This window comes from Pseudoxanthomonas taiwanensis, from assembly GCF_010093135.1.
Taxonomy (GTDB): Bacteria; Pseudomonadota; Gammaproteobacteria; order Xanthomonadales; family Xanthomonadaceae; genus Pseudoxanthomonas; species Pseudoxanthomonas taiwanensis.
On sequence record NZ_PDWK01000021.1, the window covers coordinates 1 to 45206 of the forward strand.

A 45206-nucleotide genomic window follows, 5' to 3' on the forward strand; every position below is an offset into this window, starting at 1 on the left:
TAACAATTCATCGGCAAGTGGTGAAGGCTTTATTCCCGCCCGGCGCGAGCTGCGGCAGTGATCCCGCCGGGCGGGAATAAAGCCTTCACCACTTGCCGATGAATTGTTAACAGCGCCTGTGCCACGGTGGCCCCGACCTTCCACGGGGCCGGACCATGAGCACAGGCAACAAGCCCGACTTCTCCAACGTCCAGGGCGGCGCCAGCAGCACCGAAGCCGCGCGCCCGGATTTCTCCAACGTGCAGGGCGGCGTCCGCTCCACCGGGGAGGTGGCCGGCGAGCAGACCTGGGAAGTGCAGAAGGGCGACAGCCTGTCGAAGATCGCCAAGCGCTTCTACGGCGACGCCAATGCCTGGCCGCGCATCTTCGAGGCCAACCGCGACCAGATCAGCGACCCGGACCGCATCCATCCGGGCCAGGTGCTGCGCATCCCCCCGGCCGGCTGAGGCCGCGTCCGATCTTTCCCCGAATCCACGAGGCCCGCCGATGAACCACCGCACCCTCCTCATGCTCTCCACCGCCCTGGCCGCCGCGGTCACGCTGTCGGCCTGCAAGCGCGACCAGGAGCAGTCCGTCATGTCCCAACCGGACCCGGCGCCCGCACCGATGACCCCGGCCGAACCCGCGCCTGCCGCCGCCACGGCCAGCGTGGCCTCGGTGGACCTGGGCAACGCCGTGGGCACCGACAACCGGGTGACCGCGCCGACCACCACCTTCGCCCCCGGCGACACCATCTACGCCGCGGTCACCACCCGCACCGGCGATCCGAATGCGAGCGTGCCCGCGCGCCTGGCGGCGCGCTGGACCTACCAGGACGGGCAGGTCGTGCACGAGGAGGGCCAGGACCTGACCCTGGCCGGCGACGGTGTCACCACCTTCCAGATCAGCAAGCCCGACGGCTTCCCGGCCGGCCGCTACAGGGTCGAGATCTCCCTCGATGGCGCGGTGGTGGAAACCCGCGAGTTCGAGGTCCGCTGAACGGACTCTCCTGCCCTCTCTCCCAGCAGGGTGAGCACGCTTGGGCGCGGCACCGGCCGCGCCTTCTTTTTTGCGCCAGGGCCTTGATTCGGCGCGCGGCCGGCGCCATGCAGCGACCATGGACACTTCCCCGCACGCCACCCCGGAAGGGGGCGACGGGCGCCGCGACCTGCGCCGGGTCCTGCGCGCCTTCAACCTGAGCCTGGCCTTCGTGCTGGTGCTGCTGGCGGTGTTCTCCGCGCAGCCGGACCTGGACGTGCGCGCGCTTTCGGTCGGCCCGCGCGACCTGCACGGCTGGCTGGGTCTGCTCACCGCCCCGCTGCTGCACGGCTCGGTGCAGCACCTGGCGGCCAACGCCACCGCCATCCTGATCCTGGGCACCCTGGCCGGGGCCGTGTATCCGCGCACCACCCTGGCGGCGCTGCCGCTGCTGTGGCTGGGCTCGGGGCTGGGCGCCTGGCTGCTGGGCGAGCCGGGCAGCCACCACCTCGGCGCCAGCGGCCTGACCCACGGCCTGGGCTTCATGGTGTTCATGCTCGGCGTGCTGCGCCGCGACCGCGCCGCCCTCGCCGCGGGCATGATCGGCTTCCTGTTCTACGGCGGCATGCTGCTGACCGTGCTGCCCCACGAACCCGGCATCTCCTGGCAGTCGCATCTGGGCGGGGCGGTGGGCGGTGCCCTGGCCGCGCTGCTGTTCCGCCGCCTGGATCCGCTGCCGCCGCGCCCGCGCTACAGCTGGGAGGACGAGGAGGAGGACAGAACCGGCGCCGCCCGCACCGTCGGCGAGCGCGACGGCCTGGAGCCGCCCCCGCCGGAACAGGTGCCGGTGCTGTGGCAACGCCCGCCGGAACGGCGCGGCGTGGTGCTGGTGTTCCGTCCGCCGCGCCCGCGCCAGCCGCCGCGGTGAGGCAATGACGCACGGCAGGTCCATCCGCCCGCCTGCCTGCCTATAGTGGCCTGCACATTCCACCCCGAGGCCACCCGCATGACCCGACGCATCCCGCTGCCGCGCACGCTGCTTGCCGTGTGCCTGCTGGGCGCCGCGCTGGCGGCGCCGGCGCGCCAGGCTTCCCCGGACACCGGCTACCTGGCTGCCGAGGCCCTGCCGGACGGGGTGGCCCTGGTGCCACCGCCCCCGGCGCCGGGCAGCGCCGAGGAAGCACGTGACCAGGCCCACATGCAGGCGGCGCTGGCCCTGCGCGACAGGCCGCGTTTCGCCCAGGCGCGCCCCGACGCGGACCTGGATTTCCCGCAGGCGGCCGCCCTGTTCGAATGCGCCCTGGGCGTGCCGGTGGACGCGCAGCGCACCCCCGCCACGCTGCGCCTGCTGCAGCGCAGCCTGGTCGACGCGGCGCGCTCGACCCGCGGCGCCAAGCAGAAATACCAGCGGCCGCGCCCCTTCCTGGCCAACGGCGCGCCGACCTGCACGCCGGAGGAGGAGGCCTCGCTGCGCGACAGCGGCTCCTACCCGTCCGGCCACGCCGCGATCGGCTGGGCCTGGGCCCTGACCCTGGCCGCTGCCGCGCCGGAGCGCGGCGACGCACTGCTGGCGCGCGGGCGCGAGTTCGGCGACAGCCGCGTGGTGTGCAACGTGCACTGGCGCAGCGACGTGGAACAGGGCCAGGCGCTGGGCACGGCCACCTTCCTGCGCCTGCTGGCCGAGCCGGCGTTCCGCGCCGACCTGGAGGCTGCCACCACCGAGCTGGCCGCGCGGCGCCGTAACGCGCGCTAGACTCGCCTTCCTTCCCGCCCGCCATCCGAGGACGCCGCCATGAGCCTGTGGTACCTGCACGATCCGGCCGCCAACCGCCGCCTGGGCCCGATGGAGACCGAGGCCGCGCGCGCCGAGGTGGCGCGCATGCCCGGCCTGCTGGCCTGGCGCGAGGGCATGGCCGACTGGCTGCCGGCACGCAACATCGCCGAGCTGTGCGAAGGCACGCCCGCCGACCCGGCGGCCGGCCCGCCCCCGCTGCCGCGCAACGGCGGCCGCGGCCGCGCCGACGAGATCGAGTTCCGCATCCACGGCCAGGAGATGCAGTTCGTGGAGATCGAACTGGATCCGGGCGAGAGCGCCATCGCCGAGGCCGGCGCGCTGATGTTCAAGGACGCGGCCGTGCAGATGGACACCATCTTCGGCGACGGCTCGCACCGCGGCCAGGGTGGCGGCTTCATGGACAAGCTGCTGGCCGCCGGCAAGCGCGTGATCACCGGCGAGAGCCTGTTCACCACCATGTTCACCCACACCGGCAGCGGCAAGGCGAAGGTGGCCTTCGCCGCGCCCTATCCGGGCACGGTGCTGGCGATGAAGCTGGACGAGCACGGCGGCTGCATCATCTGCCAGAAGGACAGCTTCCTGGCCGGTGCGCGCGGCGTGCGGGTGGGCGTGCACCTCCAGCGCAGGATCCTCACCGGCCTGTTCGGCGGCGAGGGCTTCATCATGCAGAAGCTCGAGGGCGACGGCTGGGTGTTCATCCACGCCGGCGGCTGCGTGGTGGAGCGCGAGCTGGCCGCCGGCGAGCGCATCGACGTGGACACCGGCTGCGTGGTGGGCTACCACCCCAGCGTGAGCATGGACGTGCGCCCGGTGGGCGGCATCAAGAGCATGCTGTTCGGCGGGGAGGGCGTGTTCCTGGCCACCCTCACCGGCCCGGGCAAGGTGTGGCTGCAGTCGCTGCCGTTCTCGCGCCTGGCCGGCCGCATGCTGCAGGCCGCGCCGCAGGCCGGCGGCCAGAATCGCGGCGAAGGCTCGGTGCTGGGCGGCCTGGGCCGCATCCTCGACGGCGACAACCGCTTCTGACACCGCGCGGCGCGGCCGCCCCGCCCGCGCCGGCGTCATTGGCTCCCGTCGTCCTGCCCGCCGGGCGACGGGATCGCGCCACGCGTCTTGCTGCACCTGACCGGGCGAAGCGTCAGGCCGACGCGCGCCGTGCAAAGTCCAGGCGCGCGAGTGCCCAGCACGCCGGCACGGCCACCACCTGGCAGAACAGCCAGCTGCCCATGAGGGTATCCGGCCACGCCGCCGCCGGCCGCATGACGTCGCAGGCGGCAAGCGCCAGCATGACGGCGACAGGCGCCAGCACGATCAGGGCGGCACGCGCCGACCGGCCGAACGGACCGGCCCCGAGGCTGCGCATCAAGGCAAAGACGGCCGGCCAGCCATGCAGCAGCGCCAGCACGAAGCTGGCCGCCAGTGCCCGCGGCGACACCTGTCCCCCGAGGTCCACGGACTTGAGCCACCAGAGCGCCGCGAACAGCGCAAGGGACATCGGGGCAAGAACTGGAGCCTTCGGATCGCACATTGACCAGCCCGGGTTGCCTGGCGCCTGAATCACCACGCCCCATGGAGCAGTGTCGGTTTGAACGAATTGTCAGCCAAGCCCGCCGGACCGGGCCTTTCCCCGGCCGCGCGGGTACGTGTCCCGCCCGACCTCCCCCCCCCGCCGGCAACGGCAACCCCTTGAAGTCCTTGACCGTTCGCAGCACGAAGCTGGAGTTCACGTCGGCCACGCCCGAGGCGTTGAGCAGGCGGTCCAGCAGGAAGCGCGAGAAGTGCTCCAGGTCGCGCACGTACCCGTGCAGCAGGTAGTCCATGTCGCCGGTGAGCGCGTGGCAGGCCACCACCTCGTCCCACTCCTGCACGCCGGCCACGAAGCGTTCGACGCTGGGCGCGCCGTGCTTCTCCAGCTGCACACGCACGAAGGCCTGCAGGCCCAGGCCCAGCGCCTGCGGGTCCAGGCGCGCGGCATAGCCGGCGATCACCCCGGCCGCCTCCAGGCGCTGGATGCGGCGCAGGCAGGCCGAGGGCGAAAGGTTCACCCGCGCCGCCAGCTCGGCGTTGCTGATCCGCCCCTCGCGCTGCAGCAGGGCCAGCAGGCGCAAATCGGTGCGGTCGAGTGCGGCGATGGCGGCCATTTGTTGCCCCGCAACATGTAAAATGTGCAACAAGATTGCGCCCATGGCGGTGATCGGCGCAACTTTCGCAATCCCATTGCACGGCCTTGCCTCTAATCTCCGGTGGCACAGCCATCCGCAGAGGGCAACGCCATGGTCGAGGCCACCATCCCCCGCCGCGTCGAGCACCAGCAGACCGACAAGGGTTGCGTGCCGGTCTACACCACCGCCGTGGTCGAGCAGCCCTGGGACAGCTACAGCGCCGACGACCACCGCACCTGGGGCATCCTCTACACGCGCCAGCGCGGGCTGCTGGCCGGCCGCGCCTGCGAGGAGTTCCTGCGCGCGCAGGACGCCATGGGCATGGGCGCCGACGCGATCCCGAAGTTCAGCGAGCTCAACCGCACCCTGCAGGCGGCCACCGGCTGGACCCTGGTGGGCGTGGAGGGCCTGCTGCCGGAGCTGGACTTCTTCGAGCACCTGGCCCACCGCCGGTTCCCGGTGACCTGGTGGATCCGGCGCCCGGAGCAGATCGACTACATCGCCGAGCCGGACCTGTTCCACGACCTGTTCGGCCACGTGCCGCTGCTGATGGATCCGGTGTTCGCCGACTACATGCAGGCCTACGGCCGCGGCGGCCTGAAGGCGCACGCCATCGGCCCGGAGGCGCTGCAGAACCTGACCCGGCTGTACTGGTACACGGTGGAGTTCGGCCTGGTCCGCCAGGGCGGCGGGCTGCGCATCTACGGCGCCGGCATCGTCTCCTCGGCCGGCGAGTCGCGCTACTGCCTGGAGTCGGACGCGCCCAACCGGATCGGCTTCGACCTGGAGCGGATCATGCGCACCCGCTACCGGATCGACACCTACCAGAAGACCTACTTCGTCATCGACAGCTTCGAGCAGCTGATGACGGCCACCGCCGCGGACTTCACCCCGATCTACGCGCGCCTGGCGGACCAGCCTGCCATCCCCGCCGGCGCGGTGCTGGAGGGCGACACCGTGATCCACCGCGGCAGCGGCGAAGGCTGGACCGACGGCGGCGACGTCTGATCCCGCCGCCGGCCGGCCACCTCCGGCACTGGCAACACGGGCGGCAGTCCGTACACTGCCGGCCATGCGTTCCCCCCGCGCATCCCTGCTGGCCCCCGGCATCTGCGCCGTGCTCCTGGCATGGCCGGCGCGGGCCGCCGAGGTCACGCCGCTGCCGGGCGTGGTGGTGACCGCGCGGGTGGAATCGGTGCCCGCCTTCGAGCTGCCGGCCGCGCTGGACGTGATCGACCTGCGCGAGGACAACCGCGCCCGCGCCGACCTGGCCGAGGCGCTGGGTGGCGTGCCCGGCCTGCTGGCGCGCGAGCGGCAGAACCGCGCCCAGGACACCCAGCTGTCGATCCGCGGCTTCGGCGCGCGCGCCACCTTCGGCGTGCGCGGCGTGCGCCTGTACGCCGACGGCATCCCCGCGACCCTGCCCGACGGCCAGGGCCAGCTGTCGCACTTCGCCCTGGCCGCGGCCGAGCGGGTGGAAGTGATGCGCGGCCCGTTCTCGGCCCTGTACGGCAATTCCTCCGGCGGCGTGGTGCAGGTGTGGAGCGCCGACGGCGGCGGGGAGACGGAGCTGGCCCTGCGCGGCGTGGCCGCGCGCTACGGCCTGCGCAACGCCAGCGCCAGCCTGCGCGGCAGCGCCGCCGGCACCGGCTACCACCTGGCCCTGGCCCGTCTGGACGGCGACGGCTACCGCGCGCATTCGGCCGCGCGCCGCACCTGGGGCAACCTCAAGCTGCATCGCGACCTGCCCGGCGGCGGCCGCCTGGATCTGGTGGCCAACCGCTTCGACGCGCCCGACGCGCAGGACCCGCTGGGGCTGGACGCCGCCCAGCTGCGCGCCAATCCGCGCCAGGCCGCGGCACCCGCCTGGCAGTACGACACCCGCAAGTCGGTGCGCCAGGCCCAGGCCGGCCTGGCCTGGCGGCAGCCGCTGGGCGCGGCCACCACCCCGCGCGCCAGCGTGTACGCCGGGCAGCGCGCGGTGGAGCAGTTCCTGGCCGTGCCGGTGGCGGCGCAGGCCAATCCGCTCAACGGCGGTGGCGTGGTGGACCTGGACGGCGGCCATGGCGGCGGCGACGTGCGCGCCACCTGGCAGGACGGCGAGGGCCGCTTCGAGCTGACTGCGGGGCTGGCCCACGAGCGCCAGCGCCAGCACCGCCGCGGCTTCGAGAACTTCCGCGGCGACGAGCCTGGCGTGCGCGGCGCCCGGCGCCGCGACCAGCACGACACTGTGCGCGCCAGCGACGGGTACCTGCAGGCCTGGTGGAAGTTCGCCCCGGCCTGGGCGCTGCAGCTGGGCGCGCGCCACAGCACGGTGCGTTTCCGCTCGCAGGACCACTACGTCACCGCGGCCAACCCCGACGACAGCGGCCGGGTGGAATACCGGCAGACCACCCCGGTGGCCGGCCTGGTGTTCGCCCCGCACGCGGACCTGCGCCTGTACCTGGCCGCCGGGCGCGGCTTCGAGACCCCGACCCTCAACGAGCTGGCCTACCGCGCCGACGGCGGCGCCGGCCTGGCCCTGGACCTGGCTCCCGCGGTCAGCCGCAACCTGGAGCTGGGCGGCAAGTGGCGCGGCGCCGGCGGGGCGCGGCTGGAGGCGGCGCTGTTCCGCGCCGACACCGACGACGAGCTGGCCGTGGCCGCCAACACCGGCGGGCGCAGCGCCTCCCACAACGTCGGCCGCGCCCGCCGCCAGGGTGCGGAGCTGGCCGCGCAGCTGCCGCTGGCGCCCGGCTGGTCGCTGCAGCTGGCCGCCACCTGGCTGGACGCGCGCTTCCGCGACGGCTTCTGCACCGGTCCCTGCGCGCCGGCCACACGGGTGGCGCCCGGCACCCGCATCCCCGGCGTGCCACGACGCCAGGCCTGGGCACGGCTGCAGTGGCAGGGCCAGCGCTGGGAAGCCGCGGCCGAGGCACAGGGCCTGGGCGAGGTCACGGTGGACGACCGCGGCAGCGCACGGGCGCCGGGCCACGGCCTGCTGCACCTGGAGCTGGCCCGCCGCTGGGAGCTGGGCGGGGACGGCCACCTGCGCGGCTTCGCCCGCCTGGACAACGCGCTGGACCGGGCCCACGTGGGTTCGGTGATCGTCAACGAGGGCAACGGCCGCTACTACGAGCCCGGCCTGGGCCGCAGCCTGCTGCTGGGCCTGGAATGGCGGCACTGAGCCGGCGCGGTCGCCGCTGAAACGGTCGAGACGGCGCGGGCGGCCTGCTACGATGGCGGGGTTTGTGCGCGCCCGCGTGGCGGCGCGGTTTTTCCGGATCCCCCACTACAGCAGAGCCTGGCCGTGTCCTTCTTCTCCGACGTCGAACTGGTCCCCGGCGACCCGATCCTGGGCCTGACCGAGGCGTACAACGCCGATCCCCGCCCCACCAAGGTCAACCTGGGCGTGGGCATCTACTACGACGAGCAGGGCCGCATCCCGCTGCTGAAAGCGGTGCAGCAGGTGGAGCAGGCGCTGGCCGCCAGCGCGCGCCCGCGCGGCTACCTGCCGATCGACGGCCTGCCGGCCTACACCCAGGCCACGCGCGAGCTGCTGTTCGGCAAGGACTCGCCGCTGCTGGCCGCCGGCCGCGTGGCCACCACCCAGACCGTGGGCGGCTCGGGCGCGCTGCGCGTGGGCGCCGAGCTGCTGCGCAAGGTGCTGCCGCACGCCACCGTGGCCCTGAGCAACCCGAGCTGGGAGAACCACCGCGCGGTGTTCACCGCCGCCGGCTTCCAGGTGCTGGACTATGCCTATTTCGACCCGTCCACCCACGGCGTGGACTTCGCCGGCATGCTGGCCGACCTGCGCAAGCTGCAGCCGGGCACCGTGGTGCTGCTGCACGCCTGCTGCCACAACCCCACCGGCGCCGACCTGACCCTGGAGCAGTGGCGGCATGTGGCGCAGCTGCTGAAGGAGCGGCAGCTGTTCCCGTTCATCGACATGGCCTACCAGGGCTTCGACAAGGGCATCGCCGAGGATGCGCAGGCCATCGGCGTGATGGTCGAGGCCGGCATCGACACCTTCGTGGTGGCCAGCTCGTACTCCAAGTCGTTCTCGCTGTACGGCGAACGCGTGGGCGCGCTGAGCGTGGTGGCGGCCACCGCCGACCAGGCCAGGGCGGTGCAGTCGCAGATCAAGCGCATCATCCGCACCATCTACTCCAGCCCGTCCGCGCACGGCGCGGCGCTGGTCTCCGGCGTGCTGACCAGCCCCGAGCTGCGCGCGCTGTGGGAGGACGAGCTGCGGCAGATGCGCGAGCGCATTCACGCCCTGCGCGGCGGCCTGGTGGCCAAGCTGGCCGAGCTGGGCCGGCCGGAGTTCGGCTTCATCTCCAGGCAGGCCGGCATGTTCTCCTACTCCGGCCTGAGCCGGGAGCAGGTGGACCGCCTGCGCGAGGAGTACGGCATCTACGCCGTGGGCACCGGCCGCATCTGCGTGGCCGCGCTGAACCAGGGCAATTTGGAGTACGTGGCCCGCGCCATCGCCGCGGTCAGCGGCTGAGCCCGGACGCCCGGGCAGCCGGACACGAAGGCCCCGCGACGCGGGGCCTTCGCTTTTCCGCGCGGGGACTACTCGGGCACCCTGGCCGGGACGAAGGGCGAGACCGGGTCGGAGGCCGGGAAGGTCTCCTCCAGCGCCTCGTCCTGGTTGAGGTCCTCGTGGTGCTTGCGCCGGCGCTCCTGGCCCGGCGTGGCCGGCGCCTCCCGGGACGTGCCCGGCGGCGGCGGATCCTTGCGGTCGCGTTCGGCCATGTCGCTGACTCCTCTGCCGGTGGGCCTGGCGCCATGCTGGCGCCGGCGGCGGGAAGGCGGCGTGAGAACCGGGTAAGCCGCCGGTGAGGGCCGCTCACGGCCGCCCCACGGCCCCCGTGCCAGGGTGGAGATTCCCCATCCGAGGCCGCGCCCATGCCCCGCCCGATCTGGACCGGCACCCTGTCCTTCGGCCTGCTCAACGTGCCGGTGTCGCTGATGCCCGGCGAGCGGCGCACCGACCTGCACTTCCGCATGCTCGACTCGCGCGACCGCAAGCCGGTGCGCTACGAGCGGGTCAACGCCGAGACCGGCGAGGAAGTGCCGTGGAAGGACGTGGTCAAGGCCTTCGAGTACGACAAGGGCAGCTACGTCGTGCTCGAGGAGGACGACATCAAGGCCGCCGCACCGGAGAGCCACGAGACGGTGGAGGTGGAGACCTTCGTGGACGCGGCGGACATCGACCCGCGCTTCTTCGAGAAGCCCTACGTGCTGGTGCCGGCGAAGAAGGCGGAGAAGGGCTACGTGCTGCTGCGCGAGACCCTGCGCGGCAGCAACCGGGTGGGCATCGCGCGTGTGGTGATCCGCACCCGCGAGTACCTGGCCGCGGTGCTGCCGCACGGCGACGCACTGGTGCTGGAACTGCTGCGCTACCCGCAGGAGCTGGTGGATCCGGCCGAGTACCGCCTGCCGGAGGGCAAGCCAGCGGACTACCGGATCAGCGCCAGGGAACTGCAGATGGCCGAGCAGCTGATCGACTCCATGGCCGGGCGCTGGCAGCCGGACGACTACCGCGACGAGTTCCGCGAGCGCCTGCAGGCCATCATCCGCAAGCGCATCCGCGGCAAGGCCGGCACCACCCGGGTGGAGGAGGAGGACGCGCCGGCCGAGGAGGCCACCAACGTGGTGGACTTCATGGCCCTGCTGCAGCAGAGCCTGGAGGCCAAGAAGCGCACGCCGGCGAAGAAGGCCGCGGCCAAGAAGGCCCCGGCGAAGAAGGCCGCGAAGAAGGCGCCCGCGCGCAAGGCGGCCAGGAAGGCCCCGGCCCGGCGCAAGGCCGGCTGAAGCCCGGCGTGCGGCGGTTCAGCGCTTCACGTCGAAGCGGCCCTCGCCCATCAGCGCCTCGACCTCGGCCTCGGAGGCCAGGCTGAAGTCGCCCGGGATCGCGTGCTTGAGGCAGCCGGCGGCCAGGCCGAAGCGGATGGTGCGCTCCGGCGCCCAGCCGCGGATGAGCCCGTGCAGCACGCCGGCGGCGAAGGCGTCGCCGCCGCCGATGCGGTCCACGATCGGGCCGACCTCCAGCGCCGGGGCCAGCGCGACGGCACCGTCGCGCCCGACCAGCACGCCGGCCAGGGCGTGGTGGTCCACGTTGCGCGGGGTGCGCAGGGTGCAGGCCATCCAGCGCAGGTGCGGGAAGGCGGCGAAGGCATCGGCCGCGGCGGCCCGCACCCGCTCCAGCGCCTCCGCCTGCGGGTACTGCCCGCCCAGCACCACGCCCATGTCGCGGTGGTCGGCGAACAGCACATCGGCCTGGCCCATCAGCCCGCGCAGGATGGTTGGCGCGTCGCCGTTCCAGGCCTGCCACAGGCTCGGGCGGAAGTTGCCGTCGAAGGACACCTTCACTCCGGCCGCGCGCGCGGCGCGGGCGGCGGCCAGCGCCGCGGCGGCGGTGTTGGCGCCCAGCGCCGGGGTCACGCCGGACAGGTGCAGCCAGTCGGCGCCGGCCAGCAGGCCGGGCCAGTCGTAGGCGTCGGCCGCGGCCAGGGCGAAGGCCGAGCCGGCGCGGTCGTACAGCACCTCGGCCGGGCGCTGCGCCGCGCCCGGTGCCAGGAAGTACAGGCCCATGCGCCCGGGCACCTTGCGCACCCCCGCGGTGTCCAGGCCGTGGCGGCGCAGCTCACCGGCCACCGCCTCGCCCAGCGCGTTGTCGGCCACCGTGCTGACCATGGCCACGTGGTGGCCGAAGCGGGCCAGCGACACCCCGACGTTGGCCTCGGCGCCGCCCACGCACACTTCCAGCTGCGGCCGCTGCAGCAGCTTCTCGCGGCCGGGCGCGCTCAGGCGCAGCAGCAGCTCACCGAAACAGACGACACGCGCGGACATGGGTTCTCCTGTGGTTGGGGCGGCAGGTTCCCGGCGGGAGCGGCCATGGTGGCACGGCGCCGCGCCCGCCGGGCGCCGGATGGCCAGCGGTGTCATTCTAGCTTCGGCCCGGCGCCGCAGGCCCCCGCGGGCATGTGAACGCTAACATCTTCAATGTGTTGCAGCGCAAGATGCTGCGCCGCGCACGGCGGTGTTAGCGTTTCCTTTGACCAGCGGTGTCATGCCGCGTGGCCCTGTTTGCATCGCTCCAACAGATCAGCAGCCCTCGGGAGGGGATATGCACACTCGCAGTAACCGCCGCAAGACACCGGTTACCTTGCTGGCCGCGTCGATCGGCCTGGCGTTGTACGCGCCCGCGTTCGCCCAGGATTCCCAGGATCCGCAGGGGTCCGGACAGGGCGGGGAGGCGGTCGAACTGGAGGCCGTGGTGGTTACCGGCTACCGCGCCAGCCTGGAGCGCGCCATCGACATCAAGCGCGGCGAGGCCGGCGTGGTCGACGCCATCGTCGCCGAGGACGTGGGCAAGTTCCCCGACCTCAACCTGGCCGAATCGCTGCAACGCATCCCCGGCGTGGTGATCACCCGCGACGCCGGCGAAGGCCGCAACATCTCGGTGCGCGGCCTGGGTCCGGACTTCACCCGCGTGCGCATCAATGGCATGGAGGCGCTGACCACGGTCAACTCCTCCGACCAGAACGGCGGCACCAATCGCAGCCGCGGGTTCGACTTCAACGTGTTCGCGTCGGACCTGTTCCAGCAGATGATCGTGCGCAAGACCGCCTCGGCCGAGGTGGACGAGGGTTCGCTGGGCGCGACCGTGGACCTGCGCACCGCCCGCCCGTTCGACTACGACGGCCTGACCGTGGCCGCCAGCGGCCAGGTCAGCTACGGCGACATGGGCGGCGACGCCGACCCGCGCGTGGCCGCGCTGGTGTCCAACACCTGGGCCGACGGCCGCTTCGGCGCCCTGCTGTCGGTGGCCTACTCGGAGAAGACCACGCTCGAGGAAGGCACCGGCTCCGGCCGCTGGGCCAACGGCACCAGCAACGGCGGCTTCAACCCGGCCTCGACCTTCACCGACGCCATGCGCGCCGACGTGTTCCATCCGCGCTTCCCGCGCTACACCTGGATGGAGCACGACCAGAAGCGCACCGGCGTGACCGGCGCCCTGCAGTTCAAGCCGGGCGACGACACCGAAATCACCCTGGAAGGCCTGTACTCTAAGATCGACGCCACCCGCCGCGAGCACTACATCGAGGCCATCTCCTTCAGCCGCGGCGCCTCGCAGGGCGGCAAGCCGGAGACCATCGTCCGCGACGGCTACGTCGACCCGGCCACCGGCGCCCTGCTGTACGGCCAGTTCGACAACGTCGACGTGCGCGCCGAGCACCGCTACGACGAGTGGGACACGGTGTTCAAGCAGATCGGCCTGAACCTGACCCACGACTTCACCGACGCGTTCACCGTCAACGCCAAGGTCGGCACGTCCTCGTCCGAGCACCAGAACCCGGTGCAGACGACGATCATGATGGACAAGCTCAACGTCGGCGGCTACAGCTACGACTACCGCGGCAACAAGTGGGCGCCGGTGCTCAACTACGGCATCGACCCCAACGACCCGAACGGCTGGACGCTGTCCACCATCCGCATGCGCCAGAACCGGGTGGACAACGACTTCGACGTCGGCCAGGTGGACTTCAACTGGGCCCTCAGCCCCGGCTTCCGCCTGAAGGGCGGCGTGCAGGCCAAGGACTACTCCTTCGACTCGAAGGAGTGGCGCCGCACCGCCAACGAGGCCATCGTCCCGGCGTTCCCGGGCGGCGACGCCACCGTGCCGGCCGAGTACGTGCAGCAGGCGCGCCTGAAGGGCGTGAAGGGCTCGCCGGGTGCCTGGGTGGTGCCGGACTTCGATGCCATCGCCGACCTGTTCGACATCTTCAGCGGCCAGGGCACCTTCGAGCTGAGCCCGTACGCGGCCAGCACCCGCAGCGTCGAGGAAAAGGACCGCGGCGTGTGGGTGCAGGGCGAGTTCTCGGTGGACCTGGGCCCGATCCCGCTTTCGGGCAACTTCGGCGTGCGCCACGTCAAGACCAAGCAGCGCTCCAGCGGTGTGGCCACCATCGCCGGCACTCCGACCACGCTCACCGTCGAGCGCGAGTACAGCGACACCCTGCCGGCGATGAACCTGGTGGCGGAGATCACCCCGGACTTCCTGCTGCGTCTGGGCGCGGCCAAGGTGATGACCCGTCCGGGCCTGGGCAGCCTGACCCCGGGCGTGACCGTCAGCGTCAGCGGCGGCTCGCGCAACGTCAGCGGCGGCAACCCGAACCTGGATCCGATCCGCGCCAAGACCTACGACCTGAGCGCCGAGTGGTACTTCCAGGACGGCGCCATGGCCAGCGTGGGCCTGTTCCTGAAGGACATCGACAGCTTCGTCCAGACCACCCGCGAGGTGCGGCCGTTCTACACCAGCGGCCTGCCGGCCAGCATCGCCGAGTCCTTCGGCGTCAGCGCCAACGACGACTTCGTGTTCTCGGTGCCGGTCAACACCCCGGGCGGCGACCTGAAGGGCGTGGAGGCCAACTACGTCCAGCCCTTCACCTTCCTGCCAGGCTTCTGGAGCAACTTCGGCGTCCAGCTGAACTACACCTGGGTGGACTCGAAGATCCAGTACCTGACCTCCTCGGGCGCGCTGTCGTACAAGACCGACCTGACCGGCCTGTCGCGCCATTCGTGGAACGCCACCCTGTTCTACGAGGGCGAGAAGTTCTCCGGCCGCATCTCGGCGACCAACCGCGACGACTACCTGATCCAGGTGCCGGCGACCGAGGCGGGCTTCGACGTACACGGCCAGACCGGCACCACCTACGTGGACATGTCGCTGCGCTACAAGCTCAGCGAGCAGCTGGAGCTGAGCCTGGAGGGCATCAACCTGACCAACGAGCCGCAGCAGTCCTGGGTCGGCTCGGCCTGGCAGCTGCCGCTGGACTACAGCGAGACCGGCCGCCATTACCTGCTGGGCCTGCGCTACAAGTTCTGATCCGGTAGGATCGTGTGCCCGGAGCCGGGGCGGATGCCGCCCCGGCTTTTTTTCATCCCGTACGCGGCCCGGCTGCTGCGGCGCAAGATGCCGGGGCCGGGCCGGCGTTGCTACCTTTGCTTTGACCATCGGTGTCATCCGCGCCCGGCGCCCGCCGCGGCCCGGACCGGCACCGCCATCCGCCCTGGGGGACAGGTCACCGCATGCGAGGCAGGCACCACGCCCGGAAAGACACCGGTTACCTCGCCGGCCTGCGGCCGGCGGCCGCAGCCCTCCCCGTCCCGGCCGGCGCTGCCGGCACCTCCCCGCGTTCTGGCATGTTCCGGACCGGGCCCGACCTTCCGCTGCCGTCACCACCACGATGAAGATCCGCCGCCTCCTGCCCGTTTCCGTCCTGGCCGCCTGCCTGGGGCTGGCGCCCGCCGCGCACGCCGGCGAACCGGAACTGCTGTTCCGGGTCTCGGCCGACGCCGGCTTCGTCGCCGACCACGCCGTCGGCGATCCGGTGCCCAACTTCCAGGACAAGGTGCGGATCGTCCCCACCGGGGTGAAGGGCGGAGCCATCGAATGGGCCGACGACGGGGTGCTGGCCTGGAACGCGCCGGGCAACATCCAGGCCCAGCGCGGCACCCTGGCCTTCTTCTGGCGGCCGCGCTACCCGGCGGGCGAGGCGCCGTTCGTGATCTTCCGCGTCGGCTACGGTGACCACAGCAGCTGGGACATGGCCTGGCTGCGGATCGACTGGAACGGCCACGGCTTCGACGCCTTCGTCACCGATGCCAACCTGGCGCGCACCCGGGTCTCGTTCCGCATGGAGCGCACGCCCGGCCCGCAGGACTGGGTCCACCTGGCCTTCGCCTGGGACGAAACCGCCGGCGTGCGCCTGTACGTGGACGGACGCGAGGTGGCGCGCGTGGACGCCGGCCCGGTGCCGTTCGACTACGACGCCGCACTGGACCAGTTGGGCCTGGCCGGCCGGGTGCTGGCGCCCTACCAGGTGCAGAGCCGCTACAACTTCCTGCGCGGCAGCGACTTCGACGAGATCCGCGTGTACGACCGCATGCTGCGCCCGGCCGCGGTGGCGGCGCTGGCGCGCGGCCAGGAACCGCCGCGCGACGGCGGCGAGGACCTGCCGGCGGCGCGCCGCCGCGCCGCCTGGCTGCACCGCCACGGCTGGGACCACGCCGCCCCGCCGGCGCTGGAGGCGCCGGTGACCACCATCCGCAAGCTCGAGTTCGCCGACGTGCGCGACAAGAAGCAGTGGATGTGGAAGGGCACCGACGGCATCCCCGAGACCACCTGGCCGGGCGTGTACAACCGCTCGCGCCTGCCGGGGCGCAACGACTACTTCCAGCTGCCGGACTGGAACACCTATGCCGAGGGCGGCTGGAACCTGGACCTGGCCCTGCCCGACGAGCCCTGGAACCGCGTCGAGATCCGCGGCGCCGCCTGGGGCCAAGCCAGCGCCGGCCCCTCGGCCGGGGCGCTGGAGCCGCTGTTCACCCGGCCGCAGGGCGTGGTGCGCAGCGTGCACACCTTCGGCGAGCGCCACGGCGGCCACCTGCGCTTCTCCAACGCCGAGCAGGAGACGCCGATCCAGGAGATCTGGGCCTACCACGTCAGCGACGCGCCCGAGCCGGAGGGCACGGTCAAGCAGCGCTACCTGGTGGACAGCCGGGTGCTGCCGGACTACGGCAACGTGCAGGGGCTGCTGGACTACATCCGCGGCCGCTACCCGGAAGGCGAGCGCAGCACGGTGATGGCCCTGCCGCGCGGCGCCGGGTCGCGCCGGCGCGACCCGGCCAGCCTGCCGGCCGATCCGGACCCCATCGTGCACATCCTGGTCCCGTCCGGCGTGGGCGACGCGCCGCCGGCGCAGCCGCTGATCCGCAGCTGGGCCTACAGCTGGGAGAACATGCACGACGGCCTGGACGGCATCGCCCTGGACATCCCCGCGCTGGACCTGCCGGCCACCCACGACGGGCTGATCCCGCTCAACATCCGGGTCAAGGACCCGATCTGGCCGGCGCGCGACATGATCGACGTGTCGGTGTCGGTGCGCCCGGGCCAGGCCCGCACGGTGTACCTGGACCTGCGCGACCGCATCCTCACCGCCGACAGCCTGTGGATCAGCGTGGCCAGCGCCGCGCCCGGCTTCAACGCCGCCTCGCTGGACGGCGCCGAGGTGCGCCTGGTGTTCAAGGCGCGCGAGGAGGCGAAGCGGGAGCACCTGGCCGACCGCTTCAACCAGGTGCGCGACAACTGGGGCTTCCTGGTCGAGGAGCACACCACCTCCAAGCGCCAGCGCCTGTACGCGCGGGTGTACGCCGACATCTCCGACCTGCTGCGGGTGGACCCGGACCACGAGCTGGGCCGCCTGTACTGGACCTACATCAGCTACGCCAGCCAGGGCCGGCCCCCGTTCAAGCAGCCCGAGCCGCCCAAGGGCGTGCCGCTGTGGGCCTTCCGCCAGCTGGAGGACCTGAAGTACGTGCGCCGCTTCGTGCAGTGGTGGATCGAGCAGCGCCAGGTCGAGTACGGCGACTTCGGCGGCGGCATCTCCGACGACAGCGACCTGGTGCAGCAGTGGCCGGGCCTGGCACTGATGGGCGTGATGCCGGACCGGATCAACGCCTCGCTGACCGCGCTGGCCGAGGCGGTGTACCGCAACGGCATGTTCACCGATGGCCTGAGCACCATCGAGACCGACGAGCTGCACGCCTACGAGGAGGGCATCAACTCCAACAGCGCGATGCTCTACCTCAACTGGGGCGACCCGCTCACGGTCGAGCGGCTGATGGAGACGGTCAGGGCCTTCGACGAGCGCATCATCCTGCCCAACCCGCAGGGCTACCTGCTGTTCTCCAGCAACTGGTTCGGCGGCCGCAAGGTCTACCGCGAGCCCAACTGGCAGTGGCAGAAGCCGTACTCGTTCCCGGCCCTGCACCCGGCCTTCCTGGTGGGCGCCTGGAATGCCGACCCCACCGGCCGCAAGCTGGTGGTGGGCCTGGCCGACGGCTACCTGGCCCACGCCTACACCGCCGAGGACGGGCAGTGGGTGCTGCCCAACGAGATCCACTGGGCCACCGGCCAGGTGCGCGGCGGCGAGCTCAACAAGGGCTCCGGCGCGCCGGACGTGATGCACCTGTTCTGGGCGGCCTGGCGCTGGACGGGCGACGCCAGGTACCTGCGGGCGCTGGACTACCGCGTGGCCCGCGGCGGCCCGGCGGCACTGTCCAACCTGGGCGAGAACTTCGTGCAGGTGCTCGGCCGCGAGCATGACTGGGGCCGGGCCCTGGTCGAGGCCGCCGACCAGGGCAGCATCGGCTTCCCCAGCGTGGTGGCCTGGCAGCTGACCGGCGACCGCCGCTACCTGGAGGAACTGCACGCCGAGGGCATCCAGGCCAAGGCCCAGCGCGAGTACATGAACACCGAGGGCCACTGGTGGTCCGACCGGGTGGAGGCGCCTTCGGAGTTCCTGCAGCGCGTGCGCCTGGGCGGCATCGCCCTCAAGCGCAACCAGAGCTGGCCGGGCCACACGGTCAGCTGGCGCTTCGACCGCGACGAGGCGGCCGAGCAGGTGGCGCTGCTGGTGGACGCGCCCTCGCGCGAGCGCTTCACCGTCACCGCGTTCAACACCGCCGCCCGCAAGGTCGCCGCGCACATGACCACCTGGAATGTGGCGCCCGGCCTGTGGCGCCTGCGCAGCGGGGTGGACCGCGACGGCGACGGCCGCATCGACGGCAAGGCCAGCGAGCGCACCCTGCGCCTGGAGAAGAGCCTGTCCACGGAGCTGGTGTTCGCGCCCGGCCGCCACACGGTGTTCGAGTTCGAGCTGGTGGAGCCGGGCACGCCGGTGGAGACGCGCCCGGACCTGGGCATCGGCCGCGGCGACGTGTGCGTGGACGGCGACGAGGTCGAGGTGACCGTGCACAGCCTGGGCCACGTGGCCACGCCACCCGGCCACGCGGTGCTGGAGGACGCGCGCGGCCGCGAGCTGGCGCGGGTGGCGGTGCCGCCGCTGCCGGCGCCCACCGACCTGCGGCCGAAGACCGTGCAGGTGCGCCTGCCGCTGGGCGGGCGCGATCCGGCCGGCCTGCAGGTGCGCGTGGCCCTGGACGACGGCAGCGAGGAGATCACCCTGCTCAACAACCGGCGCGCGGTGCAGCCGTGAGCGCCCCCGGACCGGCGAGGCCCGCCATGATCCCCGTCCTGCCACGCCGCTTCGGCCTGCGCGTCCTGGCCGCGGTGCTGCTGGCCGGCGCCGTGGCCACGGCCGGCGCCGCCGGCCCGGCCACCTGGAAGCGCGGCATCGAGAACCAGCGCCAGGCCGACCTGGGTGACGGCACCTTCCTCAACCCGGTGCTGCCCGGCGACCACCCGGACCCCTCCGTGCTGCGCGACGGCGAGGACTACTACCTGACGGTGTCCTCGTTCGACGCCTATCCCGGCCTGCCGATCTGGCATTCGCGCGACCTGGTCAACTGGGTACCGCTGGGCCACGCGATCACCCGCAACGTCGGTTCGATCTGGGCACCGGACCTGGTCAAGCACGAGGGGCGCTACTACATCTACTTCGCCGCCCGCCGCGGCGGCACCGAGGGCCAGGCACGCAGCAACTGGGTGGTGTGGGCCGACGACATCCGTGGCCCCTGGAGCGAGCCCGTGGAACTGGGCCTGGGCCGGTACATCGACCCTGGCCACGCGGTGGGCGAGGACGGCCGGCGCTACCTGTTCCTCAGCGGCGGCGACTACGTGCCGCTGTCCGACGACGGCCTGCGCGTGGCCGGCGAGCCGAAGCACGCCTACGACGGCTGGCGCTACCCCGAGGACTGGGACGTGGAGGCCTACGCCCAGGAAGGCCCGAAGATCCTCCGGCGCGGCGGCTGGTACTACATGGTCACCGCGGTCGGCGGCACCGCCGGCCCGCCGACCGGGCACATGGTGATCGCGGCGCGCTCGCGCTCCATCCACGGGCCGTGGGAGAACTCGCCGTACAACCCGATCGTGCGCACCGCCAGCCGCGACGAGCCGTGGTGGTCACGCGGCCACGCCACCCTGGTCGAGGGCACCGACGGCCGCTGGTGGATGGTCTACCACGGCTACGAGAACGGCTACTGGACGCTGGGCCGGCAGACCCTGCTGGAGCCGGTCGAGTGGACGGAGGACGGCTGGTTCGTGGCCCGCGGCGGCGACCTCGGCAAGCCGCTGCCCAAGCCCGCCGGCGAGGTGGTGGGCACGCCCGGCATGGCCCTGTCGGACGACTTCGACGGCGACCGTCTCGGCCCGCAGTGGGCGTTCTTCGCGCCCGGCCCGGACGAGTACGCACGCCTGTCCTTTGGCGGCGGGGCGATGACCGTGCGCGGCAAGGGCCGCACCCCGGCCGACAGTTCGCCGCTGACGGTGACCGCCGGCGACAAGGCCTACCGGTTCGAGGTCGAGATGGAGATCGGGCCGGGCGCCATCGGCGGCGCCCTGCTGTTCTACAACGAGCGGCTGTACGCCGGCGTGGGCAGCAACGGCGAGCAGCTGGTCATGCACCGCTACGGCCAGGAGCGGCCGGCCGGCGGCCTGCCTCCCGGACGGGGCGGCAGGCTGTGGCTGCGGGTGACCAACGACCGGCACATCGTCACCATCCACACCAGCACCGACGGCAGGCACTGGGAGAAGTACCCGGTGCAGATGGAGGTGTCCGGCTACCACCACAACGTGGCCGGCCAGTTCCTGGCGCTGAAGCCGGCCATCTATGCCGCCGGCGAGGGCAGCGTGCGCTTCCTCCGGTTCGGCTACCGCGCGCTCGACTACTGAGCGCGCGGCCGGCGGCGGGCGATCAGGCATCGCCGTCGCGGATGAAGATGGCCGTGCACGCGGCCGGCCCGGCCGGGATCAGCAGCCGGTTCACGCCGCCCTCGTTGCGGGTGAACACCACGCCCACCGTCTCGTTCTCGAAGCGGAACGCCGGCAGGGCCGCCATCTCGGCGGCGCAGGAGCGGTTGCTGACGATGGTGTGGTTGAGGGAGTAGCGGCACCTGCCGCCGGCGCGGGTGAACTCGGCCTCGGTGTAGACCACGTCCCCCGGGCTGCCATAGACCGCGACCATCCGCAGGCTGGAGCGGTCCTCGCCCTGGAAGGTGATCACCCGCACGTCGTCGCCGGCGGCGTGAGCGAAGGCGTCGCGGATGGCGGCATCACACTGTGTGAACCCGCGGTCGTGCGCGTTGCCGACCACGAAGTCCACGAACCGGGGATGGGCGGCATGCGCGGAAGCGGCGGCGGACAGCGCCACCGCGGCGGCGAGGAAGCGGTGTTTCACGGGCGAAGGCTTCCCGGCTTGCGGGGGACAGGCCAACGGTAGCGGCCGCGCACGGGCGGTCTTCAGTCCGCCCGCGCGCCGTGCCCGGCCACCGCGCTGCCGGCGCGCCTACATGGTCCCGCGCTGCACGAACGGCGCCTGCTGCCAGAACGCGCGCTCGGCCCCGCGCGGATCGTCGGCCAGCACGGGCGGCAGATCGAACAGCAGGGTCTGACGGCGCGGCAGCGTGTACGGCTCCCAGTGCGGCAGGCCGGCGTGGTTGGGATCGCCGTGGCGGGCGAAGGCCAGCAGCGCCTGGCTCATCAGTTCGGCCATGCGCCAGGCATCCTCGCCGTCGCCGGCGCGCGCGCCGGGCTTGTCCACGTTGTCGAACACCAGCGGGATGTCGAGGGTGTGGAAGGCGCGCAGGCGCCCGCCCTCGACCGGCGAGGGCCAGTCCAGCTGGTAGGCCCAGGTCGGCGCCGCCCCGGCCGGCTGGCGTGCGCGCGCCTCCAGTTCCTCCACCGCACCGCGCCAGGAACGGCCGGCGGTGGTGGCGGCGAAGAACACCTCCGAGGGTGTGTAGTGCGGATACAGCGCGCGGTAGTGCGCCACCACCAGGTCGGCGCGGATGTCCACGTACTGCTGCTTCTCCAGCCGCTCCGGCAGCCGGTCCCAGTCCAGGGTGAAGTTCTCCGGGTCGCCGCCGAGGAAGGCACGGGTCTCGTCGCGGGTGTTGCCGATGACCATGGGGATGTGCGCCGACTGCGGCGGCGCGTCCGGCCAGAACGGGTGGCGCGGCAGCACCTCCCCGTCCATCACCGGGCCGAAGTACAGGCGCGTGTCCTCGATGCGCGAGAAGTCGCGCACCGCGGTGGCCTCCAGGATCGCCTCGGCCGGCAGCGCCAGCAGCCGCTCCACCGCGTCCGGCGCGGCCGGGTCCAGGCCCGCCGCCTCCAGCAGGCGCTGCGCGCGCTGAGTGGCCGCGCGCGGCCCGGCGGCGGTGACCTGCTGGCCGCTCATGGTCCAGGCGCGGTGGAACAGGCCGCGCGCGGCCGGCATGGCCATCAGCGTGGCGATCTTGGCGCCGCCGCCGGACTGGCCGAACACGGTGACGTTGTCCGGATCGCCCCCGAACTCGGCGGCGTGCTCGCGCACCCATTGCAGCGCCAGCACCAGGTCGAGCTGGCCGGCGTTGCCGGAGGCCGCGAACGGCGCGCCGGCCAGCCGCCCGAGGTACAGGTAGCCGAAGGCGTTGAGGCGGTGGTTGACCGTCACCACCACCACGTCGCCGCGCCGGCACAGGCGGGTGCCGTCGTACACCGGGTCCGAGCCCGAACCGGTGTCGTAGCCGCCGCCGTGGATGTAGACCAGCACCGGGCGGCGCGCGCCGTCGCGCAGGCCCGGCGTCCACACGTTGAGGAACAGGCAGTCCTCGCTGCCGGCCTGGTGGCGCTGCGGCGCCGGGGCACCGTAGGCGGTGGCCTCGGCCACGCCGCGCCAGGGCCGCGGCGGCCGCGGCGGACGGAAGCGCAGCGGCGCGGTGTCGGCGCCGTAGCGGATGCCGCGGAACACGTGCACGCCGTGCTCGCGCACGCCGCGCACGCGGCCGTGGCGGGTGCGGGCGAGGCTGCCGGTCTCGCCGGCGGCATGCGCCAGCGGGCCCGGTCCGGCCAGGGCCACGCCGGCGCCCAGGGCCGCGGCCTGCAGCAGGCGGCGGCGGCGGGGGTCGGGCAGCGGGTCGTCGCGGGTGTCCATGGGTCTCACTCCTCGGTCGCCGCGCCGGGCAGCGGCGCGTGCGCGCGGAACCAGGCCACGGCCAAGCGCGGCCACAGCGCCAGCGTGCCGTGCGCCCCGCGCCCGCCGAAGCCGTGCCCGCCGCGGGCATAGAGATGGGTTTCGTGCTCGATGCCGGCGCGGCGCAGCGCGGCCTCGAACAGCAGGGTGTTCTCCACCGGCACCACGTCGTCGTCCTGCGCGTGCAGCAGGAACACCGGCGGGGTGTCGGCGCCGACGCGGTGGTGCAGCGAGTACCGCGCCACCTGTTCCGGGTCCGGCATCGGGCCGAGCAGACGCTCCCGCGAGCCGGGGTGGGTGTGCGTGCCCATGTCGATGACCGGGTAGACCAGCACCGCGTACGCCGGGCGCGCGTCCTCCGCATCGGCTTCGTCCACCGGCGCGTAGACCGGCTCGGCGTGGCGCGTGGCCAGGCTGGCGGCCACGTGGCCGCCGGCGGAGAAGCCCATCACGCCCACGCTGGCCGGATCGATGCCCCACTCGGCCGCGCGGTGCCGGACCAGGCGCATGGCGCGCTGCGCGTCGGCCAGCGGCACGTCGGCCGCGCCGCGGTGACCCTCGCCGGGCAGGCGGTAATACAGCACGAACAGGGTCAGGCCCGCCTCCTCGGCGAAGGCCGGCACCAGCGCCGTGCCCTCCTTGTCCACCACCACGCGCTGGTAGCCGCCGCCGGGCACCACCAGCAGCGCGCGACCGTCCGGCCGCTGCGGCCGGTACACCCGCAGGAACGGCCGGGCGATGCCGTCCACGAAGCGGTCCGGCAGGGCCGGGTCGTCGCTGCGCTCGACGGTACGCTCCTCCAGCACCACGCCTTCCGAACCCGGCGGCACGTCCGGCCACAGCGGCACCCGCGCCGGGCCGGCGGCCAGGGCCGGCAGGGCCAGCAGGCCCGGCAGCACTCCGCCCAGGCACCAGGCCCGGAGCGCACGGCGCACGAACGGCACCCCCATCGCGGACAACCCTCCCCTCCTGCTGCGGCGCAGCGTGCGAGCCGTGACGCCACGCGGCAAATTGTCGGATGACACCGGTTTACCATATACCGCCGCACGCGCGCCGTCTTACGGCGCCGCAGCATGGCGGACGAGACATACCAGCGGAGGCGACTTGAGCAAGCTCAACGGCAGTGGGGAAGGGACGACGACGCCGGAGATGGTCGCCATCGCCGAACGCTTCGTGCACGCACGCCGCCACGGCCAGGCCCTGGCCGGGTTCCCCGGGCCGGTCCCGGAGGACCTGGTGGCCGCCTACCGGGTGCAGGACCTGGCCATCGCCCGCTGGCCGGACAGGGTGGTCGGCTGGAAGGTCGGCTACATCGCCCCGGAGCGGCGCGACGCCTCCGGCGACGAACGCCTGCTCGGCCCGGTGTTCGCCCGCCAGTGCTGGCATGCCACCGGTGCCACCCAGCCCGTGCCGGTGTTCGTGGGCGGCTTCGCCGCGATCGAGGCCGAGTACGTGCTGCGCGTGGACGCCGACGCCCCGGCCGACAAGCTGGACTGGACCCCGGAGGAGGCGGCCGCGCACCCGGCCACGCTGTTCACCGGCCTGGAGGTGGCCAGCAGTCCGCTGGCCACGATCAACGCGCTGGGCCCGCGGGTGGTGGTCTCCGACTTCGGCAACAACAACGGCCTGATGGTGGGCCCGGAGATCCCGGACTGGACCACGCTGGACGAGGCGCAGCTGCGCGCGGAGACCTTCATCGACGGCGCCAGCGTCGGCACCGGCGGGGCCATGCGCCTGCCCGGCGGCCTGCGCGGCGCCTTCGCCTTCGCCCTGGCGCGCTCGGCGCGCCGCGGCCGCCCGCTGCGCCGCGGCGACCTGATCGCCACCGGCAACGCCACCGGCATCCACGACATCCTGCCGGGCCAGACCGGCAAGGTGGTGTTCGCCGGCCACGCGGTGCTGGAGTGCCGCGCCGAACCGGCCGGCGAACGCGGGGACCTGGCATGGCCCGGCTGAGCCGGCGCCGCCTGCTGCTGGCCGGCGCCGGGGCCGCCTGCGCGCTGCCGCTGGCGGGCCTGGCGCGTGGCGCGGACGCCGCCGGCGGCACGCGCCTGCTCACCGCCTCCGACGTGCACGTGGCCAACTACCCGACGGTGGAGGCGGTGCGCTGGATCGGCCAGACCCTGCGCGAGCGCACCGGCGGGCGCCTGGACATCCGCCTGTACCACTCCGGCCAGCTGGGCCGCGAGTCCGAGGCCATCGACATGGCCCGCTTCGGGGTGATCGACATCACCCGCGTGTACTCGGGCGCGCTCAACAACGCCTTCCCCCTGACCCGCGCCCTGTGCCTGCCGTACGTGTTCGACTCGGTGGCGCACATGCGCCACGCCCTGGACCACGGCATCGCCGACGCGGTGCTGCGCGGCTTCGAGGCGCGCGACCTGGTCGGCCTGGCGGTGTACGACAGTGGCGCACGCTGCTTCTACAACACCCGCCACCCGATCCACCGCCCCGCGGACATGCGCGGCCTGAAGCTGCGCGTGGCCTCCTCGGACATGTTCATCGAGCTGGTGCGCCTGCTCGGCGCCAACCCCACGCCGATGTCGCTGGGCGACACCTTCTCCGGCATGGAGACGCGGATGATCGACGGCGCCGAGAACAACCTGCGCAGTTTCCACTCCAGCCGCCACTTCGAGGCGGCGCGGTACTGGTCGCAGAGCGAGCACTCCTACGCGCCGGACATCCTGCTGGTCTCGCGCGCCACCTTCGACTCGCTCGCCCCCGCCGACCGGCGCCTGCTGGTGGAGACCGCGCGCGCCTCGGTGGAGGTGATGCGCCGGCACTGGGACGAGTCCGAGGGCCGCGCCCGCCAGGCGGTGCTGGAGCACGGGGTCGAGTTCAACGAGGTGGACATGCCCGCTTTCCACGCCGCGGTGAGGCCGCTGCGCGAGGCCTACCTGCGCGACCCGGCGCTCGCCGACCTGCACCGCCGCATCCGCCAATTCGCCTGAGCCTGGATTCCGCGATGTCCCACGCCCCGACCGTCCCGCCGGCCTCCGCCGTCCAGCGCGCGCTGGACCGCATCGCCGGCCTGGCCATCGGCATCGCCGCCGCCTCGCTGCTGGGGCTGGTGGTGGTGCAGGGGTGGCAGGTGTTCGCCCGCTACGTGCTCAACGACTCGCCCAGCTGGACCGAGCCGGTCACGGTGCTGCTGCTGGCCACGGCCATGGGCCTGGGCGCGGCCTCCGGCGTGCACACGCAGCGCCACTTCGGCTTCTACCTGCTGCACGACCGCCTCGGCCCGGGCGCACGGCGCGTGGCCGACGCGGTGGTGTGCCTGGCCACCGGCGCCATCGGCGGGGTGCTGGCCTGGTGGGCCGGCGTGCTGCTGGTGGACGGCTGGGACATCAAGGCCGCCGGCGCGCCGCTGCCGCAGAGCATCAACTACCTGCCGCTGGCCGCCGGCGGCGCACTGACGGTGCTGTTCGCACTGCACCGCCTGGCGCTGGCCCTGGCCCCGCGCGCCGCGTCCGAAGGAGGGCACTGAGACATGGCCATCGCCCTGCTGTTCGGCGTGTTCGCCCTGCTGCTGCTGATCGGCGTGCCGGTCGCCTTCGCCCTGGCCGGCGCCTCGCTGGCCGTGCTGCTGTACCTGGACCTGCCGACGGTGGTGCTGGCCCAGCAGGTCTCGGCCGGCAGCGGCTCGGCCTCGCTGATCGCCATCCCGCTGTTCATCTTCGCCGGCGAGATCATGCTGCGCGGCGGCATCTCCGAGCGCCTGATCGCGCTGGCCTCCTCGCTGGTCGGCCGCCTGCGCGGCGGCCTGGGCCAAGTCTCGATCCTGTCCTCGCTGTTCTTCGGCGGCGTGTCCGGCTCGGCCATCGCCGACGTCTCGGCGGTGGGCGGCACGATGATCCCGCAGATGGTCAGACGCGGCTACGACCGCGACTTCGCGGTCAACGTCAGCATCACCGCGGCGCTGGTGGCGCTGCTGGTGCCGCCCTCGCACAACCTGATCCTGTTCTCGGCCGCGGCCGGCGGCGGCCTGTCCATCGCCGACCTGTTCGCCGCCGGCATCGTGCCGGCACTGATGATGACCCTGGCGCTGATGGCGACCGGCTACCTGGTGGCGCGGCGCCGCGGCTACGGCGTGGAGGCCTTCCCCGGCTGGCGCGCGGTGCTGGTGCGCGCGGTCGCGGCGCTGCCTGGGCTGGGCCTGGTCACCCTCATCTTCGTCGGCATCCGCGCCGGCGTGTTCACCGCGGTGGAGAGCGCGGCCATCGCCGTGGTCTACGCCCTGCTGGTGACCGTGGTCCTGTACCGGCAGCTGCGCCTGCGCGAGTTCCTGGACACGGTGGTGCACGCGGCGCGCAACACCGGCGTGATCCTGTTCGTGATCGCCACCGCGGCGGTGTTCGGCTGGCTCCTGGCCTACCTGCAGGTGCCGGCGGCGGCGGTGGAGCTGCTGCAGTCCATCGCCGGCAGCCGCACCACCGTGCTGCTGCTGATCGTGGTCATGCTGCTGGTGCTGGGCACCTTCATGGACCTGGCGCCGATGATCCTGATCTGCACCCCGATCTTCCTGCCGGTGGCCCGCGCCTACGGCATCGACCCGATCCACTTCGGCCTGGTGCTGGTGCTGACCGGCGGCCTGGGTCTGGTCACCCCGCCGGTGGGCTCGGTGCTGTTCATCGGCACCTCCATCGGCAAGGTGACCGTGGGCCAGGTGATGAAGACCATCTGGCCGTTCTGGCTTGCCGGGCTGGGCGTGCTGCTGGTCGTGGCCCTGTTCCCGGAGCTGTCGCTGTGGCTGCCGGCGCTGCTGCGCGGCTGACCCTTCCCGCGCCGGTCCGCCCCGGCCCGGCGCGGGCCGGCGGCTCCGGCTAGAATCGGTCCAAAGGACCCCAAGCCGACCATGCCCCGCAAGACATCCGCCGCCACGGGCACCCGGCCCGCATCCACCGGCAAGCCGGCCACCATCAACGACATCGCCCGCCTGGCCGGGGTGTCGAAGAAGACGGTCTCGCGGATCATCAACAACTCGCCGCTGGTGCGGAAGGACACCCGCGAGAAGGTCGAGGCGCTGATGCGCGAAGTCGGCTACACGCCCGATCCGCTGGCGCGCGGCCTGGCCTTCCGCCGTTCGTTCCTGATCGGCATGGTCTACGACAACCCCACCGCGCAGTACATCGTGGACATGCAGTACGGCGCACTGGATGCGCTGCGCGACTCGGGCTACGAGCTGGTGGTGCATCCGTGCGACACGCGCAGCCCCGGCTACATCGACGGGGTGCGGCGCTTCGTGCAGCAGCAGAAGCTGCACGGGGTGATGTTGGTGCCGCGCGCATCCGAGGACCAGAACCTGGCCGACATGCTGGCGGAGTTGGGGGTGCGCTACACCCGCATCCTGCCGATGGGCGTGGACGACCAGGACGCGCGCCTGGTGGTGACCCACGACCGCGACGGCGCGGCCGAGGCCGCCGACTACCTGCTGACCCTGGGCCACCGCGACATCGCCCTGATCACCGGCCCGTCGGCCTACCGCTCGGCGGTGGAGCGCACCGCCGGCTTCGTCGAGGCCCTGGCCTCGCGCGGGGGCTCGGTGCCGAAGGCGCGCATCATCGAGGCCGGCTACACCTTCGAGTCGGGCGTGGCCGCGGCGGAGAAGCTGCTGGCCGGGAAGAAGCGGCCGACCGCGATCTTCTGCGGCAACGACGAGATGGCCGCCGGCGTGTACAAGGTGGCCATGCGCACCGGCCTGAGCATCCCGCGCGACCTGTCGGTGATCGGCTTCGACGACAGCCCGCTGGCCTCGCGCCTGTGGCCCTCGCTGACCTCGGTGCGTCGGCACACCCGCGACACCGGGCGCATCGCCGCGACCATGCTGATCCGCGCCGGCAACGCGCCGATGCCGGTGGCCAGCGTGCGCCCGCACCTGGTCGTGCGCGATTCCTGCCAGCCCCCCGCCTGAGCCCCCCGCGACCCGGCGCGGGTGCGCCCGCGCCGGCTTTCCGCAGCGCGGTATGACACCGGTTACCAAACCGGCTACCATCCCACTCGTGTTGGAAGCGGGGCCGTCCCCCCGCCGTGTCCCAGGAGCCGTACCGATGTACCAGAAGACCTACTACGCCACCCATCCGGGCGTGATGGAAGGCGCCAGCAACGACCAGCTGCGCGACCTGTTCCTGATCGACAACCTGTTCGCCGAGGACCAGGTGCGGCTGAGCTACACCCACTACGAGCGCTTCGTGATCGGCGGCGCCGCCCCGGTGAAGCAGGCCGTGTCGCTGCCGCGCCAGACCGAGCCGGCCTCGGCCGCCGGCAAGCCGTTCCTGGAGCGCCGCGAGCTGGGCGTGGTCAACGTCGGCAAGGGCGCCGGCAAGGTGACCGTGGACGGCACCGAGTACGTGCTCGAGCCCAAGGACTGCCTGTACGTGGCCATGGGCAGCGAGGAGGTCAGCTTCGCCTCCCTCGACCCGGCCAACCCGGCGCGCTTCTACCTGGCCTCCACCCCGGCCCACGCCCGCTTCGAGACCCGGCACCTGTCCATCAAGGATGCGGTGGCGCTGGAGCGCGGCGCGCTGGAGACCAGCAACGAGCGCACCATCTACCAGCTGGTCGTGCCCTCCACCTGCAAGTCCTCGCAGCTGCTGCTGGGCCTGACCATCCTCAAGCCGGGCAGCGTGTGGAACACCATGCCGCCGCACCTGCACGACCGCCGCAGCGAGGTCTACTTCTACTTCGACCTGGGCGAGAACGACCGCGTCTACCACTTCATGGGCCAGCCGGACGCACAGCGCCACATCGTGATGAAGAACGAGGAGGCGGTGGTCTCCCCGCCCTGGTCCATCCACATGGGTTCGGGCACCAGCAACTACGCCTTCATCTGGGCGATGGGCGGCGAGAACCTCGACTACACCGACATGCACGTGCTGGACATCTGCCAGCTCAAGTAAGCGCCCGCGGCGCGCCGGCCGCCGGCGCGCCCCATCCACAGCGGAGGAAAGCAACACGATGGCCAACCCGTTCAGCCTCGAGGGCAAGGTCGCCCTCGTCACCGGCGCCAACACCGGCCTCGGCCAGGGCATCGCGCTGGCGCTGGCCGAGGCCGGCGCCGACATCGCCGCCGCCGGCATCCAGCCCCCGACCGAGACCGAGCAGAAGGTGCGGGCGCTGGGCCGGCGCTTCCTCGCCATCCAGGCCAACCTGATCAGCATCGAGCCGATCCCGCGCATCCTGCAGGAGACCCTCGACGGCCTCGGCCGCCTGGACATCCTGGTCAACAACGCCGGCATCATCCGCCGCGCCGACGCGGTGGACTTCACCGAACAGGACTGGGACGACGTGATGAACGTCAACATCAAGTCGGCGTTCTTCATGTGCCAGGCCGCCGGCCGCCACTTCATGCAGCAGGGCGGCGGCAAGATCATCAACATCGCCTCGATGCTGTCCTTCCAGGGCGGCATCCGCGTGCCGTCCTACACCGCCAGCAAGTCCGGCATCGCCGGCATCACCCGCCTGCTGGCCAACGAGTGGGCCAGCCGCAACATCAACGTCAACGCCATCGCCCCGGGCTACATGGCCACCGACAACACCGCCGCGCTGCGCGCCGACGAGAAGCGCAGCGCCGAGATCCTCGGCCGCATCCCGGCCGGGCGCTGGGGCACCCCGGCGGACCTGGGCGGCGCCGCGGTGTTCCTGGCCAGCAGCGCCTCGGACTACGTCAACGGCGCGATCATCCCGGTCGACGGCGGCTGGCTGGCGCGCTGATCCGTGACGGCCGCGCGGTGCCGCCGCGCGGCCACGGGTCCGTTTTCCCGGAGGTTCCATGCACCGGATCCCCCGCTTCGGCGCGGCCCTGCTGGCGTGCCTGGCCCTGGTGGCGGCCGCGGAGGCGGCGCCGCGCCGGGTGTTCATCGCCGGCGATTCCACCGCCGCCGACTATCCACCCGAACGCGCCCCGCAGCAGGGCTGGGGCGCGCGCCTGCAGGACTTCCTCGACCCGGCCGCCTGGGAGGTGCGCAACCACGCGGTCAACGGCCGCAGCGCGCGCAGCTTCATCGAGGAAGGGCGGCTGGAACCGATCGCGCGCGAGCTGCGCCGCGGCGACGTGCTGCTGGTGCAGTTCGGCCACAACGACGCCAAGTTCGAGGACCCGACCCGCTACAACGACCCGGAGCAGGCCTACCCGCACTGGCTGATGCGCTACGTGGAGACCGCCCGTGCGCGCGGGGCCACGCCGATCCTGCTGACCCCGGTGTCCCGGCGCGTGTTCTCCTACCGGTCCCTGCTCGACACCCACGGCCGCTACGCCGAGGCGGTGCGCGCCCTGGCCCGCCGCGAGGAGGTGGCGCTGATCGACCTCAACGCCAGCAGCACCGACTGGCTGCGCGCGCTCGGCGACGAGGCCTCGCGCCCCTACTTCATGCACGTGCCCGAGCGCGGGCTGGCCGACGACACCCATTTCAGCGAGACCGGTGCCACCCTGGTCGCCTGCCTGGTGGTGCGCGGCTGGAAGGCGCTCGACCCGGCCCTGGCCGCGCATGTGGTGCGCGACACCGACTGCGGCGCCCCGCCCGACGCGCTGGCGCGCCGCGCCGGCCAGGCGCATCCGTCGCAGGTGGTGCACGAGGCCGGCCTGGCCCGCACCCAGCCGGGGCCGCACGGCGGCGCCGGCACCACCACCGCCTACCCGCTGTTCGCCGACGCCCCGGGCCTGCCGTTCGTGCTGCGCAAGCGCGTGCTGCACAAGGGCGCCGGCATCGGCCTGCATCCACACGAGCACGACGAGATCTACTACGTGCTCTCCGGCCGCGGTCGCTACGTGGTCGACGGCCAGGTGCACGAGGTCGGCCCCGGCCACGCCATGCTCACCCGCGCCGGCAGCACCCACGCCATCGAGCAGGCCGGCGAGGAGGACCTGGTGCTGCTCATCGCCTACCCGGCCCGGCCGCACTGAGTCAGAACAGCTCGCCCTGCGGCGAGTCCGGCCGCGGCGCGGTGAAGCGGCTGCAGTCCAGCGGCCGCGGCCGCAGCCCGTCGTAGCCGAAGCGGCGCCGGGCCAGGACGAAGCGGTGCTCCAGCAGTTCGGCGTACTGGCCGCGGCCGCGCATGCGCGTGCCGAAGCCGGACTCGTAGTCGCGCCCGCCGCGCATCTGCCGCAGCGTGCTCATCACGTGTTCGGCGCGGTCGGGCAGGTGCGCCTGCAGCCAGTCGCGGAACAGCGGCGCCACTTCGTGCGGCAGGCGCAGCAGCACGTAGCCGGCGCTCTCGGCGCCGGCCTGGCGCGCCGCCTCCAGCACCGCCTCCAGCTCGTGGTCGTTCACCCAGGGAATGGCCGGGGCGAACATCACGCCCACCGGCACCCCGGCCGCGTGCAGCCGTTCCATCGCCCGCAGCCGGGCGTGCGGGGCGGCCGCGCGCGGCTCCAGGCGCGCGCTCAGGTGCGGATCCAGGGTGGTGACGGAGAAATACACCTTCACCAGGTCCATCGCCGCCAGGGGCTGCAGCAGGTCCAGGTCGCGCTCGACCAGCGCGTTCTTGGTGATCAGGGTGAACGGGTGCCGGCACTCGAGCATCACCTCGATCAGCCGCCGGGTCAGGCGCAGGCGCCGCTCCACCGGCTGGTAGGCGTCGGTGTTGATGCCCAGGGCGATCGGCTCGGGCCGGTAGCCGCGACGGGAGAACTCGCGGCGCAGCAGCTCCGGCGCGTTGGTCTTGGCGAAGATCTTCGTCTCGAAGTCCAGGCCCGGCGAGAGGTTGAGGTAGGCGTGCGAGGGCCGGGCGAAGCAGTAGCTGCAGCCGTGCTCGCAGCCGCGGTACGGGTTCACCGAGCGGGAGAAGCCCACGTCCGGCGAATCGTTGCGGCTGATGATGCCGCGCGCGGCCTCCTCGCGGACCTCGGTGCGCGGGCGCGCCGGATCGGGCCCGGACATGGGCTCGGCCGCCCCCTCCCAGCCGTCGTCCACCGCCTCGACCGTGGTCTGCTCGAAACGTCCGGGCAGGTACTGCCGCGAGCCGCGGCCCTTGATCGTCTCGGTCATGCCGCCAAGGCTACCGCCGCCGGTCTCAGTGGATGCGACGCGGCCAGCGCCGCGCGCATCCGTTCATGGCACGACACGTCCACATGCGCCGGCGTATGCATGCCGGGCATCACCACATTGACGCAAATCACATGAAAACCGTGCAGTATTCACACTATCCTAACGGTCTTCACGGTAACCCTTGCCGTTCCCGGGGGGCCTGTCACACAGGAGCAGTTTCACGTGACAGTAGGCGACGTCAGGAAGCGTTGTCTGATCTGGCTCGGTCAACCGTCGCGGCGTGAACGTGAGGTCCTTGCAGCAGCAGGTTGGGGGCTGCGGGTGGTGGAGGCGCCGGCCCGTACGCACATCGGCCTGCGCGGGACCGATCTGGTCGTGGCCCTGCTCGATCTGCGCCGGGCCAACCCGGCCTGGACCGGGGAAGCGATGCGCCTGCTCGAGCGCTATCCGGAGCTGCCGTGGGCCTTCCTCGGCGAGGCGCCGGAGACGCTGCCGCGCGTGCGCGCGTACCTGCGCCTGCGCGAACCGCTGGACCTGGCGCAGATGCGCAGCCTGCAGCCCCTGGCCGAAGGCGCCGCGGTGCCCGAGGACGACGACAGCCTGGTCGGCACCAGCCCGTGCATGCTCCGCATCCGGACCAACCTCAACAAGTTCGCGCCGGTCGACCTGCCGGTGCTGATCACCGGCGAGACCGGCACCGGCAAGGAGCTGGCCGCGCACGCGCTGCACCGCATGTCGCGGCGCCGCGACGGGTCCTTCATCGCGGTCAACTGCGGCGCGCTGCCGCCGTACCTGGTGCAGTCGGAGCTGTTCGGCCACGAGAAGGGCGCCTTCACCGGCGCCACCGCGCGCCGCATCGGCATGTTCGAGGCCGCCCACGGCGGCACCATCTTCCTCGACGAGGTCGGCGACCTGCCGCTGGACGCGCAGACCAACCTGCTGCGGGTGCTGCAGGAGGGCACCTTGGAGCGGATCGGCAGCCACCAGCAGATTCGGGTGGACGTGCGCGTCCTGGCCGCCACCCACGTCAACCTGGAACAGGCGGTGGCGCAGGGCCGCTTCCGCGAGGACCTGTTCTACCGCCTGGACGTCCTGCGCCTGCACATGCCGCCGCTGCGGGACCGCGGGGACGACATCGAGCTGCTGGCCGCACACTTCCTCGAGGCCTTCCGCAAGGAGCATCCGACCCGCGCCCGCGGCTTCACCCCCGAGGCGCGCCGGGCCATGCGCCTGCACGGCTGGCCGGGCAACGTGCGCGAGCTGGCCAACCGGGTGCGCCGCGCGGCGGTGGTCTGCGACACCGAGCTGATCCCGGTGCAGGCGCTGCAGCTGGACGCGCCGGACGAGGCCCAGCCCGACGGCCACGCGATCTGCCCGCGCCAGCGCGCCGAGCGCGACACCCTGCTCGAGGCCCTGCACCAGAGCGGCTACAACGTCAGCGAATGCGCGCGGCGCCTGCGGGTGTCGCGGGTGACGGTGTACCGGCTGTGCCGCAAGCACCAGCTGCGGCTGGAGAGCCTGCGCAGCTGAGCCCGCAGGGCGCGGCGCCGGCCGCGCGCCCGCCCTACAGCGTGTACGGCACCTTGAAGCCGAGGGTGAAGTCCGGCGCGTCCGGCGTAAGTCCGATGCCCAGCAATCCGACCAGCGTGGCGTTCGGGCTGAGTGCATAGGTCACCCCCAGGTTGAACATGGCGGCGTTGGCGTCGCTGCCGATCACCTTGGTCCACGGGCCGCCACGGTAACGGGTACGCGCCCGCGCCGAGAGGCGGTCGCTGAGCGAGATGCTCAGGCTGGTGCGCTCGTTGAAGGCGAAGGCCACGCCGGCGCCGAAGTAGTAGGAGTTGCCGAGCTTGACGTCGCCCGGGTTGACCGTGACCGGGTTGTTGTCGATGTCGTCGAAGCTGCCGCGCTTGGAATAGGTCATGCCGGCGTTGGCGAACAGGATCGCCGGGTCGGAGGTCTTGACCGCCGACAGGCCCACGCTGGCCTGCCACACGCCGTTGCCGGTGGGCTGCTCGTCCGGTACCGCGAAGCGGATGAAGTCGTCGTCGTCGCGCTCGAGCACGGTCCACGGGATGCCATAGGGCTCGCGCCCGGTCGGCGCGGTGATGCCGACGTTGAGCACGGTGTCCGGGCGCCAGCCGCGCTCGTTGAACAGGCGGACGTTGGCGCTGGCGGTGATGTCGCCCAGGCCGTGGCCGCTGGAGTGCTCCTGGGCGATGGCCGCCGCCGCGCCGCCGGCGCCGCCCTTCTGGTACACGGTCTTGCGCGCGATGTAGGGCACGTCCAGGTTGAGGGTCAGGCGCGGGCTCACGCCCCAGCGCAGGCCGGCGTTGTAGCTGAGGGTGTCCGACTCGACGTTCTCGATGGCGATGTTGCCCAGGAAGATCGCGTCCAGCGCCAGGAAGCCGTTGAGGGTCAGCTGCTTGCGGTCGTATCGGTTGTAGGTCAGGCCGTTCTCGAAAACCACGCGCTGGTCGAACAGGGTGCGGGTCTGCTCCTTCACGTCGGTCACGCTGCGGCTCATCTCCTGGCGCGCGCGCTCGGCGTCGTCGGCGGTGCCGGCGTAGCCCTCCGGCGGCCGGGCCGGAGCCTGCGGCTGGGCCGGCTCGGGGCGCGGGGTCTGCGCCGCCGGCGCGGCGGGCGCCGCCGGCTGGGCCGGGGCCGGCACGGTGGCGGCCGCCGCCTTGCCCGGCAGGCGGGCCTGCAGCGCCTGCACCTGCATGTCCAGCTCGCGCAGGCGGCGCACGTCCTGGGCGTAGGCCTCCTTCAGCGCGGCCAGCTGCTCGGTGAGCCTGCGCAGCTCGGCCTCGTCCTCCGGCGTCACGGGCGCCGGCGCGGGCGGTGGCGGCTGCTGCGCCAGCACCGGCGGCGCACAGGCCACCAGCAGCACGGCGGCGGCCAGGCGGGAGGGACGGGGCGCGAAGCGGGCTCGGATACGCACAGGCAACTCCTTTGCTCAGTAACCGGCGGGCAGGCCGCGGCTCAGGGCGATGGCCTGGGCCACGTTCTGCCCAACGATACTGCGTCCGGGCAGCGGTTGCCTGGCCACGTCCAGCTCCATCCAGTTGCTGGCCGCCTGGCCGTCGGCCGCCAGCTGGATGCTCTGGCCCATGCCGCTGGTGCCGATCCATTGCTGCACCGCACCCTGGCCGTCGATCTGCAGCAGCACCCGCGCCGCCTGTCCGTCGAGGGTGGCGGTGGCCTGCATGCCGTCGACGCTCTGCTGCGCCGACAGCGCCTGCACGCCGCCGGCCGGCGGCGCCTCGCCGGCGGCCAGCCGGCGCACGCGCACGTCGGCCTGGTTGGCGGCCACGTTGCCGTCGCCGGCGACCTGCACGCTCTGCACCATGCCGTTGACGTTGGCCAAGCCGGCGGCATCCACGGTGCGCTGGCCGGACGACGCCGGCGGCAGCGGCGCGTCGGCGGCGGTGATGCTCACGTGCGGCTGGAAGGTGACCTGCGGCTGGCGCGGGTCGCGCACGTCCACGCCCATGTGCACGCGCGCCTGCAGCTGGCCGGCCTGGGTCACCCAGCGCGACACCATGGTCACGCCGAACCAGGCCACCTGGTCGACGCCGACGGTGTAGCGGCCGCGCATGGCGCCCAGCTCCGCGTCGCTGAGCTCGGTCAGTCCGCGGGCGGGCCTGGGGGTCTCCTGCGCCATCCCGGGCAGCGCGGCGGCCAGCATCCCGAAGGCCAGCCCGGCGCCGCAGGCGCGCAGGAGGAAAACCGGTGTGCCGTTCATGGCAGGACTCCTTTCAGAACAGGTCGGCATGGGTGAAGCCGAAGTCCAGCAGCTCCGCGTCCGTGAGCGGGCTGTGCGCATACATGGCTCGCGCACTGGGCTTGCTGCTGGGTTGCAGCAGTACCGTGTTGCGGTCGAAATCGCTGCCGATGACCACGAACACCGCGCGCGAGGGCCAGGCCTGCAGGAACTCCTCCAGCGGCAGCACGCGGTTGCCCAGGATCGGATCGGCCACCTCGACCATGTCGCCGCGCACCTGCTTGAGCACGACGAAATGGCGGAAACCGCGCACGTCCATCAGCACCAGGCCGGGCACGCGCAGCGTGCGCAGGCGCGCCTCGTCCACCCGGTAGCCGCGCCCGCGCATTCCCAGGGACTCGACGTAGCGCTTGATGTCCAGCAGCGAGAAGCCACGCTCGCGCACGATCTCCGGGTCGGAGACGGCGAGCATGCCCTCGATGACGGTGTCCTCGTCGGCATCCAGGTGGTAGGCGTAGCGCAGGATGGTGGCCAGCGCGGCCGCGCCGCAGCTGTAGTCGTTCTTCTGCCTGACCAGGTGGCGGAAGCGCGCGTCGTGCATGCTCTCCACCTGCGTGGTGTACAGGGCGCCATTGGGCAGCACGCCGGTGAAGGCCACCTCGGCGGCGCGCGCGCCCGCAGCCGTGCCTTCCAGGCACAGCAGGCAGGTCGAGAGCGCGAAGGCGGTGGTGCGCATGGTGGTCCCCTGCGGTCGTCGGCATCCGGTACAGCGAGAAGGCGTCCCGCCCCGCGGGGGAGGGCGGGGCGGGACGCCGTGGGTACCGGTCACGTCCAGTGACCGGTGTTCACCCGGTCATCCCCAGAGGGATGCGGCTCACTCGCCGCCGTTGCCGCCGCCACCGCCGCCGGCACCCGGCTGGGCCACGGCCATGGACAGGCTGTTGGCCTGCAGGTTGCCGGTGCCCGCGGCGACGTTCACGCCGATGTTGCCGCTGGCGCCGCTGAACGCCGAACCGGACAGGCTGGCGCTGTTGTACGCCGCGGCCACGACGGTGTTGCTCGAGTACAGCACCGTACCGCTCAGGTTGGCCTCCAGCTCGGCCGTGCCCATCTCCTCGAACGCCAGGGTGCCGGACTCCTCGGTGTCGAAGGCGATGCCGCCCACGCCCGGACGGTTCGGGTTCTCCACGGCGTTCTGGATGTCGGCGTCCATGTCGATGTGGCCGGTGGTGGTGCCGTTGGTGTGCGGCAGCGCGCCACTCCAGGTATCCAGATAGAAGTTGTCCATCTGGTACGCCGCGCCGGAACCCTCGTAGGTGCCGGTGCCGGTGGACGAGGTGGTGCCGTCCACGGTGCCGCTGAGCTGGATCTGCAGCGTCTCGTAGACCTCGCGGGTCAACGGCGCGTTGCTGACCGTGTTGCCCGCGGAGATCTGGTTCGAGCTGACCGAGGCGGTCGCGTAGGCGGAGGTCGCCACCGAGGCGGCCAGCGCGTTCTTCTGCTCGTTGTTGTTGCCCGAGGCGACGTTCACGCCGATGTTGCCGGTGGCACCGGAGAACGCCCCGCCGGCAATGGCCGCGTCGTTGGTCACGCCCACGTTGGAGGTCCAGTTGCCGCCACCCTGCTGGTTGACGAACACCTCGGCATCGGCCACGCCGAAGGCGAAGCTGGCATCGGCCGCCGACAGCGCCGCGGCGTTGTCCTGGACGTTGTTGTCACCGGCGCCCACGTTGAACTGCAGGTTGCCGGACGCGCCCGAGGCGGCATCGCCACGCAGCGAGGCCTCGTTGGTCAGCTCCTCGTTGGCGGCGCGGTTGCCGGAGACCAGCTGGCGGTTGTCGACCACGGCGATGGCGGCCGAGTCGACCTCGATGTCGCCGCTGATGGTCGGATCACCACTGAAGTTCACGTCGGAGGTCAGCGACAGGCTCTTGCGCAGGCTGACCGAGACGTTGTGCTCGTCGCGCTCGATGTTGGAGTCCACGTCCACCTGCTCGTCGTGGCGGACGGTGGTCTGGTGGTTGGTGTACGCCTCGTCGTGGAGGTACCGCTCGGTGTTCTCGTAGCTGTCGGCGTAGTCGATGTCGACGTTGACGTCCTTGTTCAGGGCGACGTCCACGTTCGTGTTGAACTCGTTATTGACGGTATTGTTGAGTTCGTTGTTGACGGTGTTGTTGACCTCGTCGTTGATCGTCGAGTTCCACTCGAAGTTGATGTCCGGGCCGCTTCCGGCCTGGACGACCGACGCGTTGGCAGCGACGATGGCGACGGCGAGCACGCTCCACTTCAGGTTCCTTTTCATGGCTACTCTCTCTCTTCTTCCAACGTGATGGGAACACCTGCTCCCTTGCTCGCGGTCACGGCTGCACCGTCAGGGCCAGTCCATTGCCGACCCGGTTGGCCGATCCCGCGATCTGGTTCAGCTGCACGACCCCTTCGAACCCGCGCAAAGCCCCGACCTCCACCACGGCTTGCCGGGTGAGGGTCCTTCTTCCCGAGGGCGCGAAGACGTCCTGCCGCTGTGCCGGCACGTGGTTGCCGCGGACCTTCAGTCCTGCTCCCCCGTGCGTGCCTGGTTGGCCGACGGCGGCGGACAGCGCGTTGACCTGGCTGTTGCCGCTGCCGCTGGCCTGGTTGATGGAAGCCAGCCCGGCGCCGCCGGACAGGGCCGAGCCGCCGACGACGGCGCTGGCTTCGGAAGGAAGGTCGTGGACCTGGCCCTGCTGCAGCTGGCGGGCGTCCACGTGGGCGGAAGCCTGCCGGCCGATCGCCAGGCCGCGCAGGTTGGCCTGCAGGTTGAGGTCGCCGGCCGCCTGGTTGACGGCGATGGCGCCGCTGGCCCCGGCCAGGGCACGGCCGTCGATGCGCGTGTCGGTCAGGTAACGCAGCATCGCGTCGTACTCGTCCGCCACGGCCAGCGGGCTGGCACCCAGGGCCAGCATGAACAGGCAGGTACGGAACCCCGCGCTCACGGCTTGCCTCCCCCCTGCGCCTGCGCGGCTCCGAACGGCAGCTGCGACAGGACGCCGGTGACCTGCGCGCCGATCCCGCGCGTGGTCTGGCCGATGACGCCGCCCCCGGCGCCACCCAGCGTGGCCGCGCCGCGCGTGGGCACCAGCGTGCCGCCCTGGCCCTGGTCGAACACGCCGTCCAGAGCCTGGCGGGTCATGCGCGCCGGCAGCGGACCGTCGGCGTGCACGCGCTGGCCGGTGGACATGCCGGCGAAGTCCTCGTCACTCAGCTCGCCGGTGCCCAGCACGTAGGCCACTTCGCGGCGGGGCGTGGGGTCGACGATCAGCGCCGTCGAAGGCGGCGCCGGGCGGTAGGCCGGGCGCGCGTTGACGTCACGCAGCAGCACCATCTCCCCGTGGCTGGGATGCACGGCGATGTGCGCGTCGGCCGCGTGCAGGCGCGGCGCCGCGGCCAGGAGTGCCGTTCCAGCAACGATCAGCAACAGGTGATGGCGTGGCATGTTCGTGCACCTGGGTGGGAGGCCGGAACCTCGTCGCACGCTTCATGCCAAGAGGAAAAACCCAGCAAAACCAATAGGTTGTGCCGTTTCGCCGGACGCCTGCGGTGTCACGGGTGTAACAGCGCCGCGGTGCGGGCACGCGCCGGCCTGCTTGAAAGCCTTGTCACGGCTGGCTCCCGCGGGGTGTTGCAGGTCCGATACACCGCCTGCAACGGTTTACGCCGCCGGCCCCCTCCGGAACCGGCGCCGCCGCCGTTCGCGCCCCCTGCTCCGTGGTACGGTCGGCCCGGTCGCCGCCTAGAATCGGCCCCATGCCTGACCTGCTGGTTTCCGCCTGGGAGTGGCTGCGCGCCACTCCCCACCTGGGGCTCTACCTGCTGCTCGCCTGGCTGGGCTACGTGCTCTGGCTGGGCATCTGGATCGTGCTGCAGAAGCGCGAGCCGGTGGCCACGCTGAGCTGGCTGCTGGCGCTGGCCACGCTGCCCTACCTCGGCTTCCTGGTCTATTTTCTGTTCGGTCCGCAGCGCATCCGGCGGCAGCGCCTGCGGCGCGGCCGCTCGCGCACCACCCTGGACCAGGCGGTGCCTTCGGCCGGCGGCGATCCGATCGCGGTGGAACTGGCCCGGCTGGGCCAGGCGGCCACCGGCCTGCCGCCGTCCACCGCCACCTCGGCCCGCTGGCTGGTGGACGGCCACGCCACCTATGCCGCGCTGGAGGAGGCCATCGCCGGCGCGCGCCACCACGTCCACCTGGAGTACTACATCTGGGAGCCGGACCGCACCGGGCAGCGCCTGCTGGCGCTGCTGGCCGAGCGTGCCCGCGCCGGCGTTCGGATTCGGCTGCTGCTGGACGCGGTGGGCTCCTCACGCCTGCGCCACCGCCACCTGCTGCCGCTGCTGGACGCAGGCGGCGAGGTCGGCTGGTTCCACCCCACCCGCCTCCGCCCGTTCACCCGGCCCTGGCTCAACCTGCGCACCCACCGCAAGATCGTGGTGGTGGACGGCCTGACCGGCTTCACCGGCGGGATCAACATCACCGACGCCCAGGACGAGACGCTGGATCCGCGCGCCTACCGCGACCTGCACCTGCGCGTGGAGGGCCAGGTGGTGCGCAGCCTGCAGCTGGTCTTCATGGAGGACTGGGTGTACGCGGCCGGCTGCGACCCGCGCGACTTCAACCAGCCCGGCTACTGGCCCAAGGCCGTGCCCGGCCCGATCCCGGCGCAGCTGCTGGTCTCGGGTCCGGACTCGAGCTGGGAGTCCATCCACCGGATGTACGTGGGCGCGATCCACGAGGCACGCCGGCGGGGGTGGCTGGCCACGCCGTACTTCGTGCCCGGCGAGGCCGCGCGCATGGCCCTGACCTCGGCCGCACTGGGCGGGCTGGGCGTGCGCCTGCTGGGGCCGCGCCGCTGCGACTCGCTGCTGGGGACCCTGGCCGCGCGCTCCTACTTCGACGAGCTGCTGGCCGCCGGGGGGAAGGTATACGAGTACGGCCCGCGCATGATCCACACCAAGGCGCTGCTGGTGGACGAGGAGCTGTGCATGGTCGGCAGCGCCAACTTCGACCACCGCAGTTTCCGGCTCAACTTCGAGGCCTCGCTGCTGCTGCGCGACCGCGGCAGCTGCGCATCGCTGGAGGCCCTGCTGGAGCAGAAGTTTTCCGCCGCCACGCCGGTGCGTGCCGACCGCCCGGCCGGGCTGTGGCGCCACCGCCTGCCGGAGGCCTTCGCCCGCCTGCTGTCGCCGCTGCTCTAGGCCGCTGTCCCGCGGCGCGCGGACGCGGCATCATTGGCCGGTCCCTCCTGCCGGGGAGATCCGCATGCATTGGCTCTACCTGCTGGCCGCCGTCCTGACCCTGGCGGTGGCGATGACCACCCCCCATGCCTGGGTGCTGGCCCTGGCCCTGCTGGCCACCGTGGTGCTGGTCGGCCTCTGGATCCGCGGCTGGTACCTGGAGAAGGCCGGCAGCCGCGACGAGCTGGCCATGATCGATCCGGCCGAGCTGCGGCGGCTGCGCGAGCTGGCCGAGGCCCGGCGCCGCGCCGCCGGGGAAGGCCGGGCCGCCGGCGACGACGTGCAACCGCCGCCCGCATGACCCGGCTCAGCGTCAACGTGAACAAGGTGGCGGTGCTGCGCAATTCCCGCGGCGGCCGCGAACCCGACGTGCTGGCCGCCGCCCGTGCCTGCCTGGATGCCGGCGCCCACGGCATCACCGTGCACCCGCGGCCGGACCGGCGTCACATCGTGGCCGAGGACCTGCCCGGCCTGGCCGCGCTGTGCGCCGAGTACCACGTGGAACTGAACATCGAGGGCAACCCGTTCGCGCCGCCACGGCCGGGTTACCCGGGCCTGCTGGCCCTGTGCGAGCAGGTGCGCCCGGCACAGGTGACACTGGTGCCCGACGCCGACGGCCAGCTGACCTCCGACCACGGCTTCGCCTTCGACGGCGACACCACCGCGCTGGCGGAGCAGGTGGCGGCCTTCGCCGGGCTGGGTTGCCGGGTCAGCCTGTTCGTCGATCCGGGCGTGCGCGACCTGGAGCGCGCGGCCGCGCTGGGCGCGCACCGGGTGGAGATCTACACCGGTCCCTACGCCGAGGCCTTCGCCACCGGTGACGCGGCCACGGCCCTGCAGGCCTGCGCGGACACCGCGCGCCGGGCCCGGGCCGCGGGCCTGGGCGTCAACGCCGGCCACGACCTGTCCCAGGCCAACCTCGGCGCCTTCCTGGCCGCGGTGCCGGAGGTGCTGGAGGTGTCCATCGGCCATGCGCTGGTCGGCGAGGCCCTGCACGCCGGCCTGGCCGCCACCGTGCGCGGCTACCTGGGCATCCTCGCCCGCGCCTGACCCGCGGCCGTCACCCTGCAGCAACGCGCAAAGAAAAAGCGCCGCCCCTTCCGGGGCGGCGCCGATGCTTGCGGCCGGGCTGGCCGCCTGGCGCCCGGGTCCCGCCGCTGCAGGGGAGCGGGACCGGGCGCGAAGCGGTTACGGCTGGATGAAGTTGATCTTCTTCATGTCCGCGTTCTTGGCCGCGGCCAGGACCTTGGTCATGACCTCGTACTCGGCGTCGCCGCTGGCGTCGATGCGCAGCTCCGGCTGGTTGGTCGGATCGCGCTGCACCTCGGTCTCCATCCTCTGCTGGAGCTCGCGGATCGAGATCGGGCTGTTGTTCCAGAAGATCTGGTTGGTCGCATCGATGCGCAGCTCGATCGGCGGCGGCGGCTCACGCAACTGCGGCGGCGGGTTGATCACCCGCTGCGGCAGGGCCACGTCGATCGGGTAGGTCATGATCGGCGCGGTCACGATGAAGATGATCAGCAACACCAGCATCACGTCGATCAGCGGCGTGACGTTGATCTCGGCCATGGGGCCCTTGTTGCCCCCGGTACTGAAAGCCATGGGTTACGGACCCTTTTCTTTGGTTGCGACAAAGCCGATGTCCAGCATGCCGTTGCGCTGGGCGATCTGGGTGATCTCGTTGATCGTGCGCATCTTGGTCGTGCGGTCACCGCGCAGGTTGAGCGGCGGCTGCGGGACCTGCTGGGCGGCGCTGGACAGACGGGACTCGAGGATGTCCTTGTTGATCGGCTCGTCGTTCCAGTAGAGCGAGCCGTCCTCCTTCACCGACACGGTGATCGGCATGAGCCGGTCGTTCTTGTCCTCTTCCTTGTGGACGAGGTTCGCCTCCGGCAGCTCCACCTTCACCTTGTGCGCCATCAGCGGCGCGGTGATGATGAAGATGATGAGCAGCACCAGCATCACGTCCACCAGGGGCGTGACGTTGATGTCGTTCATCGGGCCGCTGTTGTTGCCGGTACTGAAGGCCATGGGGCTCTCCGAGTGTTACTGGGACGACGCTTCGGCAACCGGCTCAGCGGACGCGCGAGCCGGTGGCGAAGAAGTCGTGCAGATCGTGGGCGAACGCGTCGAACTTGGCGATCGTGGCGCTGTTGATCTTGCTGAAGAAGTTGAAGGCGAACACCGCCGGGATGGCGACGAACAGACCGATGGCGGTCATGATCAGCGCCTCGCCCACCGGGCCGGCCACGGCATCGATGGAGGCCGAACCAGTGGCGCCGATGCGGATCAGGGCGCCGTAGATGCCCCACACCGTACCCAGCAGACCCACGAACGGGGCGGTCGCACCGACGGTCGCCAGCAGCACCATGCCCGACTGCAGCTTGGCGCTCTCGCGGGTGACGGCCTGGCGCAGGGCGCGGTCCACGAACTCCGAGCGGCTCAGGCTCTCACCCAGGCCACCGGCCTCGGAACGCTGGTGGTGGGCGGCCGCCTGGGCGGCGTCCAGGGCGATCTTCGAGAACGGCTCGCTGCGCGGCTGCTCTTCCATGACGCGGATGGCTTCCTGGGCGTTCGGGGCTTCCCAGAAGGCGCTGATCACGCGGTCGGCGGCCGCCTTCAGGCGGGCGTTCTTGATGGCGTTGAAGATGGTCCAGTACCAGGACAGGGCCGACATCACCACGAGGGTGATCAGCACGACCCAGGACACGGCGAACTCGCCCGGCTTGGAGACCATCTCGGAGATCAGATGGTCGAAGCCCATCTGCGTGAGGGCGGAGGCGCTGTTACCCCCAGCAGCGGCGGAGGCGATGATGAGTTCCTGCAGCATGACGCTTACCTTTTGGTGTGATTGGTGATGAAGGGGGGAAGGGGGCCGGAGCCAGGTCCGGTTCCGGCCCGGAAAGAGGCAATCAACCCAGGGTGAAGTTCACCGGGACCCGGACGCGACCGGCCGCCTTCTGGCCGTTCACGATGGCGGGATTGAAACGCCACTTGCGGGCGGCCTCGACCGCGGCACGGTCCAGGTCGCGATTGCGGCTCGACTTCTCGACCGTCACGTTGGTCACGTTACCGTTCGCATCGACGTCGATGACAAGGATGACCTCGCCCTCGATGCCGGCGCGCGCGGGGGCCGGCGGGTAGCGCGGCGGGTTCATGTTCTTCGACGAGATGTCCACGCTGGCGGCCACGTCCGCCACGGGGGCCGGCGGCGCCGGCGGCGCGGGCGGCTCGTAGACGTCGGTGGGACGCGGCTCGGCCACCTCGATCGGCGGCGCCTCCGGCGGCGGCGGCACCGGCGACGGCTTGGGCGGCGACAGCTCCTTGATCGGCGGCGGCGGCTTGTCC

At 72.3% G+C, this 45206-nt stretch carries 41 protein-coding genes and 1 pseudogene; 24 read left to right on the plus strand and 18 right to left on the minus strand.

All coding sequences use genetic code 11. From position 1 onward, the window contains the following. Positions 1-155 precede the first annotated feature (155 nt). From CR938_RS05770 to CR938_RS05790, 5 genes are all read left to right on the plus strand, one after another. The gene (locus tag CR938_RS05770; RefSeq protein WP_162124085.1) at positions 156-446 is read left to right on the plus strand and encodes a LysM peptidoglycan-binding domain-containing protein; all 291 of its coding nucleotides are present in this window, start codon (positions 156-158) and stop codon (positions 444-446) included. A gap of 40 nt (positions 447-486) precedes the next feature. Continuing rightward, a complete protein-coding gene (locus tag CR938_RS05775) occupies positions 487-978 on the plus strand; it encodes a hypothetical protein (RefSeq protein WP_162124086.1) in 492 nt (163 codons plus the stop codon). Positions 979-1096: 118 nt separating this feature from the next. Continuing rightward, on the plus strand, positions 1097-1885 hold the full coding sequence (locus tag CR938_RS05780) for a rhomboid family intramembrane serine protease (protein WP_162124087.1): 789 nt from the start codon (positions 1097-1099) through the stop codon (positions 1883-1885). A gap of 78 nt (positions 1886-1963) precedes the next feature. After that, the gene (locus CR938_RS05785; RefSeq protein ID WP_162124088.1) at positions 1964-2710 is read left to right on the plus strand and encodes an acid phosphatase; all 747 of its coding nucleotides are present in this window, start codon (positions 1964-1966) and stop codon (positions 2708-2710) included. 39 nt (positions 2711-2749) lie between these two features. Next, positions 2750-3775 (plus strand): TIGR00266 family protein, encoded by a 1026-nt coding sequence (locus CR938_RS05790; protein WP_162124089.1) that lies wholly within the window; start codon positions 2750-2752, stop codon positions 3773-3775. Between the two features lie 112 nt (positions 3776-3887). On the opposite strand, the gene CR938_RS05795 is transcribed toward CR938_RS05790, so the two are convergent. Next, positions 3888-4244 carry a hypothetical protein gene (locus CR938_RS05795; protein ID WP_162124084.1) on the minus strand — a complete coding sequence of 119 codons (357 nt, stop codon included), beginning with the start codon at positions 4242-4244 and terminating at the stop codon, positions 3888-3890. Positions 4245-4416: 172 nt separating this feature from the next. Further along, positions 4417-4890, minus strand: a pseudogene (locus CR938_RS05800) (Lrp/AsnC family transcriptional regulator); the annotation flags it as partial. Between the two features lie 132 nt (positions 4891-5022). On the opposite strand from CR938_RS05800, the gene phhA reads away from it, so the two are divergent. The 3 genes from phhA (at position 5023) to CR938_RS05815 (ending at position 9400) form a co-directional block, all read left to right on the plus strand. Next, a complete protein-coding gene (gene phhA / locus CR938_RS05805; RefSeq protein WP_162124119.1) occupies positions 5023-5919 on the plus strand; it encodes a phenylalanine 4-monooxygenase in 897 nt (298 codons plus the stop codon). A gap of 64 nt (positions 5920-5983) precedes the next feature. Beyond that, positions 5984-8077 carry a TonB-dependent receptor family protein gene (locus tag CR938_RS05810; RefSeq protein ID WP_162124090.1) on the plus strand — a complete coding sequence of 698 codons (2094 nt, stop codon included), beginning with the start codon at positions 5984-5986 and terminating at the stop codon, positions 8075-8077. A gap of 123 nt (positions 8078-8200) precedes the next feature. After that, a complete protein-coding gene (locus CR938_RS05815) occupies positions 8201-9400 on the plus strand; it encodes an amino acid aminotransferase (RefSeq protein ID WP_162124091.1) in 1200 nt (399 codons plus the stop codon). A 68-nt stretch (positions 9401-9468) separates the two neighbouring features. On the opposite strand, the gene CR938_RS05820 is transcribed toward CR938_RS05815, so the two are convergent. Next, positions 9469-9651, minus strand: a complete 183-nt coding sequence (locus CR938_RS05820; protein WP_162124092.1) for a hypothetical protein — start codon at positions 9649-9651, stop codon at positions 9469-9471. 153 nt (positions 9652-9804) lie between these two features. Between CR938_RS05820 and ku the strand changes: the two genes are divergently transcribed. After that, the gene (gene ku / locus CR938_RS05825) at positions 9805-10713 is read left to right on the plus strand and encodes a non-homologous end joining protein Ku (protein ID WP_162124093.1); all 909 of its coding nucleotides are present in this window, start codon (positions 9805-9807) and stop codon (positions 10711-10713) included. Between the two features lie 18 nt (positions 10714-10731). Here the strand turns inward: ku and CR938_RS05830 are convergent, their stop codons facing one another. Continuing rightward, positions 10732-11751, minus strand: coding sequence for a sugar kinase (locus CR938_RS05830; protein ID WP_162124094.1), 1020 nt, complete (start codon positions 11749-11751; stop codon positions 10732-10734). Between the two features lie 277 nt (positions 11752-12028). Here CR938_RS05830 and CR938_RS05835 point away from each other — a divergent pair, with 277 nt between their 5' ends. The 3 genes from CR938_RS05835 to CR938_RS05845 all read left to right on the plus strand — a co-directional run bounded on the left by CR938_RS05835 (position 12029) and on the right by CR938_RS05845 (position 20599). Continuing rightward, entirely contained in the window at positions 12029-14791 is a 2763-nt protein-coding gene (locus CR938_RS05835; protein WP_162124095.1) for a TonB-dependent receptor, read from the plus strand. A gap of 361 nt (positions 14792-15152) precedes the next feature. Then, complete coding sequence (locus tag CR938_RS05840; RefSeq protein ID WP_162124096.1) at positions 15153-18965, plus strand: LamG-like jellyroll fold domain-containing protein; 3813 nt, start codon at positions 15153-15155, stop codon at positions 18963-18965. Between the two features lie 26 nt (positions 18966-18991). Further along, positions 18992-20599 carry a family 43 glycosylhydrolase gene (locus CR938_RS05845; RefSeq protein ID WP_162124097.1) on the plus strand — a complete coding sequence of 536 codons (1608 nt, stop codon included), beginning with the start codon at positions 18992-18994 and terminating at the stop codon, positions 20597-20599. Between the two features lie 22 nt (positions 20600-20621). On the opposite strand, the gene CR938_RS05850 is transcribed toward CR938_RS05845, so the two are convergent. The 3 genes from CR938_RS05850 to CR938_RS05860 form a co-directional block, all read right to left on the minus strand. Continuing rightward, positions 20622-21104, minus strand: a complete 483-nt coding sequence (locus tag CR938_RS05850) for a hypothetical protein (RefSeq protein WP_162124098.1) — start codon at positions 21102-21104, stop codon at positions 20622-20624. Between the two features lie 108 nt (positions 21105-21212). Then, on the minus strand, positions 21213-22841 hold the full coding sequence (locus tag CR938_RS05855; RefSeq protein WP_162124099.1) for a carboxylesterase/lipase family protein: 1629 nt from the start codon (positions 22839-22841) through the stop codon (positions 21213-21215). A 5-nt stretch (positions 22842-22846) separates the two neighbouring features. After that, the gene (locus CR938_RS05860; RefSeq protein WP_425502420.1) at positions 22847-23863 is read right to left on the minus strand and encodes an alpha/beta hydrolase; all 1017 of its coding nucleotides are present in this window, start codon (positions 23861-23863) and stop codon (positions 22847-22849) included. Between the two features lie 166 nt (positions 23864-24029). On the opposite strand from CR938_RS05860, the gene CR938_RS05865 reads away from it, so the two are divergent. The 8 genes from CR938_RS05865 to CR938_RS05900 all read left to right on the plus strand — a co-directional run bounded on the left by CR938_RS05865 (position 24030) and on the right by CR938_RS05900 (position 31779). Continuing rightward, the gene (locus CR938_RS05865) at positions 24030-24836 is read left to right on the plus strand and encodes a 2-keto-4-pentenoate hydratase (protein ID WP_162124121.1); all 807 of its coding nucleotides are present in this window, start codon (positions 24030-24032) and stop codon (positions 24834-24836) included. Then, positions 24824-25831, plus strand: a complete 1008-nt coding sequence (locus CR938_RS05870; protein WP_162124100.1) for a TRAP transporter substrate-binding protein — start codon at positions 24824-24826, stop codon at positions 25829-25831. Before CR938_RS05865 ends, CR938_RS05870 begins: the two co-directional genes overlap by 13 nt. Positions 25832-25845: 14 nt before the next feature. Continuing rightward, entirely contained in the window at positions 25846-26367 is a 522-nt protein-coding gene (locus CR938_RS05875; RefSeq protein WP_162124101.1) for a TRAP transporter small permease, read from the plus strand. Positions 26368-26370: 3 nt separating this feature from the next. Beyond that, the gene (locus tag CR938_RS05880; protein ID WP_162124102.1) at positions 26371-27654 is read left to right on the plus strand and encodes a TRAP transporter large permease; all 1284 of its coding nucleotides are present in this window, start codon (positions 26371-26373) and stop codon (positions 27652-27654) included. An 81-nt stretch (positions 27655-27735) separates the two neighbouring features. Beyond that, positions 27736-28791: a LacI family DNA-binding transcriptional regulator gene (locus CR938_RS05885; RefSeq protein WP_162124103.1), complete on the plus strand. Its 1056-nt coding sequence runs from the start codon at positions 27736-27738 to the stop codon at positions 28789-28791. A 136-nt stretch (positions 28792-28927) separates the two neighbouring features. Beyond that, positions 28928-29776 carry a 5-dehydro-4-deoxy-D-glucuronate isomerase gene (kduI, locus tag CR938_RS05890; protein ID WP_162124104.1) on the plus strand — a complete coding sequence of 283 codons (849 nt, stop codon included), beginning with the start codon at positions 28928-28930 and terminating at the stop codon, positions 29774-29776. A gap of 58 nt (positions 29777-29834) precedes the next feature. Next, entirely contained in the window at positions 29835-30590 is a 756-nt protein-coding gene (gene kduD / locus CR938_RS05895) for a 2-dehydro-3-deoxy-D-gluconate 5-dehydrogenase KduD (protein ID WP_162124105.1), read from the plus strand. 58 nt (positions 30591-30648) lie between these two features. After that, positions 30649-31779, plus strand: a complete 1131-nt coding sequence (locus CR938_RS05900; protein WP_162124106.1) for a GDSL-type esterase/lipase family protein — start codon at positions 30649-30651, stop codon at positions 31777-31779. A gap of 1 nt (position 31780) precedes the next feature. Here CR938_RS05900 and CR938_RS05905 read toward each other — a convergent pair whose 3' ends face one another. After that, on the minus strand, positions 31781-32863 hold the full coding sequence (locus tag CR938_RS05905; RefSeq protein ID WP_162124107.1) for a PA0069 family radical SAM protein: 1083 nt from the start codon (positions 32861-32863) through the stop codon (positions 31781-31783). A 252-nt stretch (positions 32864-33115) separates the two neighbouring features. On the opposite strand from CR938_RS05905, the gene CR938_RS05910 reads away from it, so the two are divergent. Continuing rightward, positions 33116-34393 (plus strand): sigma-54 interaction domain-containing protein, encoded by a 1278-nt coding sequence (locus CR938_RS05910; protein WP_162124122.1) that lies wholly within the window; start codon positions 33116-33118, stop codon positions 34391-34393. A gap of 34 nt (positions 34394-34427) precedes the next feature. Here the strand turns inward: CR938_RS05910 and CR938_RS05915 are convergent, their stop codons facing one another. From CR938_RS05915 to CR938_RS05940, 6 genes are all read right to left on the minus strand, one after another. Continuing rightward, entirely contained in the window at positions 34428-35801 is a 1374-nt protein-coding gene (locus tag CR938_RS05915; RefSeq protein WP_425502421.1) for a transporter family protein, read from the minus strand. 21 nt (positions 35802-35822) lie between these two features. Next, positions 35823-36611 (minus strand): hypothetical protein, encoded by a 789-nt coding sequence (locus tag CR938_RS05920; protein ID WP_162124108.1) that lies wholly within the window; start codon positions 36609-36611, stop codon positions 35823-35825. Positions 36612-36624: 13 nt separating this feature from the next. Further along, complete coding sequence (locus tag CR938_RS05925; RefSeq protein ID WP_162124109.1) at positions 36625-37326, minus strand: C39 family peptidase; 702 nt, start codon at positions 37324-37326, stop codon at positions 36625-36627. Between the two features lie 138 nt (positions 37327-37464). Continuing rightward, entirely contained in the window at positions 37465-38892 is a 1428-nt protein-coding gene (locus CR938_RS05930) for an adhesin (protein WP_162124110.1), read from the minus strand. Between the two features lie 55 nt (positions 38893-38947). Further along, positions 38948-39562, minus strand: coding sequence for a hypothetical protein (locus CR938_RS05935; protein ID WP_343038571.1), 615 nt, complete (start codon positions 39560-39562; stop codon positions 38948-38950). Further along, positions 39559-40062, minus strand: coding sequence for a hypothetical protein (locus CR938_RS05940; RefSeq protein ID WP_162124111.1), 504 nt, complete (start codon positions 40060-40062; stop codon positions 39559-39561). Before CR938_RS05940 ends, CR938_RS05935 begins: the two co-directional genes overlap by 4 nt. 311 nt (positions 40063-40373) lie before the next feature. On the opposite strand from CR938_RS05940, the gene cls reads away from it, so the two are divergent. The 3 genes from cls (at position 40374) to CR938_RS05955 (ending at position 42908) form a co-directional block, all read left to right on the plus strand. After that, entirely contained in the window at positions 40374-41819 is a 1446-nt protein-coding gene (cls, locus tag CR938_RS05945) for a cardiolipin synthase (protein WP_162124112.1), read from the plus strand. A gap of 64 nt (positions 41820-41883) precedes the next feature. Next, the gene (locus CR938_RS05950) at positions 41884-42159 is read left to right on the plus strand and encodes a hypothetical protein (RefSeq protein ID WP_162124113.1); all 276 of its coding nucleotides are present in this window, start codon (positions 41884-41886) and stop codon (positions 42157-42159) included. Next, complete coding sequence (locus CR938_RS05955) at positions 42156-42908, plus strand: pyridoxine 5'-phosphate synthase (RefSeq protein WP_162124114.1); 753 nt, start codon at positions 42156-42158, stop codon at positions 42906-42908. The genes CR938_RS05950 and CR938_RS05955 overlap by 4 nt, the downstream gene beginning before the upstream one ends. Before the next feature lie 138 nt (positions 42909-43046). Here CR938_RS05955 and CR938_RS05960 read toward each other — a convergent pair whose 3' ends face one another. From CR938_RS05960 to CR938_RS05975, 4 genes are all read right to left on the minus strand, one after another. Further along, entirely contained in the window at positions 43047-43460 is a 414-nt protein-coding gene (locus tag CR938_RS05960; RefSeq protein ID WP_162124115.1) for an ExbD/TolR family protein, read from the minus strand. Between the two features lie 3 nt (positions 43461-43463). Further along, the gene (locus tag CR938_RS05965; RefSeq protein WP_162124116.1) at positions 43464-43889 is read right to left on the minus strand and encodes an ExbD/TolR family protein; all 426 of its coding nucleotides are present in this window, start codon (positions 43887-43889) and stop codon (positions 43464-43466) included. A 43-nt stretch (positions 43890-43932) separates the two neighbouring features. Further along, a complete protein-coding gene (gene exbB, locus CR938_RS05970) occupies positions 43933-44688 on the minus strand; it encodes a TonB-system energizer ExbB (protein WP_162124117.1) in 756 nt (251 codons plus the stop codon). A gap of 82 nt (positions 44689-44770) precedes the next feature. Next, a partial coding sequence (locus CR938_RS05975; RefSeq protein WP_162124118.1) for an energy transducer TonB family protein occupies positions 44771-45206 on the minus strand: 436 nt, incomplete at its 5' end.

Coding starts and splice junctions, on each gene's coding strand:
- CR938_RS05795 (WP_162124084.1), bottom strand. CDS start 4,244: ATGTCCCTTGCGCTGTTCGCGGCGCTCTGGTGGCTCAAGTCCGTGGAC.
- CR938_RS05875 (WP_162124101.1), top strand. CDS start 25,846: ATGTCCCACGCCCCGACCGTCCCGCCGGCCTCCGCCGTCCAGCGCGCG.
- CR938_RS05965 (WP_162124116.1), bottom strand. CDS start 43,889: ATGGCCTTCAGTACCGGCAACAACAGCGGCCCGATGAACGACATCAAC.
- CR938_RS05870 (WP_162124100.1), top strand. CDS start 24,824: ATGGCCCGGCTGAGCCGGCGCCGCCTGCTGCTGGCCGGCGCCGGGGCC.
- CR938_RS05900 (WP_162124106.1), top strand. CDS start 30,649: ATGCACCGGATCCCCCGCTTCGGCGCGGCCCTGCTGGCGTGCCTGGCC.
- ku (WP_162124093.1), top strand. CDS start 9,805: ATGCCCCGCCCGATCTGGACCGGCACCCTGTCCTTCGGCCTGCTCAAC.
- kduI (WP_162124104.1), top strand. CDS start 28,928: ATGTACCAGAAGACCTACTACGCCACCCATCCGGGCGTGATGGAAGGC.
- CR938_RS05830 (WP_162124094.1), bottom strand. CDS start 11,751: ATGTCCGCGCGTGTCGTCTGTTTCGGTGAGCTGCTGCTGCGCCTGAGC.
- CR938_RS05845 (WP_162124097.1), top strand. CDS start 18,992: ATGATCCCCGTCCTGCCACGCCGCTTCGGCCTGCGCGTCCTGGCCGCG.
- CR938_RS05785 (WP_162124088.1), top strand. CDS start 1,964: ATGACCCGACGCATCCCGCTGCCGCGCACGCTGCTTGCCGTGTGCCTG.
- CR938_RS05960 (WP_162124115.1), bottom strand. CDS start 43,460: ATGGCTTTCAGTACCGGGGGCAACAAGGGCCCCATGGCCGAGATCAAC.
- exbB (WP_162124117.1), bottom strand. CDS start 44,688: ATGCTGCAGGAACTCATCATCGCCTCCGCCGCTGCTGGGGGTAACAGC.
- cls (WP_162124112.1), top strand. CDS start 40,374: ATGCCTGACCTGCTGGTTTCCGCCTGGGAGTGGCTGCGCGCCACTCCC.
- CR938_RS05905 (WP_162124107.1), bottom strand. CDS start 32,863: ATGACCGAGACGATCAAGGGCCGCGGCTCGCGGCAGTACCTGCCCGGA.
- kduD (WP_162124105.1), top strand. CDS start 29,835: ATGGCCAACCCGTTCAGCCTCGAGGGCAAGGTCGCCCTCGTCACCGGC.
- CR938_RS05920 (WP_162124108.1), bottom strand. CDS start 36,611: ATGAACGGCACACCGGTTTTCCTCCTGCGCGCCTGCGGCGCCGGGCTG.
- CR938_RS05880 (WP_162124102.1), top strand. CDS start 26,371: ATGGCCATCGCCCTGCTGTTCGGCGTGTTCGCCCTGCTGCTGCTGATC.
- CR938_RS05775 (WP_162124086.1), top strand. CDS start 487: ATGAACCACCGCACCCTCCTCATGCTCTCCACCGCCCTGGCCGCCGCG.
- CR938_RS05790 (WP_162124089.1), top strand. CDS start 2,750: ATGAGCCTGTGGTACCTGCACGATCCGGCCGCCAACCGCCGCCTGGGC.
- CR938_RS05865 (WP_162124121.1), top strand. CDS start 24,030: ATGGTCGCCATCGCCGAACGCTTCGTGCACGCACGCCGCCACGGCCAG.
- CR938_RS05885 (WP_162124103.1), top strand. CDS start 27,736: ATGCCCCGCAAGACATCCGCCGCCACGGGCACCCGGCCCGCATCCACC.
- phhA (WP_162124119.1), top strand. CDS start 5,023: ATGGTCGAGGCCACCATCCCCCGCCGCGTCGAGCACCAGCAGACCGAC.
- CR938_RS05810 (WP_162124090.1), top strand. CDS start 5,984: ATGCGTTCCCCCCGCGCATCCCTGCTGGCCCCCGGCATCTGCGCCGTG.
- CR938_RS05925 (WP_162124109.1), bottom strand. CDS start 37,326: ATGCGCACCACCGCCTTCGCGCTCTCGACCTGCCTGCTGTGCCTGGAA.
- CR938_RS05770 (WP_162124085.1), top strand. CDS start 156: ATGAGCACAGGCAACAAGCCCGACTTCTCCAACGTCCAGGGCGGCGCC.
- CR938_RS05930 (WP_162124110.1), bottom strand. CDS start 38,892: ATGAAAAGGAACCTGAAGTGGAGCGTGCTCGCCGTCGCCATCGTCGCT.
- CR938_RS05855 (WP_162124099.1), bottom strand. CDS start 22,841: ATGGACACCCGCGACGACCCGCTGCCCGACCCCCGCCGCCGCCGCCTG.
- CR938_RS05835 (WP_162124095.1), top strand. CDS start 12,029: ATGCACACTCGCAGTAACCGCCGCAAGACACCGGTTACCTTGCTGGCC.
- CR938_RS05780 (WP_162124087.1), top strand. CDS start 1,097: ATGGACACTTCCCCGCACGCCACCCCGGAAGGGGGCGACGGGCGCCGC.
- CR938_RS05955 (WP_162124114.1), top strand. CDS start 42,156: ATGACCCGGCTCAGCGTCAACGTGAACAAGGTGGCGGTGCTGCGCAAT.
- CR938_RS05950 (WP_162124113.1), top strand. CDS start 41,884: ATGCATTGGCTCTACCTGCTGGCCGCCGTCCTGACCCTGGCGGTGGCG.
- CR938_RS05840 (WP_162124096.1), top strand. CDS start 15,153: ATGAAGATCCGCCGCCTCCTGCCCGTTTCCGTCCTGGCCGCCTGCCTG.
- CR938_RS05820 (WP_162124092.1), bottom strand. CDS start 9,651: ATGGCCGAACGCGACCGCAAGGATCCGCCGCCGCCGGGCACGTCCCGG.
- CR938_RS05940 (WP_162124111.1), bottom strand. CDS start 40,062: ATGCCACGCCATCACCTGTTGCTGATCGTTGCTGGAACGGCACTCCTG.